Origin of the sequence: Paenibacillus swuensis (genome assembly GCF_001644605.1) — a bacterium.
Taxonomy (GTDB): Bacteria; Bacillota; Bacilli; order Paenibacillales; family DY6; genus Paenibacillus_N; species Paenibacillus_N swuensis.
The window spans coordinates 2,513,378-2,562,500 of sequence record NZ_CP011388.1; the positions used below are offsets into that span (position 1 = coordinate 2,513,378).

At 50.0% G+C, this 49,123-nt stretch carries 37 protein-coding genes (2 of these 37 cut by a window edge); 33 read left to right on the plus strand and 4 right to left on the minus strand.

Annotation, left to right across the window (positions count from 1 at the left end):
• The 14 genes from SY83_RS11005 to SY83_RS11075 all read left to right on the plus strand — a co-directional run.
• Positions 1–137: the 3' end of an IPT/TIG domain-containing protein gene (locus SY83_RS11005; RefSeq protein WP_068606455.1), read on the plus strand. Its footprint begins 2,743 nt before the window's first position; the window shows 137 of its 2,880 coding nt (coding positions 2,744–2,880); the start codon falls outside the window, past its left edge; it ends in the stop codon at positions 135–137.
• Positions 138–385: 248 nt separating this feature from the next.
• Entirely contained in the window at positions 386–967 is a 582-nt protein-coding gene (locus tag SY83_RS11010; RefSeq protein ID WP_068606457.1) for a hypothetical protein, read from the plus strand.
• Complete coding sequence (locus SY83_RS11015) at positions 968–1,789, plus strand: RHS repeat-associated core domain-containing protein (protein WP_068606459.1); 822 nt, start codon at positions 968–970, stop codon at positions 1,787–1,789.
• A gap of 312 nt (positions 1,790–2,101) precedes the next feature.
• Positions 2,102–2,311, plus strand: a complete 210-nt coding sequence (locus SY83_RS11020) for a hypothetical protein (RefSeq protein WP_068606461.1) — start codon at positions 2,102–2,104, stop codon at positions 2,309–2,311.
• An 11-nt stretch (positions 2,312–2,322) separates the two neighbouring features.
• Positions 2,323–2,562, plus strand: coding sequence for a DUF1871 family protein (locus SY83_RS11025; protein WP_068606463.1), 240 nt, complete (start codon positions 2,323–2,325; stop codon positions 2,560–2,562).
• 352 nt (positions 2,563–2,914) lie between these two features.
• Complete coding sequence (locus SY83_RS11030) at positions 2,915–5,548, plus strand: S-layer homology domain-containing protein (RefSeq protein ID WP_068606465.1); 2,634 nt, start codon at positions 2,915–2,917, stop codon at positions 5,546–5,548.
• Between the two features lie 342 nt (positions 5,549–5,890).
• Positions 5,891–5,974 (plus strand): Imm32 family immunity protein, encoded by an 84-nt coding sequence (locus tag SY83_RS23825; protein ID WP_456238450.1) that lies wholly within the window; start codon positions 5,891–5,893, stop codon positions 5,972–5,974.
• A gap of 494 nt (positions 5,975–6,468) precedes the next feature.
• The gene (locus SY83_RS11045; RefSeq protein WP_068606471.1) at positions 6,469–6,666 is read left to right on the plus strand and encodes a cold shock domain-containing protein; all 198 of its coding nucleotides are present in this window, start codon (positions 6,469–6,471) and stop codon (positions 6,664–6,666) included.
• Positions 6,667–6,950: 284 nt separating this feature from the next.
• Positions 6,951–7,499, plus strand: coding sequence for a ribosome hibernation-promoting factor, HPF/YfiA family (gene hpf, locus SY83_RS11050; protein WP_068606473.1), 549 nt, complete (start codon positions 6,951–6,953; stop codon positions 7,497–7,499).
• Positions 7,500–7,672: 173 nt separating this feature from the next.
• Complete coding sequence (secA, locus tag SY83_RS11055) at positions 7,673–10,189, plus strand: preprotein translocase subunit SecA (protein ID WP_068606475.1); 2,517 nt, start codon at positions 7,673–7,675, stop codon at positions 10,187–10,189.
• A gap of 96 nt (positions 10,190–10,285) precedes the next feature.
• Positions 10,286–11,390 (plus strand): peptide chain release factor 2 gene (gene prfB, locus SY83_RS11060; protein ID WP_157279841.1). Its coding sequence is split into 2 segments (ribosomal slippage): positions 10,286–10,351 and positions 10,353–11,390, totalling 1,104 coding nucleotides; the frame shifts between segments, so codons are not numbered across the junction.
• Between the two features lie 144 nt (positions 11,391–11,534).
• Entirely contained in the window at positions 11,535–12,368 is an 834-nt protein-coding gene (locus SY83_RS11065) for a YitT family protein (protein ID WP_082882751.1), read from the plus strand.
• A 129-nt stretch (positions 12,369–12,497) separates the two neighbouring features.
• Entirely contained in the window at positions 12,498–13,238 is a 741-nt protein-coding gene (locus SY83_RS11070) for an ABC transporter ATP-binding protein (protein ID WP_331710005.1), read from the plus strand.
• Positions 13,239–13,314: 76 nt separating this feature from the next.
• Positions 13,315–14,367: an ABC transporter permease gene (locus SY83_RS11075; protein ID WP_068606484.1), complete on the plus strand. Its 1,053-nt coding sequence runs from the start codon at positions 13,315–13,317 to the stop codon at positions 14,365–14,367.
• A gap of 50 nt (positions 14,368–14,417) precedes the next feature.
• On the opposite strand, the gene SY83_RS11080 is transcribed toward SY83_RS11075, so the two are convergent.
• On the minus strand, positions 14,418–15,734 hold the full coding sequence (locus tag SY83_RS11080; protein WP_068606486.1) for a TraB/GumN family protein: 1,317 nt from the start codon (positions 15,732–15,734) through the stop codon (positions 14,418–14,420).
• A 266-nt stretch (positions 15,735–16,000) separates the two neighbouring features.
• On the opposite strand from SY83_RS11080, the gene argC reads away from it, so the two are divergent.
• From argC to argH, 7 genes are all read left to right on the plus strand, one after another.
• Entirely contained in the window at positions 16,001–17,050 is a 1,050-nt protein-coding gene (gene argC, locus SY83_RS11085) for an N-acetyl-gamma-glutamyl-phosphate reductase (RefSeq protein WP_068606488.1), read from the plus strand.
• 81 nt (positions 17,051–17,131) lie between these two features.
• Positions 17,132–18,382: a bifunctional glutamate N-acetyltransferase/amino-acid acetyltransferase ArgJ gene (gene argJ, locus SY83_RS11090; protein ID WP_068606490.1), complete on the plus strand. Its 1,251-nt coding sequence runs from the start codon at positions 17,132–17,134 to the stop codon at positions 18,380–18,382.
• A gap of 15 nt (positions 18,383–18,397) precedes the next feature.
• The gene (argB, locus tag SY83_RS11095; RefSeq protein WP_068606491.1) at positions 18,398–19,225 is read left to right on the plus strand and encodes an acetylglutamate kinase; all 828 of its coding nucleotides are present in this window, start codon (positions 18,398–18,400) and stop codon (positions 19,223–19,225) included.
• A 59-nt stretch (positions 19,226–19,284) separates the two neighbouring features.
• Positions 19,285–20,538: an acetylornithine transaminase gene (locus SY83_RS11100; protein ID WP_082882475.1), complete on the plus strand. Its 1,254-nt coding sequence runs from the start codon at positions 19,285–19,287 to the stop codon at positions 20,536–20,538.
• Positions 20,539–20,554: 16 nt separating this feature from the next.
• Positions 20,555–21,520, plus strand: a complete 966-nt coding sequence (argF, locus tag SY83_RS11105; RefSeq protein ID WP_231891237.1) for an ornithine carbamoyltransferase — start codon at positions 20,555–20,557, stop codon at positions 21,518–21,520.
• 30 nt (positions 21,521–21,550) lie between these two features.
• The gene (locus SY83_RS11110) at positions 21,551–22,822 is read left to right on the plus strand and encodes an argininosuccinate synthase (protein ID WP_068606496.1); all 1,272 of its coding nucleotides are present in this window, start codon (positions 21,551–21,553) and stop codon (positions 22,820–22,822) included.
• A gap of 80 nt (positions 22,823–22,902) precedes the next feature.
• Entirely contained in the window at positions 22,903–24,327 is a 1,425-nt protein-coding gene (gene argH, locus SY83_RS11115) for an argininosuccinate lyase (RefSeq protein ID WP_068606498.1), read from the plus strand.
• A 612-nt stretch (positions 24,328–24,939) separates the two neighbouring features.
• Here the strand turns inward: argH and SY83_RS11125 are convergent.
• Positions 24,940–26,397 carry a VanW family protein gene (locus SY83_RS11125; RefSeq protein WP_068606502.1) on the minus strand — a complete coding sequence of 486 codons (1,458 nt, stop codon included), beginning with the start codon at positions 26,395–26,397 and terminating at the stop codon, positions 24,940–24,942.
• Positions 26,398–26,648: 251 nt separating this feature from the next.
• On the opposite strand from SY83_RS11125, the gene ftsE reads away from it, so the two are divergent.
• From ftsE to uvrA, 7 genes are all read left to right on the plus strand, one after another.
• Positions 26,649–27,335, plus strand: a complete 687-nt coding sequence (gene ftsE / locus SY83_RS11130) for a cell division ATP-binding protein FtsE (RefSeq protein WP_068606503.1) — start codon at positions 26,649–26,651, stop codon at positions 27,333–27,335.
• Positions 27,325–28,242, plus strand: coding sequence for a permease-like cell division protein FtsX (gene ftsX / locus SY83_RS11135; RefSeq protein ID WP_068606505.1), 918 nt, complete (start codon positions 27,325–27,327; stop codon positions 28,240–28,242). Before ftsE ends, ftsX begins: the two co-directional genes overlap by 11 nt.
• Positions 28,243–28,290: 48 nt before the next feature.
• Positions 28,291–29,562 carry a murein hydrolase activator EnvC family protein gene (locus SY83_RS11140; RefSeq protein WP_068611055.1) on the plus strand — a complete coding sequence of 424 codons (1,272 nt, stop codon included), beginning with the start codon at positions 28,291–28,293 and terminating at the stop codon, positions 29,560–29,562.
• 97 nt (positions 29,563–29,659) lie between these two features.
• On the plus strand, positions 29,660–31,105 hold the full coding sequence (locus SY83_RS11145) for a S41 family peptidase (protein ID WP_068606506.1): 1,446 nt from the start codon (positions 29,660–29,662) through the stop codon (positions 31,103–31,105).
• Positions 31,106–31,215: 110 nt separating this feature from the next.
• A complete protein-coding gene (locus SY83_RS11150) occupies positions 31,216–32,496 on the plus strand; it encodes a PDZ domain-containing protein (RefSeq protein ID WP_068606508.1) in 1,281 nt (426 codons plus the stop codon).
• 168 nt (positions 32,497–32,664) lie between these two features.
• A complete protein-coding gene (gene uvrB, locus SY83_RS11155; protein WP_068606510.1) occupies positions 32,665–34,662 on the plus strand; it encodes an excinuclease ABC subunit UvrB in 1,998 nt (665 codons plus the stop codon).
• Positions 34,663–34,688: 26 nt separating this feature from the next.
• A complete protein-coding gene (gene uvrA / locus SY83_RS11160; RefSeq protein WP_231891448.1) occupies positions 34,689–37,808 on the plus strand; it encodes an excinuclease ABC subunit UvrA in 3,120 nt (1,039 codons plus the stop codon).
• Between the two features lie 640 nt (positions 37,809–38,448).
• On the opposite strand, the gene SY83_RS11165 is transcribed toward uvrA, so the two are convergent.
• Positions 38,449–40,071, minus strand: a complete 1,623-nt coding sequence (locus SY83_RS11165) for a nitrite/sulfite reductase (RefSeq protein WP_068606512.1) — start codon at positions 40,069–40,071, stop codon at positions 38,449–38,451.
• 279 nt (positions 40,072–40,350) lie between these two features.
• Between SY83_RS11165 and SY83_RS11170 the strand changes: the two genes are divergently transcribed.
• A complete protein-coding gene (locus SY83_RS11170) occupies positions 40,351–40,566 on the plus strand; it encodes a hypothetical protein (RefSeq protein WP_068606514.1) in 216 nt (71 codons plus the stop codon).
• A gap of 89 nt (positions 40,567–40,655) precedes the next feature.
• Here SY83_RS11170 and SY83_RS11175 read toward each other — a convergent pair whose 3' ends face one another.
• On the minus strand, positions 40,656–41,624 hold the full coding sequence (locus SY83_RS11175; protein WP_068606516.1) for a sugar phosphate isomerase/epimerase family protein: 969 nt from the start codon (positions 41,622–41,624) through the stop codon (positions 40,656–40,658).
• A gap of 214 nt (positions 41,625–41,838) precedes the next feature.
• Here SY83_RS11175 and SY83_RS11180 point away from each other — a divergent pair, with 214 nt between their 5' ends.
• From SY83_RS11180 to ligA, 4 genes are all read left to right on the plus strand, one after another.
• Complete coding sequence (locus tag SY83_RS11180; RefSeq protein ID WP_068606518.1) at positions 41,839–44,346, plus strand: U32 family peptidase; 2,508 nt, start codon at positions 41,839–41,841, stop codon at positions 44,344–44,346.
• Between the two features lie 162 nt (positions 44,347–44,508).
• Positions 44,509–45,204 (plus strand): heptaprenylglyceryl phosphate synthase, encoded by a 696-nt coding sequence (gene pcrB, locus SY83_RS11185; RefSeq protein WP_231891238.1) that lies wholly within the window; start codon positions 44,509–44,511, stop codon positions 45,202–45,204.
• Between the two features lie 17 nt (positions 45,205–45,221).
• The gene (gene pcrA / locus SY83_RS11190) at positions 45,222–47,525 is read left to right on the plus strand and encodes a DNA helicase PcrA (protein ID WP_068606520.1); all 2,304 of its coding nucleotides are present in this window, start codon (positions 45,222–45,224) and stop codon (positions 47,523–47,525) included.
• Positions 47,526–47,594: 69 nt separating this feature from the next.
• Positions 47,595–49,123, plus strand: the 5' portion of a protein-coding gene (gene ligA, locus SY83_RS11195) for an NAD-dependent DNA ligase LigA (RefSeq protein WP_068611057.1). It continues 493 nt past the right edge of the window; 1,529 of the gene's 2,022 nt are visible here — the first part of the coding sequence; its start codon is at positions 47,595–47,597; the stop codon falls past the right edge of the window.

Here is a 49,123-nt window from a genome sequence, read left to right on the forward strand (position 1 = left end):
TTGTGCCAAACACATTCTTCTCGGTTAACCGATTGAGAATAACAGTACCTGCTTCAGCTACTCCTGGAACTGTGGATATCTATGTCGAGAATGCAGACGGTCAAAGAAGTAACGTTGTAACCTACACCTATCTATAAGTTCATGCAATATCTTATGCCCAGCGACCTATGTCGTTGGGCATTTTGGTTGTGCGCCCAGCATGGGCGCTATCTCTAGGATTTAAGTCCCGAATGGTGAAGGCAGTAGTAGTCATAGCTTAAGGCAATGTAACCAAGATGATTGACGTTAACAACTATAACGAACATTCAGACGATGGCCCAGGACCGAGAAACGAGTAACCCAAACGGGTGAGTTTGAGCAATACGCACACTCTGCGGACGGTAACTTGTACAGCGCGATCAACAAGAATGTAATTGACGTATTCAACTACACACCTAATGGAAACGTATTGAATAAGACCCGTAACGGTCAATTGGTCTTAAATTATGGTTATAACGCAGAAGGTCAAGTTTCGGAAGTAACCGACATGAACAACCAACGCGTTAATTACACCTATGATCCACTAGGCAGATTGAAAGATGTTCTTACTAACGACAAGCTTGTCGCATCCTATAATTATGATGCAGACAACAACGTTAGCGGCATTAATTATAACAGTGGAACCAATGTTCAGTACGGCTACGATAAGGATTCCAACATTCTATCTATTTTGAGCCGAAACAAACAAGGTAACACCGTAGACAGTCACTCTTACAGCTATGATGGAAACGGTAATAAACTAACTGCAACGGAAAACGGACAAACAACGTCGTACACTTATGACAAACTGCAAAGACTAACCCATGTAAACTATCCAGGTAAAGGCGCAGAACAGTATAGATATGACGATGCCGGAAACCGGATTGAGCACAGTGTTGCAGGTGTGACAACCTCGTATTCGTATGATCGGAACAACAGACTGTTATAGATGAGTAACCCACAAGGTCAGACAACGTTCAACTATGACCCGAATGGGAATATGATGAGTAAACTTGGTCCGAACGGGAAAGACGAATTCAAATACAACGGATTCAATCAATTGATAGAGTCCGCCATGTCTGACGGCAACTGGATGCGTTATAGTTATGATGCACTTGGACTGCGCTCGAGTATCGCTGAGAATGGAGTGCTTACGAACTTCACGTTCGACGGTGACCAAGTCATGTCGGAAACGACAGCATCCGGTAATCGTGTGGCTAACTATGTTCGCGGTTATGGTCTTTTGTCCCAAGTTGATCCTCAAGGTCGTCTCTATGACATGTTAAGCAATGGTCATGGCGATGTAACAGGACTTTTGAACTGCAAGGGTGAATTGGTTAACAGTTACACTTACGACGCTTTTGGTCAAACTACGGAGAAGAAAGAACTCATCCAGAACCGCTTCTTATACTCAGGAGAGCAGTATGATGAGATTACCGACACTTACTACCTGCGTGCAAGAAACTATGACCCGAACTTGGGCCGATTCACGCAAGAGGATACATTCCGTGGGGATGGGTTAAATCTTTATTCTTATGTGAAGAACAATCCTGTTAATTTTGTGGATCCTAGTGGAAATATATGTGTTGAGGTAGGTGGTGGTGGTACTTCCACATGGGATGGAAAGAAATTAAATTCCATTACTACCACGTCCAAAGAGTTGGAACAACACTATTTAAAAGTCCTCTATTCTGTAAGTAGTTCTAATTCAAATAATTATTGGAAGGCTCGAGAGTGTTTAGGTAATAATAAAAACAGTTGGTGGAGGTAAACACGCTGCTGAAGCTAAGAGAAAGATTGTTGAAGATCTTCATGAAGGTAAAGCAGCAGAAATGCAACTGATGGCTGAAATAAGTATGTCAATTAATACAGGTGGCGGAGGTCGTGGCAAAGCAGTTATTCCTATTGTAAGGGAGTTGCTAGTGTAACAGGAACTATAGCGAAAAAAGTTTCTGGTGCATTATCTAAGGGTGCGGAAAATGTCGCTAAGATTGGCGACAGCTTTGGAAAAGCCGGAACACTCGTTAAAAATTCTGACACTAAGATTGAATGGTCAAAGGTTTCTAATCATGGCTTGGAGAGAATGAATGAACGTGGTGTAACAAAAGAGATGGTGGAATCTCGGGTCAAGAATGGTAAGGCACTTTCACAGAATAATGGAAGCAAGCATTTGTTTTTCACGGATGAAGGCGCTGCGGTTATTGCCAACGATGGAACGTTAGTGACGGTAATTCCGAAGAGCAAATATGATGATGCTTATAAAGCATTGTCGGAATCTTTATTCGGGAGGTAAGGGAGTAACAAATGAGAGATATTATCATTCAAATAATTAACGAATGGAATCCGGTGGACATTTATCCATTACTGAAAGATGAATATTATTCTGAGTCACAAAAGGTGTTTGAGGCAATGGATCTCACCAGTACAGCAAATGAACTAGCTAAAGAAATGTTCAACATTTTTGTAAAGTCTTTCGGTAAGGAGTTCAACAAGTCTATGGATGAATGCAGATATATTGCAAAGAAAATCATCAATTCAAAATAAAACGGCGGGGGCTACCAAGTTCCGAGTGAAACCATATCATTTAATCAATAAAATAGATTAACTTGGTTCTCCATCAATGTATTACAACTTATAGTTAAGAAATTGAAAGTGAATTGCTAAAAGATCAAACCAGAACCTTGACTGGCTTAAGCCTTTCAAGGTTCTTTAAAACCTCAAATCCAGAACTCGAATCGATCAATTTCCCCATTCATTTACAACATCTTTACACCGATATACTATTTAGGCCATCCGCGTTTGTTATGGTTTACATAGTTCCAAAGTCATAGAGGTTCATCCTGGGTACAACCAGTTTACATAAACGACAGCAACTCACTTACAAAGGAGAATTACCTTGAAACCATCATCTACATTTAAACGTTTCATCTCACTCGCGCTTGTTATGATACTTATTGTATCGACATTCGCACCGCTCGCAGGGGCAGCTACTAAGACTACCAAAAAACATTGGGCAGACGCCTGGATTCAACAATGGAACGAACAAGACCTTATCTCTTCAGCGACATTCCAACCGAACGCACCAGCCACTCGCGGCGAATTGGTGAATTGGATTAATAAAGTGTTTGCTATTCCTGCGACATCTGGAAATGTAGCGAAGAACGTCTATTTCACAGATGTCCCCGTGAGCAGCTCGGTATACAGCAATGTGTACACAGCGGTGCAAGCCGGTTACATCTCTGGACTGGGCGACGGTACATTTGGCGCACAGAAATCAGTAACACGTCAGGAAACAGCTGTTATGCTGGCGAAACTTTTTGCGCTTAGTACAACAACTTCGGACAAGCTTGCTTACACCGATGGTGCATCCGTGGCAAAATGGAGCGCAGGCGCAGTTCAATCCGTGACGGAACAAGGCTTCATGACAGGCAATGCGGGTAAATTTTCGCCCAAAAAAGTTCTAACAAAAGCCGAAGCAATTGTCCTCATCGACCGCGCTTTGAAGTTGCCTAGTATCACAATCAACAAAGCAGGCACTAATGGACCGACAATAGGTCATTCCTACCTTCCGAAGAACGTTATCATTAACGTGCCGGGTGTAACGCTACAGAACGTAACGATTGCGGGCAACCTGGAAATCGGTGAAGGCGTTGGTCAAGGCGAAGCATACATCCGCAACGTGAACGTAAAAGGTACTACGACCGTCAAGGGCGGCGGGGAGAATAGTATCCATTTTGAAAATGCGGTCATGGTTACGATTGTTGTAGATAAAGCGAATGGTACCGTTCGTCTGGTAGTTGAAGGCAGAACGCACATTAGCGACATCATTATCCAATCTCCTGCCAAAGTAGAAGCTTCGAACGAGTCGGCCATCAATGCCGTGACGTTGTCGGAGGAGTTGCCTAAGGATAGTCACGTACAATTGCTAGGTTCATATGAGACTGTAAACGTGAAGGCTAGTAGCATTGTCGTTGATTTGCCAAAAGGTAGCGTAGATAACATGATCGTCGACCCTACTGCAAAAGGCACCACAGTAAACACATCTAAAGAAGTCGAAATCCTTAAGTTGATCATGAATGCTGCGATTAAAGTAACCGGTCAAGCTTTGGTTCAAAATGCAGTCGTGAACGCCGCGGGCATTACGATGGATAAGGCTGCAACGAAGATGGAAAAAGGCAAGGACGTACCAGCGGATGTTCAAATTACGGTTGGCGGCCAAGCGAAGGGTGTAGGCACAACAACAACGGCGACACCTACACCGACAGCTCCTGCTACAAGCACCCCGGATACGGGATCTGTTACGCCACCTACCACAACTACACCGGATTCAGGTTCTATAACGCCTCCAGTAACACAACCGGAGCCTCAACCTAAACCGGAAGATCAGACAGCACCAATTGTTACGGGTGTAACAGGGAATGTATATATTGGCGATACACTAACATTGCAGAGTAATGAAGATGGCCATATCTACATTGTGCCTGAAGGTTCAACGTTCACTAAAATTTATTTGGATATGATTGTGTCTAACACTAAAGGTGTTAAAGCTGAAAACATTAAGGATACAGATATTACTCTTTCTACTCAGGGTCTGACAGAAGGTAGATATGCAGTTGTCGCGGTAGATGCAGCAGGCAATGTGTCTCAACCTGTTAGGTTGAAAATAGAATCTTTAACTCAAACTACATTAACCTTTTTGCATATTGGGATAGGCTTCAATGATCATATTGGTCTCAGATTTAATAAAATTATTTACAGTGTTTACAGTACCTCAGAAACTTTAAAAGCAGCAGTTTCCATCTCCAAGGATGGAATAAACTTTACCGCGCTTGCGGCCGAAGATCGGGTATCCATTTCTCAAGATGGTGTGTCTATTGATTTTCATGAAGAATTCAGAGGTAAAACTTATATAAAATTGGCTTCTAATTCCGTTGAAGATACAGGTGGGGACATATATCCAAATGAAATCTCAGTAAACTTTAACTCAGGAACTAATGTGGATTTACTCTCTGCAGATAGAATAGATCCTAATGGAAGAGTAGACTTTAAAGTTGACGCAGCGGTTGCAGTCTATTTTGTACCAGACAATGTATGGGGAACCTTGACTAATTATGAGAATGCAGTAGTTAGAGGAGATGCTCTTAAACGTATAGTTTTGCCAAATGAGGTTGATCAGCCAATATTTTTTGATACAACAGGGCTTCGGGAAGGTTATTATCGATTAATGGTATGGGCTGGTGAAAGCAAACAGATTAAAATAAGTATTCCCGAAAGTCCTAGAATAAACCTTAACCAAGTTGATATTATTCATGATACGGTCAATAGGACCGCTACCTTTACTTTTAATAATCTGTTGCCAACCGATGTTATCAAAGTTTACGAGATTAATGCATCAACACCTATTTACACTCTATCTCCAAAAGCAGGAGAAAATTTCGTGAAAATCGAAGGCTTACAACTTTACAAAATGCATCAATACACGCTAACTCAACAAGGTAAAAAAGAAAGTATGGTACAAGAGATATTGTAAGTGAGCTAGTATCGACGATAATTCAACTCAATACCTATTAAACTGAACTATAACCCGAAAGAATGACACTCAAAAAAGTGTTGTCTTTCGGGTCTTGTATTTTATTCAACATAATAAAGCATTTGAAGTGCCTAACATCGTAATTTATGTGAGTAGTATTTCTGGAGGACTGAGTTGATTGAAGAAAGAAGTTGAGATTATTGAGTATTCTTCTGAGCGAGGTATTCAACTAGTTTGGGAAGACGGATCAACAATAAAGACGTCCATTCAAGATAATGTTGTTGTGATTAGAGGCGATACGGCTGGCTTAGTCTCTCTTGCGCAACACTTGCTCAAGCAGAAGTGCCCAAGGGCCATCATGTTCATTATGATGAATCTAATTCATTAGAAGAAGGCTCGTGTGATGTCATTATAGAAAAATTGTAATAAAAAGAGTTTCAGTGGGGCTAAACGACCGTATGGAATTCAATATTCTAAGCGGATATAGATCCTGCATTATAATAGTTATAACAAAAGTGGCTTCCGAGTAAACAACAGCCACTTTTAATTTTGCACATAGTCCAATCTCCTTAACTACAGACGAATCCAAAAGAATGACCATTTACACAAACCCATCCCCCTTTTTAGGCTATTCGACCTGTTTTGTCTACAAAATACCCCATCGTTCATGTTACCTTTTGTCGAAAATATGTGCACATTCTCCCTGTGGATAATGTGTATAACTCTGTTAATAACTAATGAAAACAAGCTTTCAGCGTGTGAATAAACTCGTCTTATTTTGTGTATATTTCAATTTTCAGACAATGGCTTACATGAAATGTCAACGCTTACAATTATGATTGACAATTCTTGATTGGCAGTGATATATTTGGCTTGTGGGCAGACCCACAGCATTTGAAGATGAAGGGATGTAATCGAACATGCAAGGAAAAGTGAAATGGTTTAACGCTGAGAAGGGCTACGGCTTTATCGAAACAGAAGATGGCGGCGACGTATTCGTACATTTCTCCGCAATCCAGACAGACGGATTCAAGACTCTTGACGAAGGTCAAGAAGTAGAGTTCGACATCGTTGAAGGCGCACGCGGACCACAAGCAGCTAACGTAATCAAGTTGTAATCATCAGCCCGATCGGGCTCCGATAGATGGTTAGACTGATCCACATCATAAAGCTTGCAAGGACACCCTGTTTAATGGGGTGTCTTTTTGTGTACATATACTATACTCTACGATATGGCCAAGCTCTCAATCCACAGCCAACACATTTGACTAAATATTCTGAATATTTAACGCGAATTGTAAAGGATTTTTTAAGTGGATGGCGAATACGTATGAGGTAAGGCCGAAAGCTCATGCATACGTAGAGGTTTTGCTAACGCAAAACTAAAGGAGGAGTTTTACTTATGAATCTTTTGATACGCGGTGATCACCTAGAAGTCACGCAAGCCCTCAAGGACTACACAGAAAAGAAATTGTCCCGCCTGGAAAAGTATTTCGAGTCTCCCCCTGCATCTGACGTTCACGTTACGCTTACAGCCGTCAGAGGCATGCACGGTGTTGAGGTAACCATCCCGCTGCAAGGGCTGCTCCTGAGAGCGCAAGAGAAGAGCGGGGATATGTACGGCTCTATCGATACGGTCGTGGATAAACTGGAACGACAAATTCGCAAACATAAGACAAAAGTGAATCGCAAATTAAGGCAAGAACGCGGCATGCGCGATCTGTTCAAAGTTACGACAGACGGCGCAGGATTGTATGAGGAAGAGGATGAACTGGAATTGGTTCGCACGAAACAATTTGCATTGAAACCTATGGATCTGGAAGAAGCCATTCTCCGTATGAATATGGTGGGACACAGCTTCTTTGTATTCTCCAACGCGGGTTCCAATGTCATTAATGTGGTGTACAAGCGCAATGACGGCAAATACGGCCTGATCGAGCCAGCCACCTAAAATATGAATACGACAATGACAGCTCGGCCATCCGGCCGGGCTTTTTAATTTTTTCCGCCAAATAAACCTATTTATACCAAGCTCAGCCCCTCGTTCTGTGGTTGCGGCATGTTCCACAAACTGTTACAATTTAAGGCAAACCATGCGTTAGGCAAGTAGAAAGGGGAAAACCCATGCTGGGATTGGTAAAGAAGATTTTCGGGGACTCAAACGAACGTGAAATCAAGAAAATGTTGAAGACGGTAGACCGCATCAACCAATTGGAGTCTGACTTCCAAAGTTTATCGGACGAGCAATTAGCTCACAAGACGATTGAATATAGAGAGCGCCACGAGAAAGGCGAATCCCTGGACGATCTGATGCCTGAGGCGTTCGCGACTGTTCGGGAAGCTTCTAAGCGTACCCTGGGCAAACGTCATTACGATGTACAAATGATCGGTGGTATGGTGCTTCACGAAGGCCGTATTGCGGAGATGAAAACTGGTGAAGGTAAGACGTTGGTCGGTACCCTATCTGTGTATTTGAACGCTCTGACAGGCAAGGGCGTGCATGTGGTTACGGTCAATGATTACCTGGCACAGCGTGATAGCGCGGAAATGTCCCAGATTTATAACTTCCTCGGACTAACGGTTGGCGTCAATCTGCATGAGCTGACCCATGACGAGAAGCAAGAAGCATATGCTTGCGATATCACTTACGGAACGAACAATGAGTTCGGGTTCGATTATTTGCGCGACAATATGGTCATGTACAAAGAACAGATGGTACAACGGCCTCTTTACTATGCGATCATTGACGAAGTAGACTCCATCCTGGTGGATGAAGCGAGAACACCGCTGATCATCTCAGGACAGGCTGCTAAGTCGACGGAGCTTTATTTTGCTGCGGATCGCTTTGTTCAGCGTCTTACGTTTGAAGAGGATTACACGGTTGATATCAAGGTCCGCTCCGTTGCTTTAACGGAAGCCGGCGTAGCCAAAGCGGAACGCGCTTTCGGCATCGACAACCTGTTCGATCACGAGCATGTCACACTGAATCACCACATTCAACAAGCGCTTAAAGCGAACTACATCATGCGTAACGATGTGGACTATGTCGTACAGGACGGCGAAGTGCTGATCGTCGATGAGTTCACGGGCCGCATCATGACAGGCCGCCGTTACAGCGATGGCCTTCACCAGGCGATCGAAGCGAAGGAAGAGCTGGAAGTACAGAATGAAAGCATGACACTTGCTACGATTACATTCCAGAATTACTTCCGGATGTACCGCAAGCTGGCGGGTATGACGGGTACAGCGAAGACCGAGGAAGAAGAGTTTAAGAAAATTTACGGCCTGGATGTAGTCCAAGTGCCTACGAACCGCCCGAACATCCGTCAGGATATCCCGGACGTAGTATACAAGTCGGAAGGCAGCAAATTCCGCGCCGTTGTGGACGAAATTGTCCAACGCCATCAGAAGAACCAACCGGTTCTGGTCGGTACGATCTCCATCGAGAATTCCGAGAAGCTGTCGGATATGCTCAAGAAGAAAGGCATTACACATAAAGTATTGAATGCCAAATACCATGCGGAAGAAGCCGAAATCGTATCCCGCGCCGGCGAACCGGGTTCGGTTACGATTGCTACGAATATGGCGGGCCGTGGTACGGATATTTTGCTTGGTCAAGGCGTACCGGATACAGGCGGTTTGCATATTATAGGTACAGAACGTCACGAAAGCCGCCGGATCGATAACCAGCTGCGCGGTCGTGCGGGACGTCAAGGCGACCCGGGCTCCTCCCAGTTCTATCTGTCTCTGGAAGATGAACTGATGCGCAGATTCGGCGCGGAGAACATCATGGCGATGATGGATCGTCTTGGCTTTGAAGAGGATCAGCCGATTGAAAGCCGTCTCATCACAAGAGCGATTGAATCCGCGCAGAAGCGGGTGGAAGGCAACAACTTCGACCTGCGGAAAGTGGTACTTCAATATGATGACGTGATGAATCAGCAACGTGAGATTATTTACAAGCAACGCCGTGAAGTGCTGAACTCCGAGAATGTGCGTGAGATTGTGCTGGAGATGATCTATCCGGTTATTGACCGCATCGTGAAAGCTCATGCTTCCGAAGATGTGATTCCGGAAGAGTGGGATCTTCAAGCCATTGCGGATTACGCCAACGCGACCTTCCTGCAAGAAGGCGAAACGCAAGCGGCTGAGCTTGAAGGCAAGGAACAGGATGATATACTCGAGTTCCTGAAGGCCAGAGTGCTCAGCGATTACGATGCCAAAGAAGCGAACATGGGCTCCGAAACGATGCGTGAATTCGAGAAAGTCATCTTGCTTCGTTCCGTAGACAGCAAGTGGATGGATCACATTGACGCGATGGACCAGCTTCGTCAAGGAATACATCTTCGGGCTTACGGCGGTACAGATCCGCTTCGGGAATACCAGTTCGAAGGCTTCGAGATGTTCCAGGAGATGATCAACAGCATTCAGGAAGAAGTAGCCACTTATATTATGAAAGCGCAAGTGGAGCAGAATCTGGAGCGTAAGCCGGTTGTGGATGAGCAGGCCATTTCCACGAACAGCAGCGAAGCGCAAGTGAAGCGTCCTGTTGTGAACAAGGAAGAAAGCCGAATCGGACGCAACGATCTCTGTCCTTGCGGCAGCGGCAAGAAGTACAAGAACTGTCACGGTCAAGCGTAACGTTAAATATAGCTGTACAAGGGAAGGATCCGCGACCTGCGGATGCTTCCTTTTCCGTATACCAGATGAAAACAATAACTTTAGAGGTGAGCGTACATGATCGAAATGAAACAAGATTTGCGCGAAGTATCCAAACGATTACAAGCCCTTAGGGGGTCTCTTTGACTTAGATCTTAAACTGGAGCATATCGGCAACTATGAAGAGAAGATGGCCGCTCCGGACTTTTGGGACGATAATGAGGAAGCTCAGAAGACGATTGCGGAGATGAACGCGATTAAATCCGTAGTCGATGATTACAACGCATTACAAGCGGAGTTTGAAGACAGTGAAGTTATGCTGGAACTGGCGCAAGAAGAAGGCGACGACAGCATCGCGGCGGATCTGGGGCAGAGCATCACGGCGCTGGTGAAGAAACTCGAAGACTTCGAGCTCCAGCTCCTGCTAAGCCAGCCTTACGATAAGCTGAACGCGATTCTGGAGCTGCATCCGGGCGCGGGCGGCACCGAGTCGCAGGACTGGGCGAGTATGCTGCTTCGCATGTACACCCGTTGGGCGGAGAAGCGCGGCTTTAAGGTCGAGATGCTCGACTACCTGCCTGGCGACGAAGCGGGCCTCAAGAGCGTAACCCTGCTGATTAAAGGGTATAACGCCTACGGTTATCTGAAAGCGGAGAAAGGCGTGCACCGTCTTGTTCGGATTTCACCTTTTGACGCATCAGGCCGCAGACATACCTCCTTTACCTCCTGTGATGTGGTTCCTGAAATTGAGGACGACGTGGAAATCGAAATTCGTACCGAGGACCTCAAAGTCGACACGTACCGGGCAAGCGGCGCGGGCGGACAGCATATCAACACAACTGACTCGGCTGTAAGGATTACGCATATTCCGTCGGGTGTCGTTGTAACCTGCCAAACCGAACGTTCCCAAATCAAAAACCGCGAGCGGGCGATGAAACATTTACGCTCCAAGTTGTATGAGAAGAAGATTGAGGAACAAGAGAAGCACCTCGCGGAAATTCGCGGCGAACAAAGCGAGATCGGCTGGGGCAGCCAAATTCGTTCCTATGTATTCCACCCGTACAGCATGGTGAAGGATCACCGCACATCTGTGGAAACCGGTAACGTGGGCGCAGTCATGGACGGAGACCTCGATGGATTCATCGACGGTTATCTGAGAATGCAGATTAAGCAAGAAGATTAAACGCGGCAAGGTCCCTGAAAGGAAAGAACAAAGTCAGAACGACTTAACTTTCCTTTTACAGGGAATAGTGTAGGGAGACGGAACTTAGTGCGGGGTGCAACCAGTTTGGGCAAAAGACAACCGAAGATACCAACCCAAGGCCGGATGGGCCGAGTTATTGAATATGTATACTTAATTATAGGATCGCTGATTATCGCGTTAAGCTTTAATATTTTTCTCGTACCGAACCAAGTGGCTTCCGGAGGCGTATCGGGCATTTCCATTATCGTCAAAGAACTTTTCGGCGTGACCCCGGCTCTGACGCAGTGGGCGTTGAATATTCCGCTGTTTTTTGCGGGATTATGGTTGCTTGGGGGCAAATTCGGAGCGAAGACTTTGGTGGGCTCGGCCGTGCTTCCTCTTTTCGTTTTATTGACCAGTGGTTGGACAACCCTGACGGATAATACTCTGCTTGCTGCGATTTACGGCGGCATCGGGGTTGGTGCGGGTTTGGGGCTGGTGTTCAAAGGACGCGCATCCACAGGCGGTTTGGACCTGGCGGCACAAATCTTGCATAAATATACGGGCTTGACCCTCGGGTTATGCGTAGCGATTATGGACGGGATTGTGATTCTGACAGCAGGCATTACGATTTCACCGGAAAAAGCGCTCTATGCGCTCATAGGGCTCTATGTGACCATTAAAACGATCGACGTCGTGCAAATGGGTTTCGGTTATTCCAAAGTGGCTTTTATCATCTCCAATGAAACCGCCAAGCTTAGCGAAGCGATCTTACATGATCTGGACCGGGGATTAACGCGATTGACGGCGCAAGGCGGGTTCACGAACGAAGACAGGCCGGTGCTGATGGTCGTAGTGGGGCAGACGGAGGTTACGAAGCTGAAGACGCTGGTGCAGGGAGTGGATCCCTCGGCGTTTATTATTATCAGCGATACGACGGAAGTGTTGGGCAAGGGGTTTAAGTTAGAGGGAAATTAGAGAGGGACTTCGGTCTCTCTTTTTTTTGTTATGTTATAATAATAGTAATTAAACAACGCGGGATTGTTCACCTCAAACAGTTTGTACTAGACATGGAAAAGTCTCTTAGGAGGTTCAACATTGCTACAAGTGCAGATTCGAAACGCAGGTTATGCGTATAACCAACACATCATTCATGACATTGAATTCTCTGTGAAACCAGGTGAGCTTGTTGGATTAATTGGAGTGAACGGCGCAGGAAAGAGTACGACCATCCGGGCGATCTTAGGCTTACTGGAGTATAGTGATGCTGATATTAGGTTTGGCAGCAAGGATTCCGCAGGAGCTAAGTACAGTTACATTCCGGAACAACCCATTTTATATGATGGATTAACGTTGTGGGAGCATTTGGAGTTGGCGGCAGCGGCTTATGGCTTGGAGGAATCGCGGTTTCACCAACAAGCGGAGGCATTGCTGATTCGGTTTCGGTTGAATGATGCTCGCCATCATCTGCCTCAAAGCTTCTCCAAAGGAATGCAGCAAAAACTAATGCTCATCATCAGCATGTTAATTCAGCCGGACTACTATATCATTGACGAACCGTTTATCGGCTTGGATCCTTTTGCGACGAGAGATTTCCTGGAGTTTCTCATTGGGGAGAGAAGCCGCGGCGCGGGAATACTAATGTCCACTCATGTGCTGGACACGGCTGAGAAAATTTGCGATTCCTTCCTCGTTATTCACCAAGGTAAGTTGACCGCACAAGGTGACTTGCGTAAGTTGCGTCGATTAAGCGGTGTGACGGCTAATGAGTCGCTGTTTGAATGTTTTTTGCAGATGGTATCGTTTGACGGTAACAGGAGGAATGCCCTTGCTGCAACTGACACTTAAACGCATCAAGCTGGAGTGGATGTATCAATATCAGGTCATTCGACTGGCTGTGGACTGGACGGTGGCGCTGTAAATTGTGATTCCGTTATGTCTGCTGTCTGGGAACCAATATTATCGATGGTGGGTAACCGAGGACATTCTTACGCTGAATTTTCCTTTTGGACTCACTGTAATCGCTTTGTACTTGTTCTGCTGGACAGGCACCATCCGGTCCTTCATTCACGAAGCCGATCAGTTGTTTATGCTGACTCAACCAGATCGTATGCAATCGCTTAAACGATACAGTTTGTTGTATTCAGTTATCATCCATTTAGTCTCGTGTGCGGTGGTCTGGGTGATACTGCTGCCTTATTGGGTTCGAATTGAGGGCTGGTCCATTTCAATTTGGCTTCTGACGCTGGTCTGTACCATATTGTTCCGGTTTATTATTTCTTGTGTGCATAAATATAATTTCTTGTTGAACATGCAATTTTGGAAAAGGTTGATTACGCATTTGTCGTTCATAGTCATTAGTGCAGCGGTTTACTCGGCGACCTTACTTTTATTAATCAGACAACATACAGCAGGTTATTGCTTGCTTCTGTTGCTCGTGCTAATTATGTCGGTGCTGTGCAGAAGGATAACTCGTTTTCAACGCAGTCATTTGGTCAAGGAAGCGGAGTTTGAGTGCAGACAGAGAGGTCGGATGTTGTCGTATATACTGGGGGGAGTAGTGAACAAGAAGCGGATATGGAGAAGAAAGAATCCGTATATACTTAAAATGTCGAATCCTCTATTTACCAAAAGAAGCACATCCTCTATTCTTGTGGAAACGCGATTAAAGGCGTTTGTGCGTGATTCCAGCCAAGTGAATATTGTGCTTCAATATTTGGTAATCGGTGCGGGGGCAATCTGGTCGGTTCCTTGGTGGATGGGATGGGGGGTGTGGTTGTTCCTTACAGTAGGACTGGTTGTCTGGATGAGTCAATATTACAAGCAAAGTCTGCAAGAATCCTATATGCGGATGTTTACTTGGAACTGGAGAGACGTCCAGAAGGCTCATCATGCAACGGTTGTATTGCTCAGTTTGCCGTCGTTGCTGTTATTGGTTGCAGTGGTTGTTGTAAGTTTATGGAGCCACACAAGATAACAGCTCTGCTTACCATAATAGATTAGCAGAGCCGGAACCTTTTATTTTATTTAGGGTTTTTCCACCGTATACCCCTGTTTTTTCAACTGGTTCACGATGCCGGATTCATTGAGCATGTGCCCCGCACCGACAACCACAAAATAATCCTTCTCCTGATCATCTGTAAGCATCTTCGTGATTTTGGCAGTCATGTTAGCGTTGCGTGTCAACCATATTTTATCGTTTATTTCGGCCGCCACGGCATCTTTAGGCTCGATTAATACCAATTTCTCCAGTGTAGCGTCATCGCCTGCTTTCCAGGCCGTCATTAACTGTTTCATGACATCGGCGGTTTGTTCTGGTTGTTCATGATTTTCCAGTAAGCCCTGAAGATTCTTCACCTGCAGCTCTTGGGAGAAATTATCGAACATATCGATCTGGAACCGTGCGCCCTCCAACTCCACAATCGGCTTCTTCCCTGTCGCCATGCTCAAGAAGTACAAGTCGATGCCGTAATTGGCGGAGTAATCCGCTTTCCCCGCATGAATCGACTGCATGATTAACGCCGCATACCAAGGCTCGAACTTGTTATAAACTTCAGGTGTGAGACCGAGCGGAGCTATAGCTTTCACATAAGCATCGTACGTTTCTTTGGGCAGCACTTGATCGATCGTGGTATCACCCTCGAACATGCTTTTCTTCTGTATGTATTCGGCATCATTCTGAATCTGAAGCATATTGGCTTCTACCGCTATTACTTCAGCGTCCGCATATCCGTCTCTAATCACTTCACTCAGCGGATAGATACTGCCATCTCCCACATGAATGGAACCAAGTAGATATACGGTGTTATCCTCATCCGACACTTTCCAGTACATTCCCTTAGTACCCTGACCGTTGCTGTAAGTCAAATGCTCGTATACTCGTGTGTATAAGGTAAGCAGTTCCTGCTTCGTTATAGGTGTGTTCAAATTGTAAGATGTGCTGTTGCTGCCCACATAAATCTTATGTTCATGAAGGTAAGGCACCGCTTTAGCAGTAAGGAGTTGTCCGTTCTTTTCATGAATCTTTTGGATAAATTGATAGAGGGCTTGAAGAGCGTCATTCCGGCTAAGTTTGGTCAAGGATACCGGTGCTGCTTTCCCGCCTGCGAATTTCCACGAAAGGTAATTTAGAATGACGTTGAAGTCCGATACCGTGGCCGGAGAGGTGTATTTGTTGAACAGTTGAGGAGACTTTAACCCGTAAACGGTGGACATGCTCACTTCATGCTGGGCCCAGGCTTGCGGCAGTTCTGCAGGCGGTGCTGTTTCGGCGGCGAAGATCGTGGTTCCTGCACCAAGCAAGCTTGAGATTAATAAAGAGCTAATACCGGCTTTCCATTTCAAAATTCATCGACTCCTGACATTTGTAGTGATATGCATTGCGGAAGTTGAAACTAACAATAAAAGCACTCTATCATTATACATTCTATAATTGCCATAATAAAGATAATTCTAGTAAAAGATTGGAAGATAGAAATCGAATCGATGATTTTAAATTTGTGTTGTATAATTAATCATAAGTATGTATAATAATGCATATATTTTCGAGAATATACATACTTTATGCACTCATATATGCAAGTACGGGAACAAGGCAGGGGGAAGGCTACATGGGAGAGCAGTTGAGGGTAGCGATTGTGGGTTCAACGGGGTATGGCGGGGTTGAGTTAATCCGATTTCTGATAGGACATCCGCAGGTACAGATTACTTCGGTCATTTCATCATCCAGCGCGGGAGGCTTGCTCAGCGAGGGGTTTCCGCATCTGAACGAGATCGTAACCGACACGTTGGACGGGGTAGATATAGAATTGATTCGCTCCAAAGCGGATCTGGTATTCACGGCGACACCTCATGGCGTCTCCTCCAAGCTTGTTCCGCAGTTGCTGGAAGCGGGCTTGAAAGTGGTTGATCTGTCGGGGGATTTCCGATTGCGGGACGGCTCGGTATACGAGCACTGGTATAAACATGAACCTGCCGACAGCCGTTACCTCGAGCAAGCCGTGTACGGGTTGGCTGAAGTGTTCGGCGAGGATGTGCGCGATGTTTCCTTCGTCTCCAACCCGGGATGCTATCCGACGGCGACGCTGCTGGGGTTGATTCCCGCGGTTCAGGCGGGCTGGATCGATCCTGCAACGATCATTATCGACGCCAAGTCGGGCGTATCCGGGGCTGGCCGCGGGTTGGGATTAACGGTCCATTATTCGGAAATCAATGAAAACTTTCTGGCTTACAAAGTGAACAAACATCAGCATACACCTGAGATTGAGAGCGTGCTGAGCCGAGTTGCAGGACACGAGGTTACAACAACATTCACGACCCATTTGGTTCCGATGACGCGAGGCATTCTGTGCACGATGTACGCCTCTATGAACGGGGAACGGACGGATGAGGATTTCATAGATTTATATAAACAGTTTTACGAGGGACGCCGGTTTGTGCGCATTATCGCGAAAGGGAAATGGCCTGCGACCAAGGAAGTCTGGGGATCCAACTATTGCAATATCGGCTTCTCCGCGGACGCGCGCACGGGACGGGTCACGATCGTTTCGGTTATTGACAATCTGGTCAAAGGCGCGGCGGGGCAAGCGATTCAGAATATGAATCTCATGATGGGCTGGGATGAGGCGCTGGGCTTGGGGTTAACGCCGGCGTTTCCATAAATGGCATAGGAATATAAACGAAGTTACACCAACATGGGATGATGGAGATACGGAATGATGAACAGAGGGGGATGCATGGCGATGTTGACAGAAACAGGAACAGGAACAGGAACAGGTGCGTTCTATGCGGTGGTGGAAGGCGGAACGGTGACGACGCCTAAGGGGTTTCGGGCCGGAGGCCTGCACTGCGGACTGAAGAAGAACGGACGCCATGACCTGGGCGTGATCTTGTGCGACGTGCCGGCCGCGGCGGCTGCAGTGTACACCCTCAACGCCTTTCAGGCGGCGCCGCTGGCGGTGACCCGGGACAGCATCGCCCGTGAAGGGCGCCTGCAGGCCATGCTGGTCAACAGCGGCAACGCCAACGCGTGCACCGGCAAGCAAGGCGATGCCGACGCACTGGAAATGCGCAGCGCGATGGCAGCAAGCCTCGGCTTGCCCGAGCACTACGTCGGCGTGACGTCGACGGGTGTGATCGGGGAGCCGCTGCCGATGGAGCGCGTGCGGGAAGGCATCGCGGCGCTGCCCGCGCAGGTTCACGCCGGCGGCGGGGAGGACTTCTGCCAAGCGATCCTGACGACAGACCTCGTGAAGAAGGAGGTCTGTGTGCGGGTGAGCGTGGGCGGGAAGGACGTCTATATCGCCGGGGCGGCGAAGGGGTCTGGCATGATTCATCCGAACATGGCCACGATGCTGGGCTTTATTACGACGGATGCGCTGATCGAACCGGCGGATCTGCAAGGTTTGCTGAGCGGCGTGACGAATACGACGTTCAACATGATTACGGTGGACGGCGATACGAGTACGAACGATATGGTTGTGGCGATGGCGAGCGGCTTGTCCGGCGGCGTGGCGTTACGGCCCGGCGATGCCGATTGGGCTGCGTTCGAGGCGGGCTTCCGGCATGTGTCGGAGCATCTGGCCAAAGCGATCGCCCGGGACGGGGAAGGCGCGACCAAGCTGATCGAGGTGCGCGTGAACGGCGCGGTTTCGGACGAAGCGGCGCAAGCCATCGCGAAAACGGTGGTCGGATCCTCTCTGGTGAAGTCGGCCGTATTCGGAACGGACGCCAACTGGGGCCGCTTAATTGCGGCGGTCGGCAGGGCGGGGCAACCGGTGAATGCGGAGACGGTGGACATCCGCATTGGCGACATTCCGGTACTGGCGCAATCCAGCCCGGTACGTTTCAGCGAAGAGGATGCACTGGTGTATTTACAACAGGATGAAATCGTGTTTCACATCGATTTGCATATGGAACAAGGCAGCGCGATCGCTTGGGGCTGTGACCTGACTTACGATTATGTTCGCATCAATGCGGCATATCGGACTTAGGAGGAGGCAGGGCGCATGGGCGAAGCGGGAAACATAAAACCAACAAAGTTTGTGATGAAATGCGGCGGCAGCACCTTGGTGGCATTGCCGGATTCCTTCTTTGAGGATTTGCGGCAATTGCAGGCCGACGGCGTCATTCCGGTCATCGTGCACGGGGGCGGACCAGCCATTAACGATACATTGAACAAACTCGGAATCGAGTCGGAATTTGTAAACGGCTTACGGAAGACGAATGAAGCGGTGCTGGATGTCGTCGAGATGGTGTTAGCCGGGCAGATCAACAAAGAGATTGTGCGGCGCATTCAAGGAGCGGGCGGAAAGGCCATCGGCTTATCCGGCGTGGACGGCGGTTTAGTCACGGCAGTTCCGGTTGCAAGTGCGGCGGAGGTCGGCCTGGTCGGCGACGTGGTCGCGGTGGCCGCGGAAATCGTGGAAGGCATCGTAGCGATGGGCTACATGCCGGTCATCGCGCCGATTGGCCTTGGCGAGGACAATCAGCGCTACAACATCAATGCCGATACGGCGGCGGGTGCTGTGGCATCGCATATCGGCGTGAAGCGCATGATCGTGGTCACCGATGTGCCTGGCATCATGCGTGAGCACGATAGCGGGTCCGGGGCTGCGAAAGTGAGAGTGATTTTGCCTCAGGTAACGTTTGCGGATATAGAAGAAATGATGGCTTCCGGTGAAATTTACGGGGGAATGATTCCCAAAGTGAAGGCAGCGATGAAGTGCATCCACGGGGACGTGGAAGAAGTGGTCATCGTGAACGGTTCGGAGCCTGAAGTGCTGAGCAAGGTGATGCGCGGCGACGCCATCGGTACGAGGATTGTTAAGGGCTAGAATGCTCGTTGAGCCTTTAAGGGTATAGATTTATTCTGAGGAGAGGGAGTGGAAAGGTTATGGTGAACGAGGCACAAAACGCGAACGCAGCGGCCGTACAGGCGGTTCAGGAGGTGCGGCCGGCAGAAGGATCTTCTTTGTTCCCGACGTATGCCCGCTATCCGATCGCTTTGGTGAAAGGCGAAGGGAGCTGGCTGTGGGACGATCAAGGGAAGAAGTACCTCGACTTTATGTGCGGTTTGGCGGTCACTAACCTGGGCCATGCGCCGAAATCGGTTAAGGCGAAACTCCAAGAACAGCTGGACCAGTTGTGGCATGTGTCAAACCTATTCCACATCCCGAACCAAGAGAAACTTGCCGGCTTGCTGACGTCTAATTCCTGCGCGGATGCGGTATTCCTCTGCAACAGCGGCGCCGAGGCGAATGAAGCCGCTATCAAGCTGGCCCGCCGTTATAACAGCAAGGTGCTGTGCAACGTGAAATACGAAGTAATTACCTTCGAACGTTCCTTCCACGGCCGGACACTGGCTACGTTAACGGCGACGGGTCAAGAGAAAGTAAAAGAAGGCTTTCATCCTTTGCCGCAAGGGTTTGTCAGTGTGCCGCTCGGCGATCTGGATGCGTTGAAGGATGCGATAACCGAACATACAGGCGCGATTATGCTCGAGCTCATTCAAGCGGAAGGCGGAGTCTACCCGGTGGACGTCGAATTTGTCAAAGCCGTGCGCGAGCTGTGTGATGAGCGGGGGATTCTGTTGATTTTTGACGAAATCCAGACCGGTATGGGCCGCACAGGGAAGTTGTTCGCCTACGAGCACTACGGCGTGGAGCCGGACATCTTCACCCTAGCCAAAGGCCTCGGCAGCGGATTTCCGATTGGCGCGATGCTGGCCAAAGCGAAGCTGCGCGAAGCGTTCTCCGCGGGCAGCCACGGCTCCACGTTCGGAGGCGGGCCCTTGGCGACAGCGGCTGCAATCGCAACGGTGGAGACGATGCTGGAAGAGCATGTCGCGGAGCAGGCCGCGGCAACCGGCGCCTACATGATTGAGCGTCTCCGCACAGAGCTTGCCGGCAACAGCTTCGTGATAGAGGTCCGCGGACAGGGCATGATTATCGCGATTGAGTGTGCCGAGCCCGTGGCAAAGCTGGTGGAAGAGGGGCAGCGCCAAGGACTGCTGTTCGTGACCGCGGGTCCGAACGTGATCAGGCTGCTGCCAAACCTGCTGCTTACACGTGAAGAAGCAGATCAGGGGATCACGATTCTTAGCTCTATTTTGACCAGTACAAATGCAGCTGCGGCTGTTCAACCATAAGAAGGGGGCGGTTCATATGATGTCGATTCAAGAGGCAACGGCGGATGAAGTCGGGTTGAATTTGAAAGGGAGAGATTTTCTTGCGCTGGTGGATTACACGCCGGAAGAGCTTCGGTATCTGATCGATTCTGCGATTGAAATTAAACGCAAACATAAAGCCGGAGAAGTGTATCAACCGTTGAGAGGGAAAACACTCGGCATGATTTTTGAGAAATCATCGACGCGTACGCGGGTTTCTTTTGAAGTGGGCATGTATCAGCTCGGGGGTCAGGCGCTCTTCCTCAGCAAAAACGACATTCAGCTCAACCGCGGCGAAACGGTATGGGATACCGCTCAGACGTTGTCGCGTTACCTGGACGGCATTATGATCCGCACCTTTGCCCATCGGAATGTGGTGGAACTCGCGCGCGGCGCTACGGTCCCTGTCATTAACGGACTAACGGATTTATCCCATCCATGTCAGGCGTTGGCTGATTATCAGACGGTTTTGGAGCACAAAGGCCGTTTGGAGGGGCTTAAGATCGCTTTTGTAGGTGACGGCAATAATATGGTGCATTCGTTGATGGTAGGGGCGAGCAAGCTGGGCATGCATTTCGCTTTGGCGACACCGGAGGGGTATGACGCGGATCCTGAAGTGGTGCAGTTGGCCCGTGAGAACGCGTCGTTGACAGGCAGCCGGCTGTCGTTCACCCGCGATGCTCAGGAGGCGATAGCCGATGCGGATATCGTGTACACGGATGTGTGGGCGAGCATGGGGCAGGAGGAAGAGCAGAAGGTGCGGGTAAAGGCGTTCCGTAACTTCCAGGTGAAAGAGGATTTGGTGAAATACGCGAAGAAAGATTATCTGTTCATGCATTGTTTGCCGGCGCACCGCGGGGAAGAAGTGAGCGAAGGGGTCATTGACGGACCGAATTCCATTATCTTCGACCAGGCGGAGAATCGTCTGCACGCGCAGAAAGCCATCATGGCCGCAACAATGTAATGGATTAACACGAAAAGGAGCTGCACATTCATGCCCAAAAACAAAATCGTTCTCGCCTACTCAGGCGGTTTGGATACATCGGTTATTTTGAAATGGTTGAAAGAGACCTACGATGCGGAAATTATAGCGTTCACGGCGGATATCGGGCAAAAGGAAGAGCTCGACGGTCTCGAGGAGAAAGCGCTCAGCACCGGGGCTTCGAAAGTATACATTGATGATCTGCGCGAGGAATTCGCTCGTGATTTCATCTACCCGATGTTCCAGTCGGGCGCTTTATATGAAGGGCAATATTTGCTCGGCACGTCTATCGCGCGTCCGCTGATTGCCAAGCGTATGGTCGACATTGCCCGCGCGGAGGGCGCCATTGCGATTGCCCATGGCGCAACAGGGAAGGGCAACGATCAGGTGCGCTTCGAGTTGACGGCGGCGGCATTGGCGCCGGAGTTGGAAGTTATCGCGCCATGGCGGCTGGAGGCGTTCCGCGAGGAATTCCCGGGACGCGCGGAGATGATCGCTTATGCGGAGAAGCACGGCATTCCGGTGCAGGCTTCCGCATCAAAGCCTTATTCGATGGACCGCAACCTGCTGCATATCTCTTTCGAGAGCGGCATGCTGGAGGATCCTTGGTTTGACGCCAGCCACACGGACAACGAAGAGATGTACGTGCTTAGCGTTTCGCCGGAGCGGGCGCCGGATGAGGCGGAATATATCGAGCTGGAATTCAGCGCTGGCGATTGCGTCGCTGTGAATGGCGTTGAGATGGATCCACTAGGCGTGATGGAGAAGCTGAATGAACTCGGCGGCAAGCACGGGGTGGGCCGCGTGGATATGGTGGAGAACCGCTTCGTCGGCATGAAGAGCCGCGGCGTATACGAAACCCCGGGCGGCACCATCTTGTTCGCCGCGCACCGCCGCATGGAGTCGCTGACGATGGACCGCGAAGTGATGAGCTTACGCGATTCACTGATTACGCGTTACAGCACGCTCGTGTACAACGGGTTCTGGTTCGCGCCGGAGCGTCTGGCGCTGCAGGCGCTGGTGACGGAAAGCCAGAAGAATGTGACCGGAACGGTGCGCATCAAGCTGTACAAAGGCAACGTCATCGCAGCCGGCGTCAAGAGCCCCGTTAGCTTGTACAATCCGGAGATTGCGACGATGGAAGCGGACGCGACACAAGCTTACAATCAATCCGACGCGGCAGGATTTATCCGTTTGAACGCTTTAAGGCTTAAGGTGTCCTCCGGTGTCGAGCAGAATGACAAAGGCAAGGACAAGGACAAAGTGCTGCAAGCCCAAAACTAATCGATTCAGGCGGCCTGAAGCGGGCCGCCTTTACATTTGCAGGACAGATCAGGTGGATTTTCGGAAGGAGCGGAATTGGAATGAGCAAGTTATGGGGCGGCCGTTTTACAAAGCAGACGAACAAGCTGGTGGAAGAGTATACCGCATCGATTCTGTTTGACAAGGCTTTGGCCGAAGAGGACATTCAGGGTAGTCTGGCGCATGTGAAGATGCTGGGGAAATGCGGGATCCTGCCTGAAGCAGACGTGGAGAAGATTCGTGACGGGTTGCTGAAGGTGCTGCAACGCATTCGCCGCGGCGAAGCGGAGTTCTCGGTGGCGGATGAGGACATTCATATGAACATTGAGAAGCAGCTGATTGACGAGATCGGACCTGTGGGCGGGAAATTACATACGGGACGCAGCCGGAACGATCAGGTGGCCACGGACATGCATCTGTATTTGCGCCGCCATGTGGTGGAGTTTGTGGGCTTGCTGACTTCGTTGCAGGAGGCGTTGATTGAACAGGCGAAGAACAATCTGGATACGATTGTGCCGGGATACACGCATTTGCAGAGGGCGCAGCCGATTCTGTTCGCGCATCATTTGCTGGCGTATGTGTCGATGTTTCAGAGGGATATCGAGCGATTGCAGGACAGCTACAAGCGGATTAATATGCTGCCCTTAGGCGCGGGTGCCTTAGCCGGAACCACGTTCCCGATTGACCGTCACTTCGTTGCGTCGGAGTTGGGCTTCGACCGGGTGTACGACAATTCCCTGGATGCGGTGAGCGACCGTGACTTTATTGTGGAATTTCTGGCGGGCGCTTCGTTGATTATGACGCATCTGTCCCGTTTTTGTGAGGAGCTCGTGCTGTGGTCTTCGACGGAATTCGCTTTTGTGGAGCTGGATGACGCGTTCTGTACAGGGAGCTCGATAATGCCGCAGAAGAAAAATCCGGACGTGGCCGAACTGGTTCGTGGCAAAACAGGGCGCGTATACGGCAATTTAGTAGGCTTGCTGACCGTGCTTAAAGCGTTGCCGCTTGCTTACAACAAGGACATGCAAGAGGATAAAGAAGGCATGTTCGACACCGTTCGCACGTTGCAGGGGGCGTTGCAGCTGTTCGCGCCGATGGTAGCGTCGATGAAGGTGAACCGCGACCGGATGCGCCAGGCGGTGAATAATGATTTCTCCAATGCGACGGATATCGCGGATTATCTGGTGGGCAAAGGCTTGCCGTTCCGCCAGGCGCATGAGGTTATCGGCAAAACGGTGCTGTATTGCATCGGCGAAGGAAAGTATCTGCTGGACCTGAAGCTGGAGGAGTTCTTGCAGTTCTCGGAGTTGTTTGACGCGAAAATTTATGAGGTGTTGCAGCCGGAGCACGTGGTCAATGCGCGCAACGTCTTCGGAGGCACCGCGGCGCCGCAGGTGCAGGCGGCCATCGGCCGTGCGGAAGAGGCTAACGCATCTGCGATCGCATGGGTGCAGGAGTATGAGGCGAAGACGGCTTTGAAGGTGTAACGGGAATAAAGTAAGCCGAACTCATGGACTGAGTTCGGCTTGTTTTATGTTACCGGCGAAATAGGCGCGATATTGCTACAAATGGTGGTTGTCGCGGACACACTCGGTGTTGTTGATGGAAATTGTAGCGAAAACGCTACAAATGACCCTAGATTGGTCGGTGGACAACGAAATTGGCGCGGTATCGCTACAAATGGTGGTTGCCGTTGACACATTTGGTGATGTTGGTGGAATTAGTAGCGGGAACGCTACTAATAATCCTAGATTGGTCGGTGGACACACGAATTGGCGCGATTTCGCTACAAATGGTGGTTACCGCGGACACACTCGGTGTTGTTGGTGGAATTAGTAGCGGGAACGCTACTAATGATCCTAGATTGGTCGGTGGACAACGAAATTGGCGCGATATCGCTACAAATGGTGGTTATCGCGGACACACTCGGTGTTGTTGGTGGAATTAGTAGCGGGAACGCTACTAATGATCCAAGATTGGTCGGTGGACACACGAATTGGCGCGATATCGCTGCAAATGATGGTTGTCGGGGACACATTTGGTGATGTCGGTGGTTATTGTATCGAAAACGCTACAAATGCCGCTGTCACCTACCACACCTACCAAGCCACAGCTACGCCGTCTTCGATGACGTCAGGCTCCTTGCGCGGCTCCGCCGGATTAGGCAACGGCGTGTTACCCGTGTTCGCGGCGACCAATGCGGGCTGAGCTTTATAGGTATCCTTGGAAATCCGTTCAGATGAGACAATCCGCCCGTTCATTTTCTTATAGCGATACGTCTCAACGACATATCCCTCTTTCCCCTTTTGCAGCACCTGCTCTGAGCCAATCGGCAAGGAGGTGTTTCGCACATATTTCACTTTCGGCGCCAGCGTCTTCACGGTTTTGGACACGATATCGTAGCTGACCCCCTCCGGCATGGAGCCGAACAGCTTGGCCACCACCCGGCCGTCCTCCAGATAGGTGCGAATTACGAGATGATGACCGGTCGTGTTTTTGAACTTAAAGTTGATATATCCCCCGGCATAGGTCGCGTCCTGCCCGAGTGTCGCGTAACTGACCGGCAACGAATGGTTTCGCCGCTCCACAATCTCGAGCCCCAGGCGCAGCGCCGCCGCATACAGCGTGCTCGAAACCTGGCAGATCCCGCCACCGACGCCCGGCACCATCTTGCCGTTCAAAATCACGGGCGCCGCCCTGAACCCGAAGTTCTTCTCCGCCGCTTTAATAACCCGCGCGTAGTCGAACACGGCGCCCGGCGCCAGCTCCATGTCGTACATCTGCTGCGCAGCCGCCGACATGTTGTGCTCCCGGCCCGCGCCCTTCGAGCGGATCGGCGTCGAGAACGCCGATACCAAGCCTCGCACCCCGCGGGCCTGGAGCTTAGCCAGCGTTAACGGCGGTTCCACCCGCCGTAACGCCAGCTCTTGCCGCAGGGGCGGCGCCGGCTGCACCGCCGCCCACAGCGGCCCCGGCAGGCGCGCCGTCAGCGCCTGCGCCAGCTTCGCCGTATCCACGCGGTACCCCGCGCGATGCGGCTTGTACACCACGCGGTCGCCGGCGGTTATGCGCCGCTCGGCGTCCGCGGGCTGCGTGCGCTGCAGCGGGGCCCACGCTGCATCCACGGTGCGCTGCAGCGCGGCGGTATCCACGCGCGCCGTCAGCGTAAGCTCGCGCTCGAAGCGCCAGCGCGCGCGGGCCCGCGACCAAGCGGTGCCCTGGAACAGCGGCGCCAGCTCCGCCTCAATCTCCTGCGCGTTCCACCGCACGCCCAATTGGCGAAGCGTGAACGTCACGCCCGGCCGGACAGGCTCCGCCAGCCCCAACTCCTGCGCCGCATCCGCAATCTTTTGACCGCCGCTTACATATACCGTCTGCTTGTCCAATGCATCCAACCTAGAAGCCAACGCCTTCTGGAAAGCAGGATATCGCATCTTCCCGGGCAGCCAGCCCGAAACATTCACACCGTCCGGAAGCCTGCCGTTGACGCCATATCCGTAAACCGCCATGACGAGCAGCACGAAAATACCCGTGAATACGGCTATCATTTTGACCATCCAATGGCTAGTAAACGTCTTTGTAACCTTCTCCAACTCTCTCACCCCGTCATTTCACCGTTCGGTTGATTTCAACTCTCTCTATCAGTGTATGCGCCTCTTTTTGAAATTTTCATCCGATTTTAATGTCGGTTGCGGTCGGAAGCGTGCTATAATTTAATAATGTGGTGAAAAAAGGTAGAAAATTAAAGGATTTAACCGCTTACTGTCGAATATCTTCAAGCGCAATTACGATTCAGGATGTGATAGAGTTGATAGAAATGCAGGATGTCTGGAAGAATTATCCGGATGGTACCCCTGCTCTGCGGGGCATTAACGTCAAGATTGATAAGAATGAATTTGTGTATATCGTAGGGCCTTCCGGAGCCGGAAAGTCAACGTTCATGAAACTTATATATCGGGAAGAAAAGCCGACCAAAGGTCAGATTTCAGTCAACGGGTTCAACCTTGGCAAGCTCAAACAACGCAAAATCCCTTACATACGCCGCAATATCGGTGTGATTTTTCAAGATTTTCGACTGCTGCCGAAGCTCACGGTTTACGAAAACATCGCCTTCGCCATGGAAGTCATCGAAGCGCCGAAACGCTTGATTCGCAAGCGAACGTTCGAAGTGCTTGAACTGGTTAACCTCAAGAATAAGGCGGGAAATCTTCCGGCCCAGCTGTCAGGCGGCGAGCAGCAACGCGTTTCCATCGCCCGCGCGATTGTGAATAATCCATCGGTCATTGTGGCGGACGAGCCTACCGGAAACCTGGACCCCGAAACATCATGGGGCATTATGCGGTTGTTGGAGGAGATTAACTTCCGCGGCACAACCATACTGATGGCTACGCACAACAAAGAGATCGTGAACACCATGCGCAAGCGTGTCATCGCCATCGAGAGCGGTACCATCGCGCGGGATGAGATTCGGGGTGAATACGGCTATGAAGATTAGCACCGGATTTCGTCACCTGCGGGAAGGCACCCGCAACATTGTGCGCAACGGTTGGATGTCGTTCGCCTCGATCAGTTCCATCTCCATTTCGCTGTTTATTCTGGGTGTGTTCCTGATCCTGACCTTGAATGTGAATTCGATGGCGGATCAGATTGAGAGCGATGTGGAGGTTCGCGTCTATCTCGCGCTGGGCCTGAAGCAGGACAAGATTAACGAACTGAAAACGCAGATTGAAGGGATCCCGGATGTCAGTACGGTTGCTTTTGTTTCCAAAGAAGAAGGAATCAAGCAACTGATCGACAAGCTCGGCGATGACAATAAAGAAGTTCTGAAAGGCTTCGAAGGGGAGAACAACCCGTTGCCTGATTCGTTCACGGTGAAGGTTGTCGAACCGACTCGTGTAGCCGAGGCCGCCGCCCAGATTGAAACGCTGGGTGTGAATGACCCGACCAAACCGATTACCAAAGTGAATTACGGTAAAGGGGCCGTCGAAGTGCTGTTTAAAGTAACCAACGCGATCCGTAATGTAGGATTAATTATCGTCGGGGGGCTTGCGCTGACCGCGATGTTTCTCATTGCCAACACGATTAAACTCACTATTTTGGCCAGACGCAGGGAAATCGGCATCATGAAACTCGTGGGAGCTACCAACAGCTTTATCCGGTGGCCCTTCTTTATTGAAGGCGCGCTGCTCGGCGTCATTGGTTCGATTATCCCGATTTCGATCTTATTCTATGGCTATTATGAACTCATTTCTTATTCGAGGATTGAACTGGGCATTCTCATGATTCAGCTGATTCCGGTGGAGGAATTAATGCGCAAAGTCGGCTTGCTGTTGCTGGGTTTAGGCACGGTTATCGGAATATGGGGAAGTACACTGTCGATTAGAAAATTCTTGAAAGTATAAAGCAAGCAACGCTTAAAACCATGCAAGGAGGAAACTTTTTTGAAGAAGATGTTTCTGCCTCTGGTCCTGACAGCAGGACTGCTGGCGCCTATCGCGTTGCCGGCCCAAGGGTTGGCGGTATCGGAATTGGAGAAAGTGAATCAACAGCTGAGAGAGGTCAAGAAGCAGCAGGAATATGCGGCTTGGCACGCGCGGCAGGCTGAGAAAACGATGGCCGATGTACAGTACAAGAAGAAGCTGACTAAAGATAATCTGGTTCATTTAATGGGTGAAATTGATAAAGTCGGCAGCGTAATGAGCAATTATGATAATCAAATTATCGACCGTTCGACCAAGTTACAGAAGGCGGGGAAAGACCTGCAAAGCGCGGTGGACCGGGTTAAAGAGCGCGACAGCTTACTGAAGGACCGCATCCGGCTGATGTACACGAACGGGTCGGTTTCTTATCTGGATGTGTTGTTCAGCGCAACGAGTTTTTCGGATTTTCTGGACCGGTATGACGCCTTAAAGTCGATTGTTCAGAAGGACAAGGAAATACTGGCGGACAACAAGAAAGATCAGGCCTCGATTACGAAGCAAAAGAAGTCCATTGAAGGCCAATTAGTTGAAGTTAAACAGCTGTACGCCAAGATGGAAAGTCAGAAGATCAGCCTTGTTTCCAAGGAGCGGGAGAAAGAGGTTCTGATCGCGAACCTGAGCGCGCAAGAGGACCATCTCGAGGAAATCGGCGAGGAAGCGGAAGCGGAATTAATGACTTTGGCACGCAAAAAGTCGGGCTTAAACCGCCAGGTCGACGCGATTAAGGAAGAGCAAGCCCGCAAGGAACGGGAAGAGCGGGCGCGGAAGCTGAAAGCGGCGCAGGCGAAGAAGAAAAAGAAGAAGAAGAGCAGCTCATACAGTGTTGCTTCCAGTTCTCTCGGGGGCGGAACGCTGGGGATTCCGATCGACGGGCCGCGAATTACTTCCGGCTTCGGATATCGTACGCATCCGGTAACGGGGGAGCGCGAATCCTTCCACAAAGGGACGGATTTCGGCGCGCCGGCGGGAACCGATATTTACGCTGCGGAAGACGGTCAGGTCATTGTCGCTCAATGGTCCAGCGGTTACGGCAACTGTGTAATCATTGATCATGGCGGCGGGATGTGGACACTGTACGGACATATTCGTAACGGCGGCATTAAAGTGGAAGAGGGACAGAACGTGAAGCGCGGCCAGAAAATTGCCGAAGTCGGATCGACGGGCCGTTCCACCGGGAACCATCTGCATTTTGAAGTGCGCATTAATGAAGAGCCCGTAAATCCCATGAATTATTTGAATTAGCTTCAGACCACCCCAATCTTGTATAATAATCAGTACAAGCGTGCATATACTAAACGTATGACAAAGGTTGGAAATAAAAGGTGGTGTCTTTCGGAAGATGCAATTTAAAGGACGTACGGTTGTGGCGTTTATTCTGCTTTCCATCTTCGCAAGCAGCTTGATTACACTCACTGTGGTGGATTCCTCGTTTATGGTCCGTCAAGGATTTGCGGATGAGGAAGGCCAGCAGGCGAGCAGCTTGACTGCCAAAGAGATGAACAAAGTAGCGGCTGCTTTTTCATTAATTGAAGAGAAGTATGTTACACCGATTGACCGCAAAAAATTAGTCGACGGCGCCATTCACGGAATGGTAGGCGCGCTTGATGATCCTTATAGCTCGTACATGGACGAGCAGGAAGCAGAGCAGTTTACGGATAACGTGCAAGGCAGCTTTTCCGGGATCGGCGCCGAAGTAACTCTGCTGGACGGCCGTGTCATGGTCGTTTCACCGATTAAAGGATCGCCCGCGGAGAAGGCCGGCATTCACGCCAAGGATATTCTGTTGTCCGTGAACGGGCACAAGCTGGACGGGCTCAAGCTTTCGGATGCATTGACGTTTATTCGCGGCCCGAAGGGCACCAAGGCTAAGATTATGATTCTGCGCCAGGGCTCCACGGAACCGACGGAAATTACATTGGTACGGGATACAATTGATGTGGAAACGGTCTTTTCCACAATGCTGGACGGACAGATCGGCAAGATTGAAATCCGACAGTTTTCGAAGAATACAGGAGAACGGTTCCTTGCGGATTTGAAGTCGCTTGAGGCCAAAGGCATGAAGGGCTTGGTGATTGATGTTCGGAACGATCCGGGCGGGATACTGCCGGTCGTTGTACAGATTGCTCAGCCGTTCGTGCCGAAGGGGGAAGCGGTCGTTCAGGTGGAAGACCGGGCGAAGCGGCGCAAGGCGACCCCTTCTGAAGGAGAAGGCAAGCCATATCCTGTTGTGGTGTTGATCAACAAGGGAAGCGCCAGCGCCTCGGAGATTCTCGCAGCGGCCATCCGTGAAGGCGGAGGCGGTAAGCTGATGGGCGAAACGAGTTTTGGTAAGGGCACCGTACAGATCAGCTACGGCGAAGAAATGGGCGACGGCAGCATTCTGAAGATGACGATTGCCAAGTGGTTAACGCCTAACGGCAACTGGATTCATGAGAAAGGCATCAAGCCTGATATTGCCGTTGAACAGCCTGCATACTTCAATGTAGCGCCGTTATCGAAATCATCCACGTTAATGCCGGACCAGAACAGCGAAGAGATCAAGAGCGTTCAGGTGATGCTCAAAGGGCTGGGATTGGATCCCGGCAGACAGGACGGATATTACAGCGCGGGTACGGTGGATGCGGTGAAATCGTTCCAAACTTCCAAAGGCTTGCCGGTGAGCGGTAAGCTGGATAAGAAAACGGCAGCGGAGCTGGAAGCGGAGATTGTCAAAGAGATTCGCAAGCCGGAGAACGATAAACAGCTGCTTGAAGCGGCCAAATACCTCCGTGAACTGACCCGATAATGTCCAATTGCAGAGAAGGATTATGAAAGCATAACGTCGAATATTACGAAGAAGGTTGAATTCGTTCAACCTTCTTTTCATTTTGTTGGAATCAAAGGAGAAATGGTCGTATGGATACCGCTATTGAATTGTTACAGCGTTTCGCCGGGGCTTTGCTGCAGCTGCTGATCCAGCCATTTTACTATATAGGCATTCTGTTGATAGTGCTGCAGTATCGCAGACAAATTCGCTTGGAGCGCAAGTTGTTTCACACTAAGCTGCACTCTCTGATGGACGAAACATTACGCACGATCGGATGGGGATTTGCCGGTGGATTAGCGGCTTCAGTTCTACTGGCCTTTACGGGAGTTCAATTGAAACCGGAAACCATAGTGCTCTTATGGGCGGTCTCCGTCCTGTTGATGTTTGTCCGGTCCAGATATCTATGTTTCGCCTATTCCATCGGGATGCTGGGAATCGTTTATTTCGCAACAGGATTCCTGCCGGAATCTGCTGAAACGGAAAGCTTGGGCTGGTTGGTTGCCATGATTCGCGACTTGGACATGCCTGGACTGTTAGCCCTGGTGGCTGTGGTACATGCTGTCGAGGCGGTATTGGTGCGCACGCAGGGCCAAAGATCGGCCACGCCGCTGTTTATGGAAAGCAAGCGGGGCAAGGTTGTAGGCGGTTTCCAGCTGTACGGCTTCTGGCCGGTGCCTTTATTTTTGACCGTACCCGTGGCTTCGGGCGGCTCTTCTATGAGTTGGCCGACCTTGTTCGACGGGTTATCCGGCACGGGAGGCTGGACGTTTATGGCATTTCCGTTGATCATCGGATTTACAGAGATGACGATTACCCGGTTGCCTGGTGTCAAAGTGCGTTTAAGCAGCGCGCTCCTGATGGCTTATAGTCTTATTATTCTTGCTTTTGCCATTGCGGCAGGGATGTGGAATGTCTTAATTCTGCCGGCCTCGATCGCCGCTGTATTGTTACACGAAGCGATGATCTGGTATAGTTTGCGTTTGGAAAGCGAAGGCTCCCCGATGTTTGTGCATGACCGCATGGGCTTGATGGTGTTGGACGTATTGCCGGGCTCTCCCGCGCATGAACTGGGAATTCAGACGGGTGAACGAATCCACAAAGTAAATGGCGTGCGCGTGAACCGGAAAGAAGATTTGCATGCGGCTTTGGCGCTGCAGTCCGCTTTTTGCAAGCTGGAAGTGATGAATCTGGAGGGTCAGAGTAAATTTCTGCAACGCGCGTTGTTTGCGGGTGAGCATCATTTGCTCGGTGTAATTTTGGCGCCGGATCAGCAAGCGATGTATGTCGTGGAGACGAAACAAACCAATTTATGGACCGTGTTGAGCGCGAAGTTGACCGGTGTTTCCTCGCAACGTTCGTCAGATGTATAGCACAGAGGTTCCGCCGCAAGGCGGGGCCTCTTTTTCATGGAAAACATTTTACAAACATTTGCAACAATTACTTGAAAAAGGTATAATGGAGAAATGGGAACAAGCATTCCTATCCATAATTGACCACATCATTGTTGATTCAAAATATAGATGAAATCAGGTGAAAGAATGAGCGATGTTATCGTTAGCGACAAGAAATTTGAATTGGTTTCTGAGTTTACGCCTCAAGGCGATCAGCCGGCCGCGATTGAACAGCTATTACGCTCCATTCAAACCGGACAGAAGCATCAAACATTGCTGGGAGCGACAGGTACGGGGAAGACGTTTACGGCGGCGCAGGTTATAGCCAAGTTGAACCGTCCTACTCTTGTCATTGCCCACAACAAGACTCTAGCGGCACAGTTGTGCGCGGAGTTCAAGGAGTTCTTTCCCAATAACGCGGTCGAATACTTCGTAAGTTATTACGATTATTACCAGCCGGAAGCCTATATTCCTTCCTCCGACACGTTCATTGAGAAGGACTCCAGCATCAACGACGAGATCGACAAGCTTCGCCATGCCGCGACGAGCGCGTTGTTTGAACGACGGGATGTCATCATCGTGGCCAGTGTGTCCTGTATTTACGGTCTAGGTTCGCCGAAAGAGTACTATGAGATGGTCATGTCTCTGCGCGTCGGTCAGGAACGATCCCGTAATGACATTCTGCATCGCTTGATTGACATTCAGTATCAGCGTAATGACATGAATTTCATTCGCGGTACGTTCCGCGTGCGCGGGGATGTAATTGAGATTTTCCCTGCCTCCAAGGGCGAGCAAGCGATTCGGGTCGAGCTGTTTGGCGATGAAGTTGAACGGATTACGGAAATCGACGTGTTGACGGGTGAAGTGCTGGGCGAGCGCGATCATGTTGCGATCTTCCCGGCGTCTCACTTTGTTACCCGTGAAGAAACGATGAAGCGGGCCATCGTGAATATTGAACGCGAATTGGAAGAGCGATTGACGTTCCTGCGCGAGAACAACAAGCTGCTTGAAGCCCAGCGGCTGGAGCAACGGACCAGGTACGACCTGGAAATGATGCAGGAGATGGGTTTCTGTTCAGGGATTGAGAACTATTCCGGACCGATGACGTTCCGTGAGCGCGGCGAGCCGCCTTATACGCTGCTGGACTTCTTCCCGAAAGACGACATGTTGATTGTTGTCGATGAGTCGCACGTGACTTTGCCGCAGGTTCGGGCGATGTATAACGGTGACCAGGCTCGTAAAGAAATGTTGGTCGAGCATGGTTTCCGACTACCTTCCGCCAAGGATAACCGTCCATTGCGTTTCGAGGAATTTGAGGAGCGGATAAACCAGGCTATGTACATTTCGGCGACACCGGGACCTTATGAGCTGGAGCATTGTCCCGAGATGGTGCAACAAATCATTCGTCCAACCGGGTTGGTTGATCCTGTCATTGAGATTCGTCCGACTAAAGGGCAGATTGATGATCTGTTGGAAGAGATTCGTGTAAGAGTGGCTAAGGACGAACGTGTCTTGGTTACGACGTTAACGAAGAAGATGTCCGAGGATTTAACGGATTATATGAAGGAAGTCGGCATCAAAGTTAAATATTTGCACTCCGACATCAAGACGTTGGAGCGGATGCAGATTCTTCGAGATTTACGGATCGGTACGTTCCATGTGCTGATCGGAATTAACTTGTTGCGGGAAGGTCTGGATTTACCGGAGGTTACGCTGGTATCCATTCTGGACGCGGACAAAGAAGGTTTCCTTCGTTCGGAGCGCTCCCTCATTCAAACGATTGGACGCGCCGCCCGTAACTCCGAGGGTAGGGTTATTATGTACGCGGACCGAATCACAGACTCTATGGCCAAGGCGATGTCTGAGACCGAGCGCCGGCGTACCATTCAGGAAGCCTATAACGAGAAACACGGCATAACACCGCAGACGATTCGCAAGAAAGTACGCGATGTCATCGAAGCAACGAAAGTTGCGGAAGAGAAGGCGGATTATCTGACAGATCAAGCGGGTAAAATGTCTAAGAAGGACAGAGCCTTGCTGATTGAGAGATTAGAAGTGGAAATGAAAGACGCCGCGAAGAATTTGCAGTTTGAACGAGCTGCCGAGCTTCGGGACGCATTAATGGAATTGAAAGCTCAAGGCTAATCGGATAAGGGGATGTGGAGAGACAAGTGTCACTGGACAAAATCGTGATCAAAGGTGCTCGCGCGCACAATCTGAAGAATATAGATGTTACAATACCGCGCGATAAATTTGTCGTTTTGACGGGACTCAGCGGTTCGGGGAAATCATCGCTCGCATTTGATACCATTTACGCGGAAGGACAGCGTCGTTATGTGGAGTCTCTCTCCGCGTACGCCCGTCAGTTTCTGGGGAACATGGATAAGCCGGATGTGGACTCCATTGAGGGTCTTTCCCCGGCGATATCGATTGATCAGAAGACAACAAGCCGTAACCCCCGTTCCACGGTAGGTACGGTTACAGAGATATATGATTATTTGCGGTTGCTGTTTGCCCGGATCGGGCGTCCGCATTGTCCGGTTCACGGGATTGAAATTACATCCCAGACCGTGCAACAGATCGTTGATCGTCTCATGGAATATCCGGAACGGACCAAGATTCAGATCTTGGCGCCGCTTATTTCCGGACGTAAAGGCGAACATACGAAAGTGCTTGCGGATATTCAGAAGGAAGGTTTTGTTCGGGTACGCGTGAACGGCGAAGTTCGCGACGTTACGGATAAGATTGAATTGGAGAAGAACAAGAAGCATAACATCGAAGTTGTTGTGGACCGGATTGTGATCAAGGATGATATTGAAACACGCTTGGCCGACTCTGTGGAGACGGCTCTGAAGTGGGGCGAAGGCCGTGTTCTCATCGATGTCATTGATCAGGAAGAGCTGATGTTCAGCACGAATTTGGCTTGCCCGGAATGCGGCTTCAGCATTGACGAATTGGCTCCGAGAATGTTTTCTTTCAACAGTCCGTTCGGGGCTTGCCCGGATTGTGACGGTCTCGGCATGAAGATGATTGTGGACCCGGACATGCTTGTGCCGGATATGAGCAAGTCCATTGATAACGGAGCATTTGAGGCATGGGCAGGTTCTACCTCCAATTACTATCCTCAATTTCTGGCTTCCGTGTGTAAACATTACGGAATTCGTACGGATGTGCCTGTTTCCGATCTGACAGCCGAGCAGATGAAGAAATTGTTGAACGGTACAGGAGGAGAGCGAGTCAAGTTCCGCTACCAGAATGAATTTGGACATACCAAGGAAGCTCTGGTTCCGTTTGAAGGTATCATTCGTAATCTGGAGCGGCGTTATCGGGATACAGCCTCTGAAGGTATACGTGAATACATTGAAGCTTATATGAGCGCGAAGCCTTGCGGTTCCTGTAAAGGCAAGCGTCTTAAACCTGAGATTCTCGCAGTAACCATTGATAAGTTGAACATTGCGGATTTAACGGAACAGTCCATTGGCGAAGCGCAGAAGATTTTTAACGGACTGGATCTCAATGAGAAGGAACGCACGATTGCGAACCTGATCCTTAAAGAAATTAGCGCTCGCCTAGGCTTCCTGGTCAACGTAGGACTGGATTATTTGACGCTGAGCCGCGCAGCCGGAACGTTATCCGGCGGTGAAGCTCAACGGATCCGACTAGCCACGCAGATTGGTTCAAGCTTGATGGGTGTTCTGTATATTCTGGATGAGCCGAGTATCGGGTTGCATCAGAGGGATAATGACCGTCTTATTCAGACCCTTGAACATATGCGGGACTTAGGTAACACCTTGATTGTCGTCGAGCATGATGAGGACACGATGCTGGCTTCCGATTATATTATTGATATCGGTCCCGGCGCGGGTATCCATGGAGGACAAGTTGTCGCTCAGGGAACTCCGCAGGAAATTATGAATGACAATAACTCACTTACCGGTCAATATCTAAGCGGTAAGAAGTTCATCCCGATCCCGAAGAAGCGGCGCAAGACGAACGGCAAATGGCTTGAGATTCGCGGCGCTAAGGAGAACAACCTGAAGAACGTGAATGCCAAAATTCCATTAGGTGTATTTACGGCTGTTACCGGGGTCTCCGGCTCCGGTAAGAGTACGCTTATTAACGAAATTCTCTACAAAGCGTTAGCTCGCGATTTAAACCGCGCCAAAGCGCGTCCGGGGGAACACAAGGAGATCAAAGGTCTGGATCTCGTAGACAAGGTTATTGAGATTGACCAGTCTCCGATCGGACGTACTCCTCGTTCCAATCCGGCGACATATACCGGCGTGTTTGACGACATTAGGGACGTGTTTTCCGTCACGAATGAAGCCAAGATGCGCGGATACAAGAAAGGCCGCTTCAGCTTTAATGTGAAAGGCGGTCGTTGTGAAGCTTGCCGCGGCGACGGGATTATTAAGATTGAGATGCATTTCTTGCCGGACGTCTATGTACCGTGTGAAATTTGCAAGGGCAGCCGGTATAATCGCGAGACGCTTGAAGTGAAATATAAGAATAAGAACATTTCCGAGATTCTGGATTTAACGATTGAAGACTCCGTGGAGTTCTTCAAGAACATTCCGAAGATTCACCGCAAGTTAAATACGTTGCTGGATGTTGGTTTGGGCTACATGAAGCTTGGACAGCCTGCGACGACATTGTCGGGCGGGGAAGCTCAGCGTGTGAAGTTGGCCGCTGAACTTTATCGCAGAAGCACGGGCAAGACGATTTACATTCTGGATGAGCCTACAACAGGTCTTCACATCCACGACATCGACCGTTTGCTGGAAGTGCTTCATCGCTTAGTCGATAACGGCGAATCCGTGTTGGTGATCGAGCACAATCTGGATGTCATTAAGACAGCCGATTACATTCTGGATCTGGGTCCTGAAGGGGGCAGCGGCGGAGGTGTTATCATCGCATCGGGTACACCTGAGGATATCGTAAAAGTGGATCTTTCATATACGGGGCGCTACTTGAAGCCGGTACTCGAACGGGACCGCAAACGTACCGATGAGATGGATGACGCTGACGGTTCTACGGAAGGTTCATCGGGAACGGCGACGGGAAAGAAGAAGTTGAAGAAGGCTAAGGGAGCCGTAGCAACTGAATCGGACTACGATCAAGGCTCTGCCAGCAATGTAGATGGCACAGATTCAACGGCTGAGCAGCTAGATGAAACTATGGCAGAGACGATTCGCATAGCGGTGGAATCTGACCTTGCAAACGCGGCTGCCGAACCGGCAGAAGCTAAAGATGTTCCAGAAGCTGAACCGGTTGAGGTTTTGGATAAATAGACTGATTAACTGAAATATAAATTAAAGAGGGAAACATCTGTTATCTATGATAATAGGGTTTCCCTTTTTTTATATGATAGAAAATACATAATTTTAGGTGATAACTAGGGTTTACATTTCTTTAGGGGGGCGATAGTTGTACTTGTTTTTAACCCGAATGCTGGGTTATCCCAAAGGCTCAGTGGAGTGATAAAAGCAGGCAATGAAGTGATATTTAGAAAATCAGAGCTTATGATCAGAAGAATTAAAATCAAATTTTAAACAAAGCGATAGTCTGGTTAATGTTTAGAGTAAGAGAGATAAACTACAAAGACACAATCCTCACTCCCCTTACGCAATACAGGAACAAACGTTCTGTATATGTCATATAATACCAAACATATGTTCTTATTACAACTGATTTTTGAAAAGAACGAATATTATTTTTACCTGATTCTTAGGGATAACCCAGCATTGGAACTAATATAATGTTCACCTGATTCTTCGGGATAACCCAGCATCGGTGCTGAAACCCATTTAATACTTGGCAGTTAAGCGAACAACATCGATCCAGCAACAGAATTCGGGATAGAGCATTTGGCGTATTAAAAACGCAAAAAAGGCAGGAAGGGAAATTCCCTCACTGCCTTATCCATTTAATTTAAGCTACAATTTCAGTCAGCAACTCCGTTAATTTCTCCTGGAACGTCGGCAGACCAACACGTTGAACGTATTTGTGGAACGTTTCGCCTTCCAACTTGTTGTTCTTGTAGAAAAGGACCAACTCTTTCAACACCGGTGCCACACGATCGTGACGCACACGGCCTTTCAGAGCGGTATTGAACGTCGCATCCGGACCCAACGTACCGCCAACCGCGATATCAAACGCATCCACCATACCCTCAGGTGTCTTTACAAGCGCGCCTTGCAAACCGATGTCCGCGATATGTTTCTGTCCGCAAGAGTTCGGGCATCCGATGAAGTGAATACGCACTTCTTCATCAATCCGACCCAGCTCGTTGTCCAAGTATTTAGCTACTTCACGCGCGAATTCTTTGGTCTCAACCAATGCCAAGTTACAGAACTCGTTTCCTGTGCAAGATACGGTGCGGCTCATGAAACGGTTCGGGAACGGAGTCAGACGCTCCAACACCTGCTCTGCCAACAACGCGTCCACTTTCTCGTTCGGTACGCCCGCCAGAATAATGTTCTGGGACTGGGTTGTGCGCACGGTTCCGTCTCCGTATTCATCCGCCAAGCGAGCCAACTCATCCAGCTCATCGCTGTTCAAACGGCCAACCGGCACGTTCAAGCCGACATAAGACAATCCTTCTTGCTTCTGTGGATGAACGCCGTCGTAATAAGAAGAAGTCCAGCCCACAGTCTTGTCTTCGCCGCGCTCCGGCATAGGACCGATCAGCTCAAGAAGTTTCTCCTGGAACTTTTCAACGCCCCAATCCGCAATCAGGAATTTCAAGCGGGAATGGTGACGCTTCTCACGATAACCATGGTCACGGTAGATCACGGTAATGCCTTCGGCTACCTTCAACACCTCTTCCGGACGAATGAACATATTCATTTGACGGGCAAGGAAAGGTTTAGCGGAAAGTCCGCCGCCCACATGCGCGTGGAAACCGATAACTTCTGCACCGTCGATCACCTTAACCGCAGGCGTAAAGGCCAGGCAGTTAATCTCAGCGTTCCCGTTGTTATGAATGTTGCTGGAGATCGACATTTTGTACTTACGCGGCAGGTTGGAGAAATCCCGGTTCATCAAGAAGAAATCATTCACTTCTTCCACGAGCGCCGAAGTATCCATTAATTCATCTTTATCGATGCCTTGCAGCGGATTTCCAACGATGGTACGAGGGCAGTCGCCGCACGCCTCATAGGAGTACAACCCGACTTCCTCCAGCCTTTTGAAAATATCAGGCATATCTTCAACCTTCAACCAATGGTACTGAATCGCTTGGCGAGTAGTCACATCAATCAGTCCGCGGCCATAATCTCTGCCTAAGCTTGCGATTGCACGGGTCTGAGCCGAAGTAAGCACACCGGAGTTGATCCGAATCCGCATCATAAAATAGCCGTCTTTAGGCTTTTGTTCATAGACACCCGCCCATTTAAACCGAAGCATATCGTCCGGGTCAATTGCAGCGTAACCTTTGTCCGCGTATTCCTCAATAATGGTGCGTATTACGTCCAAGCCGTCCTTCTGGATTTTAGCAAATTCAAATTTATTCAACTTAGACGGATCTTCCATCCAAATCGGTTCGTATGCCATAATATTTCCCCCTCATCCTGAGTTGTTCTTGTTAATTCCGATAATTTTAGTATGAATATAATGATAGTACCACATTTTAAGACCATTCGTATACGATTTCATGAAGGCAAGCTATAAGACTTTGTTATAAAAGATAGGAGATATCCTTATACGGACCCCAACGACCTGCCGGTTGTGACAAACTTGTTAAAAGTATGCGTTAGCACTTGCATCCGCGACCCAAGATAGATAACATAGATTAATATAGGAATATTGTGTGAACTAAAAAGGAGGGCCCCCATGTTTCTGGCAGAAGAGGCGGCAAAGACTACAAGTAATTTTGATCCGTTTGATCTATTCATTATCGCATTCACCGTTATCGTCCTGATTGGATTTCTGCGTTTGTTGAAAGCGCCCGAGAAGAATAAATTTGCAATCGGTTTCGGCGGAGTCAGTCTGTTGGTGTTCCTGTTTTTGGATTACCTGATGATCAAGAACTGGCTGGGCTTGCTGTAGCATTGTAATTTTTTTGAAAGAATGAACTATACTCGTAACGCCAAAAAAAGCCCGACACAGCCAAACTGTATCGGGCTTTCTCTATGAGCTTAAACCCACCACATCTCGCCAACAGGCTCTTTGATGAGAATTTGCTGCAGGTTGTTAACCGCTTTGGTGAAGCCTTCGTCGATCGACATCAAGCCGTCTTCGTGCTCAATACTCACAACGTAATCGTAGCCTACCAAGCGAAGCGCGCTCAGAATGTCCGCCCACACTTTAAGATCATGACCATAGCCGACGGTACGGAACTGCCATGCGCGATCCAGCATCAAGGAATAAGACTGCATGTCCGTTACGCCGTGTTTGTTGACGTTAATCGGGTCAATCGTTGTATCCTTGGCATGGAAATGATGAATAGCTCCTTCGCGGCCCAAAATATGAACAGCTTGCACCGGATCAATCCCTTGCCACCACATGTGACTAGGATCCAGGTTCGCGCCGATCACTTCGCCGGCTGCTTCACGCAAACGCAACAATGTAGCAGGAGTGTGAACGGAGAATCCGCCATGCAACTCCAAGCCGAATTTCACGCCGCGGTCGGATGCGAATTTACCGGTTTCGGTCCAGTAAGGAATAACCTTGTTCGTCCATTGCCAGTCCAAAATTTCTTGGAAATCATTCGGCCATGGAGCTACCGGCCAGTTCGGATATTTCGCGTCTTCATGATCGCCCGGGCAACCGGAGAATGTGTTAACTACAGGAACTTCTAGTCTTTGCGCAAGCTCTACCGTCAAACGGATAATATCATCCGCTTCTTTGGCAATGGCCTTCTGTGGATGAAGAGGGTTGGCATGACAGCTTAATGCGCTGATGGTCAGTCCGCGGGAATCCACGGCTTGTTTGAACGCTTTCAGCTTTCCTTCGTCCGCCAGCAATGCGGCAGGATCGCAATGCGCGTTACCCGGGTATGCGCCCGTTCCAAGCTCTATGGCGTCCAAGCCTTTGGATGCGATGTAATCTAATGCTTCTTCAAACGGTTTCTGAGAAAACAATACTGTAAATACACCTAACTTCATTAATAGCACCTCCGAATTAGAAAACGTATACAAGCTCAAGTATACCATTACTCCGCCCAGGGTTAAAAGACAGAGGTTTGCGAAGATTATATGTTATTTTGGCATAAGGCGTCGTTTTTTGGTAAAATAGGAAATTGGGTATCCGCATGGAATTCAGACCCTGAATTAAGGTACACTAGTAGTAGAAGAAAGCAACACACTTGGAGGAAACCGAATGAATCAGCACCAACTTACAATAGATGATGTAGAGTTACTGGCGCCGGCAGGGGATTGGGATTGCATGAAGGCGGCGGTGGCGAACGGAGCTAACGCGATCTTTTTTGGGGTAGAGAAGTTCAATGCCCGGGCACGCGGCAAAAACTTTACCATGGCCGAGCTGCCGGAGATCATGTCTTTTCTTCACAGTTACGGGGTTAAAGGATTTCTTACGTTTAATATTCTTGTTTTTGAAAATGAATTGCCTGACGCCAAGCAACTGATCGACGCTTGTATTGATGCGGGTGTGGACGCTGTAATCGTGCAGGACCTGGGTTTGGTCCGGATGATCCGCGAAATTTCCCCGGACTTCCCGATTCACGGCTCCACGCAGATGACGATTACGTCGCCGGAAGCGGTGGAATTCACGAAGCCGTTCGACATCGAACGGGTCGTGCTGGGCCGGGAGAACAACCTGAAGCAGATCAAGACCATCGGCGACCAGGCGAAGCTGCCGATGGAAGTATTCGTGCACGGCGCGCTGTGCGTTTCCTATTCCGGACAATGCCTCACATCGGAGATGTGGGGCGGCCGGTCCGCGAACCGGGGCGAATGCGCGCAGGCGTGCCGTTTGCCGTACGACCTCATGGTCGACGGCGTGCACCAGCCGATGGGCGACATCGCATACCTGCTGTCGCCCAAGGATCTCGCGGCACTGGAACTTGTGCCGGAGCTCATTGAAGCTGGCGTGACTTCGTTCAAGATCGAGGGGCGTCTGAAGAGCCCCGAGTATGTCGCGAACGTCGTCAGCAAATATCGCAAAGCGATCGACCGCTACTTCGAGGGACAGAATCCACGTCCGGAGAAGGAAGAGCTGCGGGAGCTGCAGCAGAGCTTTTCCCGCGGCTTTACCCATGGGTTCCTGACGGGCACCAACAATAAAGAGTTGGTGGAAGGAACCTTCCCTAAGAGCCGCGGCGTGTATTTGGGACGGGTCAAGGAAATTCTCCGCGACGCCGTCATCTGTGAACTGGAGGCGCCGGTGAAGCGCGGCGACGGCATCGTGTTCGACGCGGGCGACCCGACGAAGAAAGAGGAGGGGGGCCGCGTCTATGATCTTCGCAAGCGGGGCGTGAAGATGGAAGGCGAAGCCGCCGAGGGCGCGGTTATCGAAATCGTGGCGGGCCGTAATGATGTGGACTTGAAGCGGGTGCATGTCGGGGACCGGATCTGGAAGACGAACGATCCGCACCTGGACAAGCGCCTGCGCCAGACGTTCGAGACGGAGAAGCCGTACCATACGTTCCCGGTCGATATCCGTGTGACGGGCGCCGTCGGCGCACCCCTGCGCACGCAGTGGACCGACGCGCGCACAGGCAACTCCGTCCTCGAAGAGACGGAGCTGCCTCTCGAAGCCGCGCAGAAACGCCCGATGGACGAGGCGTTCCTGGCGGAACAACTGGGCCGCCTCGGCGGCACGCTCTTTGAGCTCGGCAAGCTTGACGTCCACCTGCAAGTGGACGTGATTGTGCCGATGCGCGAGCTCAACAACCTCCGTCGCCGCGCGGTGGAGCGGCTGACGGAAGAGCGCGGCAAGCCGCCGGTCTACGTCAAACGGGATATTGACGTTTACGGCGATGCCGCGCCGGCTGCGCCGCGTCCGCAGCAGCCGGTGCTGACGGCTTTGTGCCGCAGCCTGGAGCAGGTGCATGCGGTGCTTGAGACGAACGTCGACTTCATCTACGCCGACTTTGAATTTATCAAGCAATTCCCGGCGGCTGTTGAAGCGGTACGCGCCAAAGGCAAGAAGATCGCCTTGGCCACGCCGAGAATTCATATGCCGAACGAGAACGGCTATCATAAGAACATCCTGAACCTGAAGCCTGATGCAGTGCTCGTTCGCAACACAGGCGCGCTTTATTATTATTTGAAGAATCGCCGGGAGAACCCTAATGAGACGCATCCGGAACTGATTGGAGATTTCTCGCTGAACATCGCGAATCACAAAGCGGTAGAACTGTTCCTGGAAGCGGGCTGTGACCGGGTAACCCCGTCGTATGACCTGAACATTCAGCAAATGGTGGACATGCTTGGCCGGTCGGACGGTTCCAAGATGGAGCTGGTCATCCATCAGCATTTGCCGATGTTCCATACAGAACATTGCGTTTATTGTACCTTCATGAGCGAAGGCACCGATTTCACCAACTGCGGCCGTCCTTGCGAGGAGAAGCGCGCTTCCCTGCAAGACCGGATCGGCATGTCCCATCCCGTGCGCGTGGATGAAGGTTGCCGGAACACCGTATATAATGCTGTAGAACAGTCCGGGGCGGAATATCTGCAGAATTTCATGGATTTAGGCGTAACCTCATACCGTGTCGAATTCCTGGAAGAAACCGCCGAGAAAGTTCATGAGGTGTTGAGTTTATACAACCGGGCATTGCGCGGAGAAATCAGCGGCAGTCAGGTGTGGAAATCGTTGAAAGCGACCAATCAACTGGGTGTAACACGAGGTCAACTGGTCAAATAAAGAATGGAAGGCTGCCCTAAATGTTTTATTTTAGGCGGCTTTTCTTTTTTTGATATATTTACGAACATATGTTTGTTTGGTAAAATGAAGGAAGCAAATTGACAGTCTCCGAAGGGTAAATTATGCTTGAAATGTACTGTTAAAGTTGGGGGCATATGCGCATTGAAAACAGCTATGAAAGAATGGAAGCATGTATTTAAATTAGATCCCGACCGGGAGATCAGCGATGAGGATTTGGACAGGCTGTGCATGTCCGGTACCGATGCCGTAATCGTAGGCGGTTCCAGCGGCGTAACCTATGACAACACCGTTGATTTACTTTCCCGGATTCGTAAATATACGGTACCGGTTGCTTTGGAAATATCCGTGGCGGAGGCCGTTGTGCCCGCATTTGATCTGTACTTTATCCCTGTGGTACTTAATACATCGCAAGGGGAATGGATTACAGGACGCCACCAGCAAGCGGTGAAAGAATTTAATCATATGACGCCTTGGGAGGAAATCGCTTCTCAGGGATATGTTGTGCTTAACCCGGACTCCGCGGTAGGCAAACTGACAGGCGCGCAGACGGATTTGGATGCCAAGGATGTGGCAGCTTATGCTCAGATGGCTGAACATCTGTTTCGAATGCCGATCTTCTATGTAGAGTACAGCGGCATGTTCGGCGATATGAATCTGGTGCGCAAGGCGCGTAACCAGCTGACCGAAACTCGACTTTTCTACGGCGGCGGGATTGATTGCTTGGAGAAAGCGGAGCAAGCGGCTGAGGCGGCTCACACGATCGTTGTCGGGAATGTGATCTATGAGAATTTAGAGCGCGCGCTTGAGACGGTTAGAGTGAAGGAAGGACAGCATTAGAAAGGAACGATGGCGGGATGAACGAAAGTTTGAATATATTTAAAGCGATAGATCGATTGAATCCTCCCCAGAAGGAAGCGGTGGAAACGGTCGAAGCGCCTCTTCTGATTATGGCTGGAGCGGGCAGCGGCAAGACGCGGGTGTTAACCCATCGCATAGCTTATCTGATTGCCTCGAACAAGGCGGCGCCGTGGAGCATTCTGGCGATTACCTTTACGAATAAAGCGGCGAGAGAAATGCAAGAGCGGGTGTCTAAGCTGGTGGGGCCGTCGGGGCGCGACATATGGGTATCCACATTTCACTCTATGTGTGTGCGTATTTTGCGTAAAGATATCCAGAGGCTAGGGTACTCCTCGAACTTTACGATACTGGACTCTACCGACCAGCTCTCCGTCATCCGGAATTGTATGAAAGAATTGAATGTGGACACGAAGAAATTCGAACCTAAAGCCGTACAAGCGGCCATGTCCACAGCGAAGAACGAATTGATTACGCCGCAGCAGTATGAAGCGAAGATCGGCGACTATTTCCAGGGCATTGTGGCCAAAGTGTACGCGATGTACCAGAAGCGTCTGAAGGCGAACAACTCGCTGGATTTTGATGACTTAATCATGGTCAGTATCCGACTGTTCGAAGAGGCTCCGGACGTGCTCGAGTATTACCAGAATAAATTCAAGTACATCCATGTTGATGAGTATCAGGATACGAACCGGGCCCAGTATATGCTATGCAAAATGATCGCGGACAAACATCAACGTATTTGCGTTGTCGGCGACAGCGATCAATCCATTTATGGCTGGCGCGGGGCGGATATATCCAATATCCTTAACTTTGAGAAGGATTATCCTGACGCCGTGACAATCCTCTTGGAGCAGAATTACCGTTCCACCTCGAATATTTTGAACGCCGCGAATGAAGTCATTAAGCTGAACCTGGGCCGTAAGCCCAAGAATCTGTGGACAGATAAAGAAGGCGGCAAGAAAATTCAGGTTTACCAAGCCGATTCCGAGCATGAGGAAGGATACTTCATTTGCGGGGAGATTATTAAGAACCGTAAATCCGGGAAAACTTATCATGACCACGCCATTTTGTACCGGACGAATGCCCAATCCCGTGTCATAGAGGAAATTCTCATAAAATCAGATATTCCGTATCAGATTGTCGGCGGCATTAAGTTCTATGATCGTAAAGAAATTAAGGATATTCTCGCTTATTTGAGACTGGTTTCCAATCCGGATGATGATATATCGTTGCAACGCGTCATTAACGTCCCTAAGCGGGGAATCGGCGGAACGACGATGGACAAGCTGATGGAAGGGGCACAGATGCGGGGCATCTCGGCTTTCGCTATGCTGCGGAATCTGGATGTGTTGGACATCGCGCCGCGCACCAAGAGCATGATGGCCGAGTTTCGTAATCTAATTGATCATCTTACGCAGATGGTGGAGTACCTCTCGGTTACCGAATTAACAGAGCAAATGCTGGAGATGTCCGAATACAAGCTTGAACTGCATCGTGAAGGGACGATTGAATCCAAGTCCAGGCTGGAGAACATTGAGGAGTTCCTGTCCGTTACGCTGGAGTTTGAGAAACGTAACGACGATAAGTCACTGCTTTCCTTCCTTACCGATTTGGCATTGATCGCGGATATTGATTCCATGGACAAGGATGAGGAAGTGAAGGATTCCGTTGTGCTCATGACGATGCACAGCGCCAAAGGCCTCGAGTTCCCGGTCGTCTTTATCTGCGGCATGGAAGAGAACGTATTCCCGCATTCCCGCGTACAGAATGACGCGGAAGAGCTTGAGGAAGAGCGACGACTGGCTTATGTCGGCATTACCCGTGCGGAGAGAGAACTGTTCCTGACTTCCGCACGCATGCGGACGCTGTTCGGACGAACCGCGGCGAACGCGCCGTCCCGTTTCCTTGAAGAGATCCCCGACGACTTCAAGGAGCTGGTTTCACCGACACGCGGCTTTGGCCGAAGTGTCGGAGGAACGGGCTTCGCGCGCGGCGGGCGCGGAGCGGGCGGTGGCGCCAGCGGCGGCAGCTTCGGCGGAGCTAACCCGTTCGGGGGAGCGGCCTTCGGCGCCGCAAGCGGCGGTCCGGTGAAGACGCAGATGACTTCGGCGCCGGCTGTAAACCGGCCGAAGCCGGGCGAGTTTGGCGTAGGCGACAAAGTGTCCCACGGCAAGTGGGGCACGGGCACGATTGTGGCCATGAAGGGTTCGGGCGACGATACCGAACTCCAGATCGCGTTCCCTGCGCCGGTCGGTGTTAAGCGGCTGTTGGCGGGTTTTGCTCCAATCACCAAAGTGTAACGACATATTGTTGCGCTTGTATATAGATGGAAAGTTAACAAGAGAGGAAGATCCCCTATGTCGACGGCCATGGACGACCGCACCGAGGAGATTCAGCAGCTGATAGACCTGATTCTAAGTCATAATTATCAATATTATACGCTCGACAAGCCTTCCATCAGCGATGCTGAATACGATAAGCTCTATGATCGTTTGGCTCTGCTGGAGAAGGAAACAGGCATTGTCATGCCTCATTCGCCTACGCAACGGATTGGCGGCGATGTGCTTAAAGGTTTTGCGCCTCATAAGCATTTATCGCGGCTGTGGAGTTTGGATAAAGCCCAGAATTTTGAACATCTCCTAGCATGGCAGCAAAGAGCAGTACGATTGATTAACGATTACAACAGCAAGAATCCGGAGACTCCTTTGCCCGAGCCATCCTATGTTATTGAGCTGAAGTATGACGGTTTAACGCTCAATCTTACATATGAGAACGGGGAGTTAGTCTCGGCTGCAACCCGGGGCAACGGCACGGTAGGCGAGGAGATTATGGCACAGGTCAGAACCATTAAATCGGTTCCGCTGCAGATTCCTTTTCGCACGGGCAAGGTTGAGGTTCAAGGTGAAGGCTTGATGTATCTGTCTGTGCTGGAATCTTACAATAAGACGGCTGCGGAGCCGCTCAAGAATGCCCGGAATGCGGCAGCCGGCGCTTTGCGCAATCTCAATCCGAAGGTGACGGCATCGCGTAAATTGGATGCTTTCTTCTATAACATTGGTTACAAGGAAAATTTATCTTTTACGAATCATCGGGAAATGCATGATTTTCTGAGAGAGAATAGGTTCAAGGTCAATTCATTTGCGCACTATTGCGATACGATGGACGATGTATTTACAGAATTGCAGAAGGTGGAAGCTTCGCGCCATGATCTGGACTTTTTGATTGACGGCGCGGTGATTAAGCTCGTGGATTTACGTACCCGTGAAGTGCTGGGGTATACGGATAAATTTCCGCGTTGGGCGGTTGCTTATAAATTTGAGGCTGAGGAAACGACTACGATACTGGAACATGTGAACTGGGAAGTAGGCCGTACCGGCAAAATCACTCCGTTAGCCAACGTAGAACCCGTTGATATCGGTGGCGTGACCGTAAAAAATTGTACGTTAAATAATGTGGGGGATATTGACCGTAAAGGGCTGAAGCACGCGCTGGGCACATTGGTGTACATCCGCAGGGCCAATGACGTAATCCCTGAGATGATCGGTAAAGTGACCGATGAACAAGACGGTGGTGAAATTATTGCGCCTACACACTGTCCGGCATGCGGTTCTGTGTTGGAAGAGAAGGGCGCGCATCTTTTCTGCGTGAACAAGTACGGTTGCCGTCCGCAATTAGTGGGCCGTATTGTACATTTTGCATCCCGGGATGCTATGGATATTGAGACATTCAGTAATATGACGGCGGAGCAGTTATATGATGAGCGGGGGGTTAAAGACCCGGCAGACCTCTATGACCTGACTTTGGAAGATTTGATGGGTCTTGCGCGGTTTGGAACCAAGAAGGCGACAAACTTGCTGGCATCCATTGAGAAGAGCAAGGAAGTTGATCTTGCATCCTT

Coding starts and splice junctions, on each gene's coding strand:
- SY83_RS11015 (WP_068606459.1), top strand. CDS start 968: ATGAGTAACCCACAAGGTCAGACAACGTTCAACTATGACCCGAATGGG.
- SY83_RS11020 (WP_068606461.1), top strand. CDS start 2,102: ATGAATGAACGTGGTGTAACAAAAGAGATGGTGGAATCTCGGGTCAAG.
- SY83_RS11025 (WP_068606463.1), top strand. CDS start 2,323: ATGAGAGATATTATCATTCAAATAATTAACGAATGGAATCCGGTGGAC.
- SY83_RS11045 (WP_068606471.1), top strand. CDS start 6,469: ATGCAAGGAAAAGTGAAATGGTTTAACGCTGAGAAGGGCTACGGCTTT.
- hpf (WP_068606473.1), top strand. CDS start 6,951: ATGAATCTTTTGATACGCGGTGATCACCTAGAAGTCACGCAAGCCCTC.
- secA (WP_068606475.1), top strand. CDS start 7,673: ATGCTGGGATTGGTAAAGAAGATTTTCGGGGACTCAAACGAACGTGAA.
- SY83_RS11065 (WP_082882751.1), top strand. CDS start 11,535: ATGGGCCGAGTTATTGAATATGTATACTTAATTATAGGATCGCTGATT.
- argC (WP_068606488.1), top strand. CDS start 16,001: ATGGGAGAGCAGTTGAGGGTAGCGATTGTGGGTTCAACGGGGTATGGC.
- argJ (WP_068606490.1), top strand. CDS start 17,132: ATGTTGACAGAAACAGGAACAGGAACAGGAACAGGTGCGTTCTATGCG.
- argB (WP_068606491.1), top strand. CDS start 18,398: ATGGGCGAAGCGGGAAACATAAAACCAACAAAGTTTGTGATGAAATGC.
- SY83_RS11100 (WP_082882475.1), top strand. CDS start 19,285: ATGGTGAACGAGGCACAAAACGCGAACGCAGCGGCCGTACAGGCGGTT.
- argF (WP_231891237.1), top strand. CDS start 20,555: ATGATGTCGATTCAAGAGGCAACGGCGGATGAAGTCGGGTTGAATTTG.
- SY83_RS11110 (WP_068606496.1), top strand. CDS start 21,551: ATGCCCAAAAACAAAATCGTTCTCGCCTACTCAGGCGGTTTGGATACA.
- argH (WP_068606498.1), top strand. CDS start 22,903: ATGAGCAAGTTATGGGGCGGCCGTTTTACAAAGCAGACGAACAAGCTG.
- SY83_RS11125 (WP_068606502.1), bottom strand. CDS start 26,397: ATGGTCAAAATGATAGCCGTATTCACGGGTATTTTCGTGCTGCTCGTC.
- ftsX (WP_068606505.1), top strand. CDS start 27,325: ATGAAGATTAGCACCGGATTTCGTCACCTGCGGGAAGGCACCCGCAAC.
- SY83_RS11140 (WP_068611055.1), top strand. CDS start 28,291: ATGTTTCTGCCTCTGGTCCTGACAGCAGGACTGCTGGCGCCTATCGCG.
- SY83_RS11145 (WP_068606506.1), top strand. CDS start 29,660: ATGCAATTTAAAGGACGTACGGTTGTGGCGTTTATTCTGCTTTCCATC.
- SY83_RS11150 (WP_068606508.1), top strand. CDS start 31,216: ATGGATACCGCTATTGAATTGTTACAGCGTTTCGCCGGGGCTTTGCTG.
- uvrB (WP_068606510.1), top strand. CDS start 32,665: ATGAGCGATGTTATCGTTAGCGACAAGAAATTTGAATTGGTTTCTGAG.
- SY83_RS11165 (WP_068606512.1), bottom strand. CDS start 40,071: ATGGCATACGAACCGATTTGGATGGAAGATCCGTCTAAGTTGAATAAA.
- SY83_RS11170 (WP_068606514.1), top strand. CDS start 40,351: ATGTTTCTGGCAGAAGAGGCGGCAAAGACTACAAGTAATTTTGATCCG.
- SY83_RS11175 (WP_068606516.1), bottom strand. CDS start 41,624: ATGAAGTTAGGTGTATTTACAGTATTGTTTTCTCAGAAACCGTTTGAA.
- SY83_RS11180 (WP_068606518.1), top strand. CDS start 41,839: ATGAATCAGCACCAACTTACAATAGATGATGTAGAGTTACTGGCGCCG.
- pcrA (WP_068606520.1), top strand. CDS start 45,222: ATGAACGAAAGTTTGAATATATTTAAAGCGATAGATCGATTGAATCCT.